The organism is Planctomycetota bacterium (assembly GCA_016207825.1).
Taxonomy (GTDB): Bacteria; Planctomycetota; MHYJ01; order JACQXL01; family JACQZI01; genus JACQZI01.
On the sequence record JACQZI010000002.1, the window covers coordinates 1 to 52,071 of the forward strand.

44 protein-coding genes and 1 tRNA gene are annotated in these 52,071 nt (G+C 44.9%); 15 read left to right on the forward strand and 30 right to left on the reverse strand.

Features of this window, described 5'->3' with window-relative positions; translation table 11 throughout:
* The 23 genes from HY811_00080 to priA all read right to left on the reverse strand — a co-directional run.
* The coding region (locus HY811_00080) for a hypothetical protein (protein MBI4833208.1) at positions 1–1,143 on the reverse strand (1,143 nt) is incomplete at its 3' end.
* A gap of 17 nt (positions 1,144–1,160) precedes the next feature.
* Complete coding sequence (locus HY811_00085; GenBank protein MBI4833209.1) at positions 1,161–1,463, reverse strand: hypothetical protein; 303 nt, start codon at positions 1,461–1,463, stop codon at positions 1,161–1,163.
* Positions 1,464–1,636: 173 nt separating this feature from the next.
* Positions 1,637–2,692 (reverse strand): radical SAM protein, encoded by a 1,056-nt coding sequence (locus tag HY811_00090; protein ID MBI4833210.1) that lies wholly within the window; start codon positions 2,690–2,692, stop codon positions 1,637–1,639.
* The gene (locus HY811_00095; protein MBI4833211.1) at positions 2,689–3,810 is read right to left on the reverse strand and encodes a radical SAM protein; all 1,122 of its coding nucleotides are present in this window, start codon (positions 3,808–3,810) and stop codon (positions 2,689–2,691) included. The genes HY811_00090 and HY811_00095 overlap by 4 nt, the downstream gene beginning before the upstream one ends.
* 365 nt (positions 3,811–4,175) lie before the next feature.
* Positions 4,176–5,057: a radical SAM protein gene (locus tag HY811_00100; protein ID MBI4833212.1), complete on the reverse strand. Its 882-nt coding sequence runs from the start codon at positions 5,055–5,057 to the stop codon at positions 4,176–4,178.
* A gap of 198 nt (positions 5,058–5,255) precedes the next feature.
* Positions 5,256–6,035, reverse strand: a complete 780-nt coding sequence (locus HY811_00105) for a hypothetical protein (protein ID MBI4833213.1) — start codon at positions 6,033–6,035, stop codon at positions 5,256–5,258.
* A 200-nt stretch (positions 6,036–6,235) separates the two neighbouring features.
* Positions 6,236–6,664 carry a hypothetical protein gene (locus tag HY811_00110; GenBank protein MBI4833214.1) on the reverse strand — a complete coding sequence of 143 codons (429 nt, stop codon included), beginning with the start codon at positions 6,662–6,664 and terminating at the stop codon, positions 6,236–6,238.
* A gap of 37 nt (positions 6,665–6,701) precedes the next feature.
* Positions 6,702–7,559, reverse strand: a complete 858-nt coding sequence (locus HY811_00115; protein ID MBI4833215.1) for a trypsin-like peptidase domain-containing protein — start codon at positions 7,557–7,559, stop codon at positions 6,702–6,704.
* A gap of 218 nt (positions 7,560–7,777) precedes the next feature.
* A complete protein-coding gene (locus HY811_00120) occupies positions 7,778–8,197 on the reverse strand; it encodes a hypothetical protein (GenBank protein MBI4833216.1) in 420 nt (139 codons plus the stop codon).
* A gap of 1,233 nt (positions 8,198–9,430) precedes the next feature.
* A complete protein-coding gene (locus HY811_00125; GenBank protein MBI4833217.1) occupies positions 9,431–10,777 on the reverse strand; it encodes a B12-binding domain-containing radical SAM protein in 1,347 nt (448 codons plus the stop codon).
* Position 10,778: 1 nt separating this feature from the next.
* Complete coding sequence (locus HY811_00130; GenBank protein MBI4833218.1) at positions 10,779–11,741, reverse strand: radical SAM protein; 963 nt, start codon at positions 11,739–11,741, stop codon at positions 10,779–10,781.
* A 14-nt stretch (positions 11,742–11,755) separates the two neighbouring features.
* Complete coding sequence (locus tag HY811_00135) at positions 11,756–12,706, reverse strand: radical SAM protein (GenBank protein ID MBI4833219.1); 951 nt, start codon at positions 12,704–12,706, stop codon at positions 11,756–11,758.
* Positions 12,707–12,737: 31 nt separating this feature from the next.
* Positions 12,738–14,012, reverse strand: coding sequence for a glycosyltransferase family 4 protein (locus HY811_00140; protein ID MBI4833220.1), 1,275 nt, complete (start codon positions 14,010–14,012; stop codon positions 12,738–12,740).
* The gene (locus tag HY811_00145; GenBank protein ID MBI4833221.1) at positions 14,009–15,082 is read right to left on the reverse strand and encodes a prepilin peptidase; all 1,074 of its coding nucleotides are present in this window, start codon (positions 15,080–15,082) and stop codon (positions 14,009–14,011) included. Before HY811_00145 ends, HY811_00140 begins: the two co-directional genes overlap by 4 nt.
* Before the next feature lie 18 nt (positions 15,083–15,100).
* A complete protein-coding gene (locus HY811_00150) occupies positions 15,101–16,690 on the reverse strand; it encodes a hypothetical protein (protein MBI4833222.1) in 1,590 nt (529 codons plus the stop codon).
* 14 nt (positions 16,691–16,704) lie between these two features.
* Positions 16,705–17,904 (reverse strand): radical SAM protein, encoded by a 1,200-nt coding sequence (locus HY811_00155; protein MBI4833223.1) that lies wholly within the window; start codon positions 17,902–17,904, stop codon positions 16,705–16,707.
* Positions 17,905–17,912: 8 nt separating this feature from the next.
* Entirely contained in the window at positions 17,913–19,328 is a 1,416-nt protein-coding gene (locus tag HY811_00160) for a 4Fe-4S cluster-binding domain-containing protein (protein MBI4833224.1), read from the reverse strand.
* Between the two features lie 17 nt (positions 19,329–19,345).
* Positions 19,346–19,603 (reverse strand): hypothetical protein, encoded by a 258-nt coding sequence (locus tag HY811_00165; GenBank protein MBI4833225.1) that lies wholly within the window; start codon positions 19,601–19,603, stop codon positions 19,346–19,348.
* Positions 19,593–19,925, reverse strand: coding sequence for a hypothetical protein (locus HY811_00170; protein ID MBI4833226.1), 333 nt, complete (start codon positions 19,923–19,925; stop codon positions 19,593–19,595). Before HY811_00170 ends, HY811_00165 begins: the two co-directional genes overlap by 11 nt.
* A gap of 94 nt (positions 19,926–20,019) precedes the next feature.
* Positions 20,020–20,727 carry a 16S rRNA (cytidine(1402)-2'-O)-methyltransferase gene (rsmI, locus tag HY811_00175; protein MBI4833227.1) on the reverse strand — a complete coding sequence of 236 codons (708 nt, stop codon included), beginning with the start codon at positions 20,725–20,727 and terminating at the stop codon, positions 20,020–20,022.
* Between the two features lie 90 nt (positions 20,728–20,817).
* On the reverse strand, positions 20,818–21,114 hold the full coding sequence (gene rpsT / locus HY811_00180; GenBank protein ID MBI4833228.1) for a 30S ribosomal protein S20: 297 nt from the start codon (positions 21,112–21,114) through the stop codon (positions 20,818–20,820).
* Positions 21,115–21,201: 87 nt separating this feature from the next.
* Positions 21,202–22,584 (reverse strand): tetratricopeptide repeat protein, encoded by a 1,383-nt coding sequence (locus tag HY811_00185; protein MBI4833229.1) that lies wholly within the window; start codon positions 22,582–22,584, stop codon positions 21,202–21,204.
* 81 nt (positions 22,585–22,665) lie between these two features.
* Complete coding sequence (gene priA, locus HY811_00190) at positions 22,666–24,915, reverse strand: primosomal protein N' (GenBank protein ID MBI4833230.1); 2,250 nt, start codon at positions 24,913–24,915, stop codon at positions 22,666–22,668.
* A 161-nt stretch (positions 24,916–25,076) separates the two neighbouring features.
* Between priA and HY811_00195 the strand changes: the two genes are divergently transcribed.
* From HY811_00195 to rfbB, 3 genes are all read left to right on the forward strand, one after another.
* On the forward strand, positions 25,077–25,634 hold the full coding sequence (locus HY811_00195; GenBank protein MBI4833231.1) for a metal-dependent hydrolase: 558 nt from the start codon (positions 25,077–25,079) through the stop codon (positions 25,632–25,634).
* 46 nt (positions 25,635–25,680) lie between these two features.
* Positions 25,681–27,507 (forward strand): ABC transporter ATP-binding protein, encoded by a 1,827-nt coding sequence (locus HY811_00200; GenBank protein MBI4833232.1) that lies wholly within the window; start codon positions 25,681–25,683, stop codon positions 27,505–27,507.
* Between the two features lie 81 nt (positions 27,508–27,588).
* Entirely contained in the window at positions 27,589–28,596 is a 1,008-nt protein-coding gene (gene rfbB, locus HY811_00205) for a dTDP-glucose 4,6-dehydratase (GenBank protein ID MBI4833233.1), read from the forward strand.
* A gap of 40 nt (positions 28,597–28,636) precedes the next feature.
* Here the strand turns inward: rfbB and HY811_00210 are convergent, their stop codons facing one another.
* Positions 28,637–29,431, reverse strand: coding sequence for a class I SAM-dependent methyltransferase (locus tag HY811_00210; protein MBI4833234.1), 795 nt, complete (start codon positions 29,429–29,431; stop codon positions 28,637–28,639).
* Between the two features lie 134 nt (positions 29,432–29,565).
* Here HY811_00210 and HY811_00215 point away from each other — a divergent pair, with 134 nt between their 5' ends.
* Complete coding sequence (locus tag HY811_00215; protein MBI4833235.1) at positions 29,566–30,432, forward strand: radical SAM protein; 867 nt, start codon at positions 29,566–29,568, stop codon at positions 30,430–30,432.
* A gap of 50 nt (positions 30,433–30,482) precedes the next feature.
* Here HY811_00215 and HY811_00220 read toward each other — a convergent pair whose 3' ends face one another.
* The 6 genes from HY811_00220 to HY811_00245 form a co-directional block, all read right to left on the reverse strand.
* On the reverse strand, positions 30,483–31,532 hold the full coding sequence (locus tag HY811_00220; protein MBI4833236.1) for a hypothetical protein: 1,050 nt from the start codon (positions 31,530–31,532) through the stop codon (positions 30,483–30,485).
* A gap of 102 nt (positions 31,533–31,634) precedes the next feature.
* On the reverse strand, positions 31,635–33,014 hold the full coding sequence (locus HY811_00225) for a PD40 domain-containing protein (protein ID MBI4833237.1): 1,380 nt from the start codon (positions 33,012–33,014) through the stop codon (positions 31,635–31,637).
* 26 nt (positions 33,015–33,040) lie between these two features.
* A complete protein-coding gene (locus tag HY811_00230) occupies positions 33,041–33,214 on the reverse strand; it encodes a helix-turn-helix domain-containing protein (protein ID MBI4833238.1) in 174 nt (57 codons plus the stop codon).
* Positions 33,215–33,850: 636 nt separating this feature from the next.
* On the reverse strand, positions 33,851–35,659 hold the full coding sequence (locus HY811_00235) for a hypothetical protein (protein MBI4833239.1): 1,809 nt from the start codon (positions 35,657–35,659) through the stop codon (positions 33,851–33,853).
* 11 nt (positions 35,660–35,670) lie between these two features.
* Entirely contained in the window at positions 35,671–36,591 is a 921-nt protein-coding gene (locus tag HY811_00240) for a hypothetical protein (GenBank protein MBI4833240.1), read from the reverse strand.
* 124 nt (positions 36,592–36,715) lie between these two features.
* Positions 36,716–37,972, reverse strand: a complete 1,257-nt coding sequence (locus HY811_00245; GenBank protein ID MBI4833241.1) for a DUF401 family protein — start codon at positions 37,970–37,972, stop codon at positions 36,716–36,718.
* Positions 37,973–38,278: 306 nt separating this feature from the next.
* Between HY811_00245 and HY811_00250 the strand changes: the two genes are divergently transcribed.
* From HY811_00250 to HY811_00300, 11 genes are all read left to right on the forward strand, one after another.
* On the forward strand, positions 38,279–40,939 hold the full coding sequence (locus HY811_00250) for a pyruvate, phosphate dikinase (GenBank protein MBI4833242.1): 2,661 nt from the start codon (positions 38,279–38,281) through the stop codon (positions 40,937–40,939).
* Positions 40,940–41,103: 164 nt separating this feature from the next.
* Positions 41,104–41,928, forward strand: coding sequence for an EamA family transporter (locus tag HY811_00255; protein ID MBI4833243.1), 825 nt, complete (start codon positions 41,104–41,106; stop codon positions 41,926–41,928).
* Positions 41,929–42,125: 197 nt separating this feature from the next.
* Entirely contained in the window at positions 42,126–43,790 is a 1,665-nt protein-coding gene (locus HY811_00260; GenBank protein MBI4833244.1) for a 30S ribosomal protein S1, read from the forward strand.
* Between the two features lie 108 nt (positions 43,791–43,898).
* Entirely contained in the window at positions 43,899–45,740 is a 1,842-nt protein-coding gene (gene glmS, locus HY811_00265; GenBank protein MBI4833245.1) for a glutamine--fructose-6-phosphate transaminase (isomerizing), read from the forward strand.
* A 108-nt stretch (positions 45,741–45,848) separates the two neighbouring features.
* On the forward strand, positions 45,849–47,123 hold the full coding sequence (locus HY811_00270) for a terpene cyclase/mutase family protein (protein MBI4833246.1): 1,275 nt from the start codon (positions 45,849–45,851) through the stop codon (positions 47,121–47,123).
* Positions 47,124–47,241: 118 nt separating this feature from the next.
* Positions 47,242–47,314, forward strand: a tRNA-Gly gene (locus HY811_00275).
* 46 nt (positions 47,315–47,360) lie between these two features.
* Complete coding sequence (locus tag HY811_00280; protein ID MBI4833247.1) at positions 47,361–48,500, forward strand: DUF362 domain-containing protein; 1,140 nt, start codon at positions 47,361–47,363, stop codon at positions 48,498–48,500.
* A gap of 79 nt (positions 48,501–48,579) precedes the next feature.
* Positions 48,580–48,753 (forward strand): 50S ribosomal protein L32, encoded by a 174-nt coding sequence (rpmF, locus tag HY811_00285; protein MBI4833248.1) that lies wholly within the window; start codon positions 48,580–48,582, stop codon positions 48,751–48,753.
* Positions 48,754–48,781: 28 nt separating this feature from the next.
* Complete coding sequence (gene plsX / locus HY811_00290; protein ID MBI4833249.1) at positions 48,782–49,828, forward strand: phosphate acyltransferase PlsX; 1,047 nt, start codon at positions 48,782–48,784, stop codon at positions 49,826–49,828.
* 10 nt (positions 49,829–49,838) lie between these two features.
* Positions 49,839–50,822, forward strand: a complete 984-nt coding sequence (locus tag HY811_00295; protein MBI4833250.1) for a ketoacyl-ACP synthase III — start codon at positions 49,839–49,841, stop codon at positions 50,820–50,822.
* A gap of 44 nt (positions 50,823–50,866) precedes the next feature.
* On the forward strand, positions 50,867–51,817 hold the full coding sequence (locus HY811_00300; protein MBI4833251.1) for an ACP S-malonyltransferase: 951 nt from the start codon (positions 50,867–50,869) through the stop codon (positions 51,815–51,817).
* Positions 51,818–52,071 lie beyond the last annotated feature (254 nt).

Here is a 52,071-nt window from a genome sequence, read left to right on the forward strand (position 1 = left end):
GTCCGCATTGACATCTCCTGCACTAAGGGACATAATATAGCCTAAACCTGTACGCGACCATTTGAAAGTCCCGTCATTATCCATAGCATAAACCTCTCCGCCGATATTTCCCCCCGCAAATTCATATTCGGCATCCCCGTCCAATTGACAGGTTACCAGGTCATCAAACGAGCCGGGCGCCATTACCACCGGTGGCGGATTCGCTGTAGAATAACTTACATACCAGTCGCATAAAACCGGGGTTTTATTCGTATCTGTGGCAACAAAATTCGCCCGGAGTTTTATCTGCGGGTAGGTAGAAGCATTTACCACTTTCAGGGCAAGATTATCGCCGGATGCCACTGAAGCAATAAGGTTATTAGCTCCATCCAGGACATCAAAGTTAAGGGATGTATCAACGGGGGTACTATTACTCATATACCAAAAATCCATTATTACATCGCCGGCCGCGTAAAGGTCAGCCGCGTTAACCGTATTTATATCAAGCCGTAAGGCGCCCACTGAATTTAAATTAGGCGTTCCGTTGATAGCTTCGGGATTATTAGTATCAAGCGAAACGAGATTCCAACCAATTGCCAACGATGCCTTGGGTGTGCTCTTATATACATACCATGCCCAGACGGGATAGGCATTAAACAAGAAAACCTCAACACTGCTAACCTTATTTAGCGTAGTCTGGTCTTTAATATATAACCAAACCCTTATGGTTTTGCCTGTCAAATTGATTGCCGTAATATTTTTATACACGGAAAAATCAGTAATACCCGCATTAGTTTTTGTTATATTTATCGCATTCACCTTTTCTTTATAAGTAGTATTATTAACACTGACAATTCCCCAACCATTAACCCATCCGGCAATGGCCTCGCAGCTATCCACCGTTTCCCCATAAGTAGCAGTAAAAACACCCCAGTAGGAAACACCGGCCGGAGCGATATTAGCAGAAATATAAGTCCCATTGGCGGCGTATGGTGCAACTCCATTGGAAAGTACGGCTTCGGTATTATCCGTAGTTGTTACGGTATTGGAAAAAGCTCCCGAAACAAAGGATGTCTCTGCCCATTCATCCGCTAAGATATTACTAACGACCAAACCGAACAAAACGGCAAAACCAACAACAAAAACAGCCTTTTTTATTATCATGTATATCTCCTAACGCATTACACGCAACAACAACAGCAGCCAGCGCCACACCCATCGTCCCAGGCTGCCCAAGTATTACCCCAACTCCAGCTGACAGTATTGGTATGTGTTCCTAAGCGGCCCGGAGCAGTCGGGTCGAAAACCATATCCACAGTATTGGTATGGCTTCTGGCAAACACATCGGCTCCCATTATTCCACCCAATAACCCAAGTGTCAAGCCACCGATTTTTATCACTTTCCCCTTGCTGATACCGCCTTTTTCACTTTTAATAAAATTAATAAGCTTCCTTTTTATCTTCCTTTTTTTAGACTCTTCCATGTAATAATCTCCTTTTCTTACATAAAAACGCGATAGCGAAAGACCTATAATCTTTCCATTTTAAGTATACTTGATTACCATTCTGTTGTCAACTTTTTTTATGAAAAGCGGAAAAATATTTAGCAAAGCCAATTATCAAGCGGCCACGCCGTTTAAAATCTAACGTCTAACAACTATTCCACCCAACACATCCTGTTCATGGTTATATCCGGATTATGCTTTTCCCTAACAGTATTACGGCAATATTGTTTAACCGGGCACAAGCTGCATTTTTTGAATTTATCAGCATTCTTTTTGGCTGGCTCCGTTTTTTTCCACGATTCGTAATGTTTCTGGAAGAAAAGCGGGTTTATTGTTTTTCCCTTGGTGATTTCATTAATCTTAAGAATGGGCTTTTCTACGGCAGATGAACGATAATTTTTATGGGTTATGATTTTTTTGTATTCATCCAAACGTCCCAGTTCATAATAGGCGCGGGCAAACAAATGATGGTATTCCTGAGGCGCGATAATCTCATATTTAAAATTGCAATCCCCGGGCAGTTTATCAAAGAGATTGATTAATCTGATTAAAACATCACGATACTCCAAAGGAGTAAGCATTTTTGACCTAAGTTCAGCTCCTTTTCCTCCTGGCCATAGTAATCCAAAAGTAAAAATATTTACCTGTTTATCTACAAGCAAACTGATGCAATCTTCCAGTTCATCCGAATTAATGCGGGAGAGTGTAAAATTTATCTTGGTTTTTATCCCGGCTTTTTTAAGATGCCTTAAAGCCAGCAAGGTTTGCCTGAAATCCCCGCGTTTTCTTATGTCATCATGGGTTTTTTCCATCCCGTCTAGGCTTAGAGAAAAGAAAGAAATATCAAATTCCTTTAATTTAACCGCAATTTTAGGGGTGATTTTCAATGGGGTACCTGCAACGCCGATTCTGTCAATAATACCGGATTTTTTGTATTCGTAAGCCACTTCAAGAATATCGAAAAAATCTTTTCTTTGGAGAGGGTCGCCTCCGGTAAAAGTTATCTGGCCTATAAGGTTATTTTTAAGAAGGAACGTTCGGAAGCTTGCCAGTATTTCAAGGCAATAGTTGTAAGAGATATCTTTTTTAAAATACCTGCCTGCCCGGTTGCAATGCTTGCATTCACCTTCGCATTTATTAGTAATCGCCCAGCGAAATGAATATCCGGTGCGGTTTTTGCATTCTGATAATTTTAAATTTTTCATCATTCCACCCAGCACATTCTGTGGGGGCCGTAAATACTTCCCGGTGTATGATGGACGCACCCGATACCCTGCCCGCAATAAACCACCGCCGGGCAGGCACGGCATTTGGCAAATTCCGCTTTTTTCTTTTCAGTGTACGGCACATCCTCAAGTGACCTCAACAAATCAGATGATTCGTAAATTTTACGGAAGGAATCCTGCGGAACGCGCCCTATTTTTATCGGGATAAGCCTTCGGAGATACACATCGCCATCCGGTAAAACCGCAAAAATAATTCCTTGCTCATTAGTTTCCGGTGCTTTGTCCGCTCCCCTAATCTTAAGATATTCATTCCACCTGCCCAGTTCATAAAAAAGCAGGGAGAATAAGTGGCCACCGGCAATTATTCCGTTCTTAAGGTTTTGGTGTTTACCGGGAAGCGAATCAAGCAGTCCAAGTACATCAATCAAAAGTTTCCTGTATTCTGAAGGCAAAAGCAGGTCGTTTTCAAGATTACTGCCTGCCCCGACCGGCGTAATAGGGAAAAACACAAACTTCGAAATGTTTTCCGAAATAACCCTACGGATAACATCGAGTAACTCTTTGGCATTAGCGCGATAGAGGCAAAAAGCGGCATGAGCGGTGATGCCAACATCATGAAGGCATCTGAACGCGTTTATGGTTTTCTTAAAACCGCCCGGTTTACGGATAAAATCATGAGTAGTTTCAAGCCCATCAATATTTAACCGGCAAATGATATCAGGGGACAATGATTTCAAACGGCGGGCGATTTCTTCGTTTATATAGTCGGGGTTGCATAAAATCCTGATATTCTTGATGGCGCCTGACCGTTGATATTCAGCGGCAATTTCAAGGATATCCATGAAATCTCCGCGCAAAAGCGGGTCACCGCCGGTAAAGGTCACATTGGCATTAAGCGGATAAGCCTTGCTGAATTCGCGATAAGAGTTGAGTATTTTCAGGCAATCACCATGAGAAAGGTCTTTGTGTGATGTCCCGTCTTTTCGGAAACAGAATTTACAGTTATTGCCGCATTCGGAAGTAATCTCCCAAAAAAGATAGCATTTTTTATTTTTTGGAATCCGCTCCGCTTGTGGAATTTTGCTGTTAATGGGATACATAATATTTATGCATAACACAATTTCACCGCACAGTCAACTGTTTTTTACGGCATCCTAAGTACAGCAAATCACAATAAGGTGTCCGAAAAGTGTCATTGCGAGGGAGTCCCGCAGGGCGGGACGACCGAAGCAATCTCATATTCTCCGCATAAAACAGAGATTGCCACGCTCCCCCGCCGAAGCGAGGTCGCTCGCAATGACGACATAGAGGAGGCTTTTTTGGACACCCATTTATGATTTACGGTACTAAGACTTCCTGCTCTTTCTACTGTTACACCAGGCATTTATTTCAAAATAAAACAATCTTTAAAGCCAAATGGCTGTTAAAACACAGCCGATCCTGATTGTCCGAAAACTAATAACCCTTACAAAGGCTTTAATTCTTCAACCCCATTAAATTCTATATAATTAATATCCAGCCCCGAACATTTTTTTATCAGCCGGCAGCCATAGCATTTATCCGGGTGGTTTTTTCTCATATCGATGACGGGTTCAACAAGATACCTCCCTCTTTTTATATACCCCAAATAATTATTAGGATACCTGCGGGCGGTTATCGATTCCGGTGCGATGCATAACGGAAAATCACGCAGCACGATATTCAGCTTTTTCTTGCGGCTTATTTCACCCGTTTTTTTAAGATAAAGCGCGGCATCGCTGTGCTTCACCAAAATACCTTTATTCTCCAGCGCGCGACCCTGGTATTTTGCGGAAAATATTTGCAAGCCGAGCAGGCTGTCGCCAAACCCGGCAAATATATATTCGGCAAATTCCGGCAATTCTTTGTAATTATGGGCGTTGCAAACGCAGTTAACATAAAATCCCCTACGCCTTTCTTTTAAAAATGAAACCGTCTTAAGAATATCCTGGTACGAACTCTTGCTTTGCGTGAGTGTGTTGTGAATCTCCGGCTTATGGGAATGCAAGGATATTACGAGAACATCGATTAAATTCACGAGCTTTTGCAAATTATTTAATACCGTGCCGTTGGTGGTCACCAATATCTTCAGGCGCTTTTTACGGCATAATTTCATAACATCTTCCAAATGACCGTATAAAAAAGGTTCTCCGCCGCCAAACCAGATGCCTTTGATGTGTTTTTCGGCTATACCCATGTGAATCAGCGACTTAATATCATATAATGAGTAGAATGATTTAAATGGTTTTAAACAGAAAAGGCATTTTTGGTTGCATTCATCTGAAATCCCGAGATTCAGTATCGCATATCTGTCAAAAGGAAAACTCATGTTTATAATTTACCACGTTTCCCCTGAAAAGTCAATTAAGATTATGGAGGATTTAGTGAGCTTCCTGCTTTTTATCAACAGGGGCTTGTACAAGACCTATAAGATTTTTATCACCTACAAGGAAAGGGGCGGCTCCGGATTTACTGTCCAAAGCCACCCCCACTGTTCGCTGACTACCGGTTACTGCCTACTAAGTGATTACACCTGGCTGACTTTTATATCAAGATACAACTGCTTGTTCTCCTTGATAAAGTCAACATGGCTTGCACCGCCGGTTGTGAAGCTTTCCAGCCCAAGAGACGGATCGACATAACGCTGGACTAACTGGTTCACCGCCGTATTGACGGAATCAATCGTGGCATCATCCAGGTTCGACCGCAGGACCAAGCCGCCGGCTTTGACCAGCCTTTGGTTAAGAGCGGCTCTCAAGTCACCCTCTGTCCCGATGGGACAAATCCTGAAAGGACCGCCTTCGGCGGTGTCGCCGGAACGCAGTTCCCTGATGATTTTGGCATCACCCGAAAGCCAGAAACCAGCGATAGCGGCCGGCCCGCGTCCCTGCTTTTTGAACCCGGTCAAAGCAAGCGTCCGTTCGCCGATGCCTTTCAGGAACCTGCCAAGCCCCCGCGCCACCCGCTCCTTGTAATTTGCCGCGTCATTATCAAACATGAATTTCCAGTTCTCCTTGAACTTTTCATAAGCACGCTTGATATTCGCCGCAAACTTGGAGGTAATGCCGGAAGTGGTCAGTCCCTTTTTGGAGATATAGCCCGGGTTGGGATAGGATTGGTATTCCTGTTCCGCCCGTTCGGCTATAGTGTTCAGGTAGGCTTCGCCATCCGGGACACGGTTGAGCATGTGGTCGTTTATCCGCCCCGCTTTGCCGTCCAGCCCCTTATTCCAGTATTCACCTATTTCGGCAGGCGCTGGCGCGGTGTTGTCTATGGGCATTTTCAAATGCGTTTTTGGCATACCCATTTTTCTCACCCCCTTTCCCGTAGGTCCCCCGACGTAACGTCGGGGGGATATTTCATTAATTTAATCCATTCGCCGATATAACTCCCTTTCACGCGCGCTAAAGAAAAGACACTTCGTTACACCTGATTAACGAATGGAAAATAAATTCCAAATTTCAAACACCACTTTCCAAATAATCACCACACTTTAAACTCCAATAATCAAATGGTTTCTTTGGAGTTTTTCCTGCTTTCCAGCTCCAGGAGCAAATCCCAGTAGCTATTCCGGAAGCCTTCGTGTGTGCCGTATTTTTGGGCAAGTTCGTCCCACATCGCAATCATCAGCACTTCCACGATTTGCGGCCGCAAGGATGGCGTTTCCTCATCCAGCCTGAACAAAGCTTCTTTAATTAGGAAGGCTTCCGCCTTATCGCGCGGCAAGGCGTCTTCACCCTTTGCGTAACTGAAGAAAGCCATCAAGGCATTAAGGCTTCGGAATTTCTTAAGCTCCCGGACTTGGATTTTCACCATTTCAAAGCTCTTTTCGTAAAGCTTGCGTTCCCCCATCAAATGGATGGAAAGGTATTCGTAGGTATCCAATTCGTTCCCGATTAGGTCGGGACTCCACTGTCGTTTCGCCGGTCTTTTCATAACTCTCACCTCCTTCACGAAAGTTCGCTCCGCGTGTTTAATCATTCAATGGTTCAATAGTTCTCTTTTGAACATTTGAACCTTTAAACCCTGGAACTCCATCAAGAAATCTATAGATTTCGCCGATGGGAACCACTCCGGCCATTGTTGTTACTAATTGGTCTTGGTATAACCTGACCCAAACCGCAATACCGATTAGCTCATAAGTTGAACGGTTCCCGTCTTGTGACGGGACGTCGGTTCGCTTTGCGAACACTCCGCCGCCGGAATTTCCCGGCAATATAGGTGCGGAAACTTCCCATGAATCGACCGCAAAGGCGCAAAGGTGACCGAAAGATGGGCGAGGGGGTAAACCAAGAGAGCAACCCACCGCCCAAACCGGGGCAAATAAATATGGTGTATAATCTTTAGGAGCAAGCTTCGCTGAATAAATATCTTTAACACGAATGTCACCAATATTACGAATCACACGAATAAGAGCTAAATCCTTTCCAGTATCAGTTAAAACAATAGAAGCCCTTAGTGTTTCCGTATCTTGATGGCTATAATCATAAAATGTAACGTCCACGCTTGAATACTTCCCTACAACATGCGCGGCAGTAAGTATGTATGTTCCTGTTGAACTAATGGACTGATGAACCAATGAACCTGGAATGATTACACCCGTTCCTCTGCCTGTTATTGTCGTAATCATTACAGCAGGTTTGAGCATTTCATCATACTCGCGCTGGTAAGGATTTTTGCCTTCGGGCAAAGGCCGAATGATGATAACATCAGACGGCAACTCCGGAGGTTTAGTTACCCAGGCCGTAAACAAAATGCCCCATATCCCCAAAACCAATATGATTATTAGCCTTCTAAATCCGGTTAATCCGTTAAATCCGCGGTTCCTCATATCTTCACCCTCCTTGAAAGGACATTCGCAATTCTGAATTCGCCATTCGCGATTCTCCATTAGTTTTGCCTCTCAATATCAAGGTGATTATTACGCGGTTTGTAACTTTTGGGAATGCGGTTTTTAGTCCTAACTCCAGGCATGGCAAGGTGATAAAAAATTTTTGCAATTCCGGCTGTAGTGTTTTTTTGTAAATTTTAGGTGGGAAAAGGAATACCCTAATTAAGGCTGGAAAGGAAATCTATCATGGGTTTTTTGATGTATTTACCCAGGAAGTAATATATACAGCGTTTTGTCTTATTATGCTTCTTATAAATCTCCTCAAAATCCCAATCCATATCGTAAAGCGCCAGGATGATATCCCAGTGCTCCCGCTCGAAATTCCGCATGAGGTGAACGACCAGCGATATGCTCTCCCTTAAGGAAAACCGCCTGAAAGAACCGTCTTCCTCTTTATGGACCAGCCACTTATAATCGTCCCTGAAAATACGGATCATATGCCTTAGCTCATGGCTTTTGATGCCGCACTTACACAGTGTTACATGCCATTTAAAATTATTGTCATCAAACGACTGGAGCCTTTTAAGGTAGGCATCTTTGGGCAGGTGTAGATAGATGCGCGCCAGGAGATAGACCATCTCCTTTACCGTGAAAGGCTGTTTTTGGTACGCAGGTTTCCCGTGGAAGAACAGGTTATCCTGCCCATCCTGGCAAGGGGAATCATCATACGAGCCATTGCCGTCATAAAAGCGGTGCGTGCACCATTTCGCGTCACCTTCTTTCCGGCCCGCCGAAAATGCCCCGTTTTTTACGGGGTCGGGCCTCCTCCGAATTAATCATCGGAGTGGTGAATTTAACGCTTTTCCCTTGTTTTGGGCTATCAAACCACGGGATTTTAAGCTCTCGGTCCTTCTATAATATACTACAATAAAAATGGTGAAAAGTTTTATAAATTTTACGAAAAACGAAAAAATATATTCGCCGGAGGCAATGGGGTTCTTCTTTCCCTTATAGGCGACTGGAGGTAGGATACCTCCTCCCCCTGCGCATCCGACGAAGCGTAACCCTGCCGATTGCCGGATAGTTTTTCAAAACGTTTTAAGGTGTGTGCGGGCCAGGTGAAAAGATAGCTCCTGCCGGATGTAATGGGTGTATTCGGCAATAGCAAAAGGGGAATTCGGCAACTGAGAACCGGGTAGGGGGAGGATACCCCCTCTCCCCGGCTGTCCGGCAACGGGTATTTTACTGGTTGGCGGAAAATCAGGTGTTTGCGTTTACAGAAAAGACGTGGTGACTGGCAAATAGGGAGGAGGTATCCTACCCCTATACCCCGTGGCAGGAAAAAACAAGAAATTATTGATATTCATATAGCTAATGTCCGCCTCTCTGGGTCATTCCCGCCCCGCTCCGCTTCGCTACGGGGTTCACCCTGAGTGTTCTCCTTGAAGGGACACCCGATAATAGGGACCTTCGGCAGAATGGAGCGAAAGCGGGAATCCAGGAAACCACGGATTTGGCTGGATTCCGTGTCCCGCCAGAAGCGAGGCTCGCCAAAGGCGGCAAGCACGGAATGACAATCAGAAAAAGTAATTAGGACATTAAGTATGTTAGTCTCAATAGTTAATCATTTAATTTTAACTTTATGGCTTAACCAGGCAGGTATTTTGATGTTTTTGATAGGATTAAATTCATTGAAATCGATTGTTTTACTGTAAGAATGCCACCTAATTCCGCGAATTCCGAGGGACTATAGCCCATTTTCATTTACAAAGGTCTTTATTTAAGCGAAAATTAATATATGAGCGCTAACAGCCCAACTTTTTGGATTAATCCGCGGATTTGTGCAATTGATTAAGCCGTGATGAAAAACATCAAAACTCTATTTCCGCCTTTCGGCGAAAGGCAAACTTCCTTATTTTTTCGTGATAATCCAAAATAGTTTTTTTGTCCGTTCGGCAGAATAAAGCCGCCCAATCTGAAAAGAGTTTTTCTTGGTCGAAAATATATTGCCCCTGATATTTCCGTTTGATTTCGGGATGCGCCATCAATTTCTCAAAGCAACCAGAGCCCGGGTCTATTTCCAGTAGTTTTACGTAAAACTTTGATTTGGGATATTCGGAAATTTTACTGGCGAAATCGTAGTTTTTCTGAAGGCTTTCTTCGGTTTCCCCTTCTAACCCCAGAATTAAATAACTATTGCTATAGAGCCCTGATTCATTCAGCAGCCGTGTCGCTTTTTTGTTGTCCTCAGGGGTCGATTTTTTATTGGCAAGCTTTAGGACTTCCGCGTCATTGCTGGTAAAACCTACATAGGCAACGGCTGTTCCGATGTCTTTAAGCAAGGAGATGTTTTTTTTGTTAATCATTTCAGCCTCGCATGAAACGACATATTTAACATAATTGGTTTCGCCTTCTAATATTTTTTTGCGGTATTTTTCCAGCCATGACGGAGAAGAAAATATATTTCCGGAAACGTCCCGGATAAGATTAACGCCCCATTTTTTAGAAAGTAATTTCCGTTCTTCAACCGCAATTTCCGGTTTTCTTAACCTTAATCCTTTGTCTTTGACACAGCAAAAACTGCACTTTTTGTTCATTCCGATTTGGTTGATGCAACCTCGCATGGAAAAAGTAGCCAGCATCCGTATGCGGCGCGACTCCAAGCTTTGGATTTTAAAATAATCTTCCGGATTGACGAAAGAATAGTCAAGCGGGGGAAAATTTCTGATATCGACCTGTTTTAATTCGTTTGTGTGGATTTCACCTGTTTTATACCTATATGCGATATTGGGAATATCGGGAAAAGCTGTTCCTTTTACGATTTCCACTATTGCTTCTTCACCATCGGAACGCACGATTATATCCGCTTCCAAGCCGCCAGAAAGGATTTCCCTGTATAAATGGGTAGCGTGTATTCCTCCTAAAATAACGGTTCCTTTGGGATTTGCTTTTTTTGCTTTTGACACCAGTTTCAAGGTGTTTTGTGCATTATACCCACGCATATTGAATCCATAAAAAGACGCTTCTGGGTCGATTTTGCCGACCATAGTAGGATAATCTATGATTGCGCCATCCGTAATTTCTATTTTGACGCTTTTTCGAAATGCCGACTTTAAACAATTGGCCAGTATCAATAATCCTAAATTGGGAAGGGCATTGGTTGGATTAAGATCTTCCTTATCATGGGGTGCGAAAAACAGCTGTATCTTTTTCATCATTTCAGGAACGCCTCAGCCACGAAGGCAATTTACGGTATTTTATTGGTTTAAGTTCATCCAAACCAAAAAACCTTTCATAAGAGCGCCACACTCCCCGGCAGAGATTGTCCGCTTCACATTCCTTGCAGGATTCCGGTTTTACACACGGAGAACGGGTTTCTTCAGGTATTGCGCAGATGTCAATTTCGGTTCTGGGCGGACCGACCATTTCGCCTATTTTAGGCTCCCTGTAAACAAAAGGTAAATAAAATCCCGGGTTAGGGAAAATACAGGGGGGGATGCGGTATAACTTTATATTTTGATTATAGGAAGAGCCGATATCAAGCGCTTTCATAATATACGGCTTGGCGTCGGTGAGCCTGATAAAGGTTTTTTTACGGTTTGACAGCGCGCCGGAAACCATATCCAGCGATTCCATCAGGAGCATATTAGGGCGCGGTAATTCTTCGGAAATAAACCTTACTGTTTCAGAAAGCGATTTTATGGTGCTTTTACATGCCAATATTTTTACGTTGATGAGCAATTTATTCCCTTTTCCCCTTAATTCCATCAGGTTTTTTATGCCGGCTAAGGTTTCATCGAAACTGCCTTTAACGCCGGTAAAAGCGTCAAAGAGTTTTCTGTCTGAAGAATGGAACACGATAAAAGGCTCGCGCAAACCGGATTTAATCGCTTCTTTAGCGAACTTTTTATCGGCAAATTTACGGCCATTGGTTAAAATACCCAGCCAGGTGCCTGTTTTTGCCGCGTATCGGGTAATTTCAAGAAAATCCGGATGTATAGTCGGCTCTCCTCCGCTTAAGGTAAGTGTATTTTCCCGGTATTTATCAATATAGCTTTTTACTTCGTTAAAGGGTAATATCCCGTGTTTTTTCCAGGCAGGTGGTGACGGGCAGGAAATGCATTTATTGTTGCAGTTATAACATATTTCCAGGTTAACGAAACGGGAAGAGCATTTAGGCATTTATTTTAAGCTCCTTAAGAGTGTTTTACACCCAGGAAGCCCGGTTTTTTCAGAATTTTTATAGGTTTTAGCTCATGTAAACCGACTACTTCCTCATACGATTTCCACACACCCGGGCAGATATTATCTGCTTTGCATTCCTTACACCAAGGTGGTTTTACTCCTGTTCCGTCCAATTGCGAGTTTTCTATGTAACGCTTAAGACCAAGTATATTATGGTTTTCCTGTTTGTTACAGATCAAAAGGCGATAATAGGATTCCGGATTAGGGAAAATACAGGGCGGGATGTATCTTAACTGTATATTCTGGCTGTTTTTTATGCCGATAGTTACGGCTTGGCTTATCAAGGGTGCGGCTTGGGTTAAGCTAATCAGCGTTTTACCCTTGTTTTCCTCGGCTGAACAGACGATATCCATTGCTTCCAATAAAATCGTATCCACATCGGGAAAGTTACGCGCGATGAACCGGATAGTTTCCGGCAGGTCTTTTACGGTGCTTTTGCAGATGAGTATTTTCAAAACAATACTTATTGGGTAACCGCCTGATTTTAATCGGCAGAGATTTTTCACCCCAGAAAACACTTCGTTAAAACTGCCTTTGGCGCGGGTGAATGCTTCATAGGATTTCTTGTTGGATGAATGAAAGGCAATGCAGACATCATCAAGGCCGGCTTTGACTGCGTTTTCGGCAAACCAACGGTTTGCGAATTTCCTGCCGTTGGTCAATACGCCGACTCTTGCGCCGTGCCCGTGTGCGTATTGGACGATTTTGATAAAATCAGGGTGGATGGTCGGCTCACCGCCATTGATATTGACTACCGAACCGTAACCGGTGTTTTTATCAAGATATTCTTTTAGTTTCTTAAAGGGCAATATCCCTGCTTTCTGCCAGGAAGCCGGGCAGGGGCAGGAAATGCAGTTGCTATTGCAAATATAACAAATTTCTATGTAAGAGCGGGTGGTCATATTATTTTTATACAATAAATTAACGAAAAAGTCAATAATGGTTTTTAAAGCCGTTGGGAAGCAATGAGTGATTCAGCGGATTAACGGTCACACCAGATAAAACAGCGTCATATGCCTTAAAACGTCCGTTAATGTATTCCTCGAAATGAGTCACTTTTTCTCTCAATGTTTTATAGGCGTTTTTACCTACACTAATGCGCTTGGCTTTATTTTTAATAATACGGGAGAGTTTCGTGCTTAGCTCAGACATTTTGAGGGGATTGACAATGAAGGTATTGTAACCGTCCTTTAATGAGTTCTTAAAGGGGAATTTACCCGCGATTTCCTCGCTCAGAAGCGTACAAGCTCCCGTGGCAAAGGATTCCCTGTATAATACCGGCTGGTGTTCTTTTACCGGAAACTGGTTTTCCAGATGAATCACGCAGGAAGCGCGTTTTATCAAACCGGGCATTTTCCACGGAGGCAGGAAAGGAATTATTTTTGATTGCCTCAGGACATTGGGGTATTTACCAAGGTGTTCACGGAATTCGCCTATTAATTTACCGTTGGTAACGAATAGGATAAAAAATATTTCTTTTATCTTTTCCAGCGCCGTTACAAGTTCAAAAACACCTTTATTCCTGCTTGTCTTGCAGGCAACCAGTAAAAGAGGGATATTTTTGTCTAATTTGCCTATGCCCAGTTCACCCAGGTTAATGGGCTTTGCATCGGAGTTAAAACAGTTCGGATTTACCTGGTAAAAAGGCGCGGCGTAAAACTTGCCCGGAGCAATACCCAAATTTATCAGTTCGCGATGTAAATTTCCTAATGTTATAACTCCATCAACATTCTTGAAAAGATGTATAAAGGCGGTCCGGAAAGAAGGGCGGCTGAAAATCTTTCTGGCATCGCTTCCGGCGGTTTGCAAAAGCTGCCGGCGACCGGTAAACATTTTTGACAGGTAACCGGCAAATCCGTAAGGTAACGTATAAATAGAATGTATTATTTCACAATCATATTTTTTAACAACTTCCACGGCTAAATTAGCCAAACGCACAACCATGGCATCTGTATGAGGAATAGGGACTACAGAAAGAATATCTTCTTCCGGCAGGTTATGAACAAAAACATTTTTAGGCTGGTAAAAAGCTTGTTCCGCCTGCTTATCCAAATTCAACTGTTCGCGGTACATCTCCTCTACAAGAAAAGCGTTGGTTACAATATGGACTTGGTGCCCCTGCTGTCCCAAAGCGCGCGCAAACCAGTAGGTATGCGCCGAAACACCACCGGCAATAGGCGGGTATTTACCGATAATACATATTTTCATATTATGAGCATTAATTTTAACATAATGAATAATGTCGAAGCAACAATAAAAGGAGCAAAAGGAAGCGGTTTTTCCTCCACTCTTATGGGCACGTAAAATTCCGGCTGCGTTCCGGCTATTTCTTGCAACCGGCTGATGTTCGATTCGGTTAACCGCGCTGATTCTTTGAATAATATCTCGGCGCCCTTGGGCGTTTTGAATCCTATCATGACTTTATCCTTACCTTTATACAAATTTAAGCCTAATTCCATATCCGCTTTTAAATCGGCAGCTTTAACGGGAAAAATATGCGAGAAAAACTCCAGTGTCTTGTAAAAATTGAAGAAACAGACGAATCCAAACAAAAATAAAAGCCCTGAAAAGGAAAAATGAGAGCCTGTTATTTTTATGATAAGGAGCAATATGAAAGAAATAATGCCGTAAACATGCGATGATTTTCCCCTTTGTTTAATGTAATCGCCGATTTTCCCCCTGAAAGGGTTGAACAGCAAGTGAGAAAGCATGAAGATTACAATGGTTCTTAACATAATATTTACGTTGATAGGCATAAGCAAGGCAACGGCGGATATCATTATCAACTGCAAAATCCGCGTAATGGATAATGTGCGTTCTGCGGTTTTTACAAGTGTGTTTTTGATTGCTTCCTTAAAAAATTGCCGCTGAAAATAAACCTCAAGAAGCAAATATGGAAACATAAGGCAATAACATATTGACAAAGGGATAAGGATATTCAGCGTTATTACGTAAACAGAATGGAGAAGATTAATGGTAAAGGGCAAGAGATTAATTGTGGAGGCGATAAAGAGTTTTCCATCGCCTGCATGCCAGAGTTCAAAGAAATACGCTCCTATGCCCATGCCGAAAGCTATCCCGAAAAACAACGGTATTTCTTTGGCTGCCTGAGGGTTTTCCTTAATAGTTAAGAAATTGACAAACAACCCAAAAACAAGCATTCCAAGAAGCGGAATATTGGGTATTTTTCTCCTAGAGATGTCCGTATATGAAAAATATACGCCGAAAATAAAGGTTACAGACAGGATGATAATGTTTCTTATGAGTAACGGTTCCATTCATTTCCGGTATTCATTTTATTTACTTTCAACCGGATAGATATTATATTTTTTCAGGGTCAATTCATTATCAAATGTTTTCTTAAATGCATCCAGGAACTTCTTTATTTTTTTGTCTGATTCTATCGCATTGTCCCATACTATATAACAAGGACTGACGTAAGGGTATTTGCCGGATTTAATCGCCTCTTCATCCAAAGGTGAGATTCCGTCAATCTTTAATGTTTTCACCTTGCTAGTGTTCAGCTGGGTTTGGTCCGTTATGATAACAATCCCAAGGCTGTTTTTATCTTGAGAGGCTAAATCAATGATTTGGCCGGTAGAACACTTCATCGTTATCGCCAGGGGAGGGGGAATTTTCAAATAAGAATCAAAAAACCTTTTGCGTAGAGAATAAACAGTGATTTTCCCTTTCAGGTCAGTAGAGATTTCAGACCAGTCGGTTATTTTACCGGAAAGTATTCCTTTTAATTTTTCGGAACTCATGTTTTCCATATCAGCAAGTTTGTCAGAGACGATCAATCTGTTCGGGATTATACCGATAGGATAGTAGTGAAAGTTTCTTTTCCCCAGATAGGCTTTCAGGTATTTGCTGTTCGAATAAAAAAGAGTAATATCTGCCTGGAGCACTGAAGACGCGCTATCATCCGGTTTAATCATGGCTTTGAAATCAGGAAGCCCGGCATCTTTACTGATTTTCGGGATAAGCCCGCTCACAGCTTTTGCCATGTCCGGCAGAACAGCTAAAATTATATCTGCCTGATAAATCTGTTGTTTTTCCAGGATATCTTTTTTAGCCAGATAAGCGGAAAGTTCCTGAAAAAAAACGTGTTCGGCGATTTCCGGTTTCCAGACAAGGTAGCATGCGATACTGTAAGGATATAGCCCGTTTATCAGTGTTTCGCGGGTAGGCAATATTCCGTCTATGCTCAAGATGGTCAGATTTTTCAGGTCGGATTCAGCTAGCTCCACCATCGGAATAATTGCCAGACTGTTTTTATCCTCGCTTAGATGCTCTATTATCTGCGAAACCGGTTTTTGGCTTACTTGGGGCTGTTCAGAAAAATTTAGCCATGCGGACACATTATGCCTGAAAGTTGCGTATACGGTTATTTTTCCGCTTGCTTTCGGGTTTATTTTTGACCAGTCATCCGTTTTACCTGAAAGAATATCCATTAATGAAGTCAAGCTTAAATCTGTAATGTTTTCCTGTGCTGGTTTTGCGGTTATCACCGCGATAGGGGTTAGACCGAGTTTCTTATATGGGTAAGTTTTTTCGGGTAATGCATCCTGTTTGGTATTGCCGACCATAAGAGAACTTATGAATATATCGTATTTTTTTGGGGGTATTGTTTCTAAGGTGTCCATGATATTCTCTTTAGGCTCTATCCGGACGGCAAATTTACCCTGCTTAGCGGAATCTTTTTCCGCCAATATCTTGAAAATATCCGAAGTGATTTCTTCAAAGTTTTTTTTCAACCCCGAAGGAGCGGATATTCTGATTAAAGGCATCTGCTCTTCCGATGAGTCCTTATCATCCGCATGAGTAAAAACCATGGCAATCACCAAGAGCATCAATACGATGAGTGAAGCCGCATGTTTCTTCATAAAAAACTCCTATGTTAATTGTAATTATTTACTGATAAAGGCAATAATCCGTTTTTTCTTTGTTCGGCAAAATCGTTTTTCATGTATTTTCCGCATCGCCCGTAGAATACAAACGGCCCTTGCTGGCCAGTACGCCAGAGTTTTCCGTCATCTAAGGGAATCTTATCAATATGCCCCACTATTTGCGGATCGCGCGGGCAGCCGATGATATAGCCTTCAGAATCAACGGATATGCCGTTCCATCCGATGGCGCAACCTCTTTCAAAACCGCAAACTCCGCGATATTCTTTTTTTAGCATCCCGATTACGGCCAACTTAAAAGTTTCCCATTCTGCGCGTGATAGAACTTCTAAATCAGGATTGAACGGTGCGTATGGGGTAATATGAGGGGTTGCATTATATTTTTCGCATAATTCCAGGATATATTCTATGTTAAATCTATTTTGCTTTGATACGGTAAATGATATTTGTCTGATAATATTGTTTTTGGCCAGGATATCCAAAGCTTTTAATGCGATATCAATTTTACGCCCGCGTATTTTAGGATATGTTTTTTTATCACCGTCGATGCTTATCTGGACAGGGAATATTTCAAACAAGTCGCGGCCGCGCTTTAAGAGATCTATATTTTTAGGGACAAGCAATCCGTTGCTGCTTAAGGCAACATAGTTAAAATACAATCCGCTTACTTTTATTTTGCTGATCATGGTTATTATTTCCGGTAACTGTGGGTGGAGAAACGGCTCGCCTCCCAAAAGATAAATAGCCCTGTGCTTGAAATCAGCGGCACGCCGGACAGACAAAAACTGCCGGCACATTTTTTCGATGACCTCAAGCGTCAGATAAGAGGATTTTACGTGTTTGCTTTTATTTTGGTTATAGCAGTGTTTGCAGGCGAAATTGCATTTTCCGGTAATCTGAAGGTTAAGCAAAAAACGCGGTTTAAAAGAAGAAGGTGCGGTCTGAAAAGATTCCATCTGATAACATTTACTCTGTTTTTTGATATTGATCTTTCTTTGCGGGTAACATCTTTGGTAGCCGGATAAAGCAAACAGAACAAAACGCTCCGCTCTTCCGGATAAACCTTTCAACCTGATATGAATATCCGTATCCGGTTGCAGTTTTTTTACGAAGTCGGCGAAATTCTTTCCGGAAAGAGTTAATTTCTGATGAAAAGAAGCGGTTGGATATAATTTATATTGAGGAGTAATCATAAGAAAATTTATTGCCGCTGTTCCGATGATTCTCTTTTTGTGATATTAGTAGCGGCGGTCCACCATTCCAGTAAAGTATCTTTATGCTCGCCCATTAACAGATTCATGACGTATTGCAATTGCAGCTGCCGCAATTTACAGTGAAAATCACGCTGTTTAATTGGGATAAACCCTTCTTTGCTTCCCGAAGAGCGTAGAAGGCACGTTCCGCAATAAGGAGCCCAGATGCATTGGCGGCAGGAATTAACCAGATTGCTTAACCCGCGCAGGCCCTTGGTTTTTTCAACTAAATTATCATAAGTCATGTTATATACGTCTCCGATTATGAAATCTTCCCCATAACCGCGCGAAGCGTCGCAGAAATATATATTTCCTGATGAATCATAAGATATTTGGTTAATACCGGCTCCACAGGGACTCCTAAAGCACATATAATCACCTCCGGTAGGGCTAAGCAATCTTTCCAAAATAGTTGTAATTGAGCCTTCTTTCATGGGGATTCCCTGTTTTTCATAAAGATTGATGCAATAGTCAACGCCTTGTTTCCAGAATTTATAAAACTCCTCGGGTGAATAACCTATTTGCTTCCAGTTAGAAATAGCCACGCCGCAGAGATTTAGCTCCCTAAGCCTAATTGTATAAATTTTTTGCTTCAGGTATTCGTCAATAATAGCTTTTGCTCCGTATTCCAGTGAATATCGAGTAATGGTGGTTAGAGCATGTATTCTCTCATTGAATCTTTCCCTGGCATATTTTATCCACTTAACGACATTATCATAACTGCTTTTATTGCCGAGCACACGCTGTTTATCATGCAGAGATTTTGGCCCGTCCAGAGACGTGAACGGTTTTATGCCTGATTTTATGAGTTCATCAAAGATTTTTACGGTCATATTGGATAAATTCGTTGCCATGCGACAGAGTATTTTTTTATTGCCTTTATTTTTCCCCAATTTTCTGACTATATATATGACTGTCTTAAGATTCAAGAGAGATTCGCCTCCTTGAAACTCTAAGGCAAGATTCCTGGATGGGACAGAAAGAATAAAATCAGTTATTTTATCGGCGGTTTTTTTCGACATGTTTGACGAACTGCTTTTTTCTTCTTTTGGCGAGGCGGAGTGGCAATAAATACATTGGTGAGTGCAACGGTTTGTAACAACTACAATATGAAGCGTAACAGGTTCGCAAAGAAATGAATATCTCTGGCGCACCCCTGCTTTTATAAGGTCAAGATTATTTTTAGTGATAATAATGCCTTCTTCATCAAGCCTTTTATATAACTCCGAATTTTGTTCGGCGCGGCCGGTCATCATAAGGTTATATTCCTCCGGCGTCAATATATCCCAGGCGCCCGAGATAGTGCTGACCATGTATTTGCCGTCTATTTTCTTCGCCATCACGTCTGCTATGTAGTTTGCCATATTTTTTTTCTTATTAATTAAGAAACCGGGAATAGGGTAAAATTGCTGATAAGGGCATCATTAAATAACACGGCCATTTCCTCGAGGTCGGCCTTCTTTGATTTAGGCGTCAGGGTTATTTCATAGGCATCCTTGCAATTTTTAATTCCAGCCTTGCACTCACCGCTTAGCGCCTCTTTCGCGCCTTCAATCATGCCTTTGGTATAAATAGCCTTCTCCAGAGAGATGATAACTTTCCCTTTCCCTATGACGTAGTTTTTAAAATCACTTGCCACTTTTTTGCACTCCATATAAAGCTGTCGCAATCAGCACTTTCCTCAATTCATCATTCTTGGCCGATTCCTGGTAAAACATCGCGTAATTCACCAGCTGGTCGTTATATTCCTTGGCCAGCTCTTCCAGGTTTTTAGGAGTGGGTTTCCCTTCCAGAGGGGTTAATTTAATCACATATCTGCCGTTTTCCCCTTCGGCTTTCCCGACAATGATGTGCGCCTTCCCCAACATGGCGTATGCCGCAGCCAACGTTGTTTCTTTGCTGTAAAGGGATGCATCAACATTTATGATTACCGATTGTTTACCTAATGTATAATTTCCCATCTTCTTCCTCCTTTTATATTATCATTATAATAAAAGATTATATTTTGTCAAACCTTTTATCTGCCGGATGCTTATTCCATCTTACCGCTTAAGGCTATTCGCTTGGGGCTTTCTCAACTACGATGGTGCATTCGCCGCGCACGGCTTGCTTTTCCATCCGCGCGATGACCTCATCCAGCGTCCCGCGGATAGTTTCTTCATACAGCTTTGTCATTTCACGCCCGATAACCGCCTTCCGGCTTCCTCCAAAACAGTCGCACATTTCTTTCAGTGTCTTGACAAGCCGGTACGGGCTTTCATAAAACACCATGGTGGCATTAGACGCGTTTGCATCAAGCAATCTCTTATGTCTCTTTGATTTCTTTAGGGGCAAAAACCCCTCAAACAGGAAACGGTCGGTCGCCAGTCCTGAAACGGAAAGCGCTGTTACAGCCGCACTTACTCCGGGGATTGGAATGACCTTGATATTATTTTCCAGGGACTGGTTTATCAGTTCGTAACCGGGGTCGGAAATCAAAGGCGTCCCGGCGCTGGAAACCAGCGCAATATTTTCCCCGTTAAGCAGTTTCTCCATGATTATACCCTGCTGTTTAAGCTTATGAGGAGTAGATGAGGTATACCATTTATGTTCGGTATAGCTGATTAATGGCTTTTTTATTTCATATCGCGCCAATAATTTAAGGGTGGTATTCACGTTTTCACTGGCAATCGCATCGACTTCTTTGAGTATGCGTAAAGCGCGTAATGTGATATCTTCCAGATTGCCGATAGGCGTGCTGACAATATATAATATGCCTGGCATAGAATATTAAATTACCAGAATATCGGAATATCCCCGATGTTCATCGGGACTCCGCTTCGCTACGCAGAGTATCAGATTTTTGCCGCGGGATTATTTCTTGCCGATTTTATTTACCGCTAAAGCCAAGCGGCTTTTAAGGCGGGAGGCCTTATTTTTATGGATTACCCTGCTGCCGGCGGCTTTATCGAGGACCTTAAAAACACGCCTCAAGGAAGAATAAACCGGCCCCAGATCTGCTTTCGCACCAGATTTTTCCGACTGGTGCTTGGCAATAGTCTCGCGGATAGACCTCATGGCAGTTTTTACCCGGCTTTTGACTTGTTTGTTAAGAAGTTTTCTTTTCTCGTTTTGCCTGGCCCTTTTTTGTGCTGATAAAGAATGCGCCATGTTTTAATTTCCTTTCTTGTGGTTTAAGACTATAGTCCTAACCACTGAAAATCTGATTAAAGTTATCGTGGAACGATTTTCTTGTTTTTATGCAAAATCCTTATATTTTTCCACTTTCTTTGAAGCGTCTTTATAATTAAAATCTATTTCCAGTATTTTCTTGAATTCTTCCACGGCTTCTTTGATGTTCTTGTTATCCTCATAAGCCCGGGCTAAAAGATAACGCAATTCCTTGGTTTGCTCCGTGGTTAATGCACCGGCTTCCAATGACTTTTTAAACTGCGTGATTGCCAGGTCATAGTGTTTTTTCCTGATGAATGCTTCGCCCAGGTATCTATAGGAAGCAACGCGCCGTTTTGGGTCGCGCGCGGCCATCTGGAATTCGGTGATTGCCTCGTCTATTTCACCGGCGGCATAAAGGGCCGTGGCCAGCTGGAAATGGAGCGTCATATCGGTCGGATGCGCCTTCACCCTGCTGCGATATTCTTCTATCTGGAACTTGCGTTTTTCCGCCTTAAGTGCGTCTGCCTTGGTTTTCAATGCCTGGTTATCCGGATTCATGGTCGCTTCTTTCTGCAATTGGGCAATTTCCTTGTCAAAATTCATTATTTTTATATCCCCGATACGCATCGCAAGCATCCCATCCGAAGGGCTGATTTTAGCGGCTTTCTGGTATGTTTCCAAGGCTTTATCATATTTCTTTTTCTGTATATACAACTCCCCTATTTTCTTCAATGAGACAATATTCTGCGGGCTGTCCGGATTTTCGTCAATGATTGCTTCCAGTCTCTTTATTTCACCATCTACATCGCCTTTTACGAGCTGGCCGGCTTTTTCGAGTTCCACGGCTTTATCCCTATCCTTTATGACATCGCGCGATGATTTGGCAGTCGCCCATCCGCCTCTTTCGATGGTAGTCAGCGCCGCTAAATCTTTCATGGCGCGCGGAGCATCCGGATCGGACGGGTTAAGGGAAAACACCTTGCGGTAACATTCCATGGCTTTTTTGACATCTTCTTTGGAACGGTAAAGCTCTCCCAGCGCCTTAAGCGAAGGCAGATGGTCGGGGGCCAGGCCAATGATTCCCTCGTATTCACGGATAGCGCTGTCCACATAGTTCATCTGGTATAAAACGCTTGCCAGCCTAGTCCGCCCCCAGATACTGATCGGGTTTTTCGCCAGATATGCCTCACAGGTGTTTATTACATCGAGTGTTTTCTTGTTGAGCAACCCGTAGAAAAATAATTTCACCATTGGGATGAACGCGGATAAAGCCGCGCCGGTCCCGTTCGGAATACTGCCGGTTTTTATTTCGTAGCTCTTTACGATGCTTGCCCTGATAATATACCTCGCTTCGGCATGCGACGGGTCCATTTCCAGAATATGTTTGGATAAATCGATGGCGTAATCGTAGTTTTTCTTATCAAAGGCTTCCTGGGCCTTGCTGAATATTTTATCTATATCAACCATATTTCTTTCGTTTTAACGTATTAAATAAGATACTATAAGCCGATTTTTTTATTCTGTCAAGTAAAAACAAAACTCTTGAGATTACAAGAGATTTAACGGGTCGATATCCAGCGTCAGTCTTATTGACTTGGAAGTGCTGTTAAAATCTTTCCGATAAACATGATAAAGTTTATGGATAAAATCGGCGGTTTTGGATTTAATTACAATCTGCCACCTGTAATGATTCTTTATCCGTTCCCAAGGGCACGGAGCGGGGCCTAATATCTCAATATCTTTGTCATCACCGATAAATTCTTTTATCTTCCCCGCTAATTGTTTTCCGTAAACTTCCGTTTTGGCTTCATCTTTCCCTTCCATCAAAATGCGCAAAAGGTGGCTGTAAGGCGGGTAAAGAAAAGCTTTCCGGTATTTCAACTCCTCAGCCGCAAATGAACGGTAATCATGACGGCTGGCGTGGATAATGCTGTAATGCTGGGGATTGACTGTTTGGACGATTACCCGCCCGCCTTTTGCTCCCCGGCCGGTCCGGCCGGCGACTTGCGTAATCAACTGGAATGTCCTCTCTGCCGAACGGAAATCCTTCAGGTACAATGCGGTATCCGCTGAAATTATGCCGACCAGAGTGACATTCGGAAAATCCAGACCCTTGGCAACCATCTGCGTCCCGACTAATATATCGGTTTCGCCTTTCCACAATGCATCAAGAGCTTCTTTACCTGACTGGCGCAAGCGCATGATATCACTATCCACCCTATTTATTCTTGAAACCGACTTGGTTTCTTTAGGGTTAAATATTTTATTGATATATTCCTCCACCCGTTCTGTTCCGCTGCCGAGTTTTTTCAGGTTCGGATAGGCGCATTCGGGGCAAATCTCCGGCAAATCCGTTTCCGTATTGCAATGATGGCATATCATCCGGTTAATCTTTTTGTGATAAGTCAACGCCGTCCGGCAATGCTTGCACCTGACTATATGTTTGCATTTCGGGCAGGTCACCAGCGTAATATACCCGCGCCGGTTAAGGAACAGAATCACCTGCTCTTTTTCTTTAAGCGATTCCTTGATGGCCAGCTCCAATGGCTTGGAAATAACCAGCGTATTATCCTTCTCACCCTTCTGCTGGGTCATATCAACTATTTCGACTGCCGGCAAGGGGCGGTTCTCGATTCTTTCCGGGATCTCAAGGTAACAAAAACTTCCGGTTTGCGCGAAATAGTATGCTTCCAAAGAAGGCGTGGCGGAACCGAGAATAACCGTTGCTCTTTCAATTTCCGCCCTTTTTACGGCGACGTCGCGCGTGTTATAGCGCGGCGTGCTTTCCTGCTTGAATGAGGTTTCGTGCTCTTCATCAATCACAATTATGCCAAGATTCTTGGTCGGGGCGAATATTGCCGAACGCGCACCGATTACCACGTCGATCTCTCCGTTCCTGATATTATGCCATTGCTTGGCTCGCTGCCCCTCTGTCATGTAACTATGCAAAACCGCGATACGATCAAAACGACGGCGGAAACGGCTGACGGCTTGGGGTGTAAGCGAGATTTCAGGCACCAGCACAATCGCCTGTTTATTATTCTTTATCGCTTCGGCTATTACCTGGAGATATACTTCGGTCTTCCCGCTGCCGGTAATGCCGTGGAGCAAAAACGTATCGGACTTGTTTTTGGCGAGCGAATCTTTTATCTTGCTTATCGCATCAGCCTGTGCAGGTGTCGGAGGAAACGGTTGTTCCTTGGTTACAGAACCGGAAAGATATGAATCAAACAAGATATCTCTTTTTTCCAAGCGCACCAGTTTGGCGCGCTTTAGTGAATTAATCGGAGAAATGCTTATGCCAAGCTTTTTCTGTATTTCCTGAAATGACAGTTCTCCTCCACTGGAAATCAAAAGATTCAGGATATGCGCCTGCTTTTGGGCCTTAGGCAATCGTTTAAGTCTATCAATTTCCGGGATTATTTTATCCTGGGGCATATCTAATGCGACAAATATTCCCTGTCTGACCCCGCTTTCCTTGCGTACTCCCGCAGGTAATGTCGCCTCCAACGCCTCGCCCCAGGAGCACAGGTAATAATCAGCAATACATCTGGCAAGTTTCAGTATTGGCTCGCTTATCGGCGGGATATCCTCGATAACACCACTTAGGAACTTTATTTTATCAGATGGAATATCGGTCTTATCCGCTAAAGCCACGCAATAACCGGTCTGTATGCTGTTTCCAAAAGGCACCACCACTGCCTGCCCTATCTTCACCTTATCCTTAAGGTTATCAGGTATGCGGTAATCGAATGTCTTATCAAACGGAATCGGGAAAACTATTTGCGCATATGTCATTATAGGCTTGCCCCGTTAGAAATTTTATCCTCTAATAGTCTATTTTATGGTAAGAGTAATTTTATTAATCACAATGCAATACCACTTATTTCTAACGGGGTCAAGAGTAATATGTTATGATTTTATTGATACCTGATTATCAGTTATTATAATGATTGCAAATGAACCCCTTAACCCATTTTCTTATCGGCTGGTCAGCGGCGAATATAGACACCCTTGAAAACCGTGACCGGATATTAGTCACTATCGGCGGAGTCCTGCCTGATATAGATTCCTTCGGCATCATCCCGGAAATTCTTACCGATAAAAAACTGGACTGGTTTTCCCGTTACCATCATATCCTGGCGCACAATATACTGGCGGCAATTGCCGGCTTGATTATTGTCGTTTTACTGGCACGCAAGAAATTCACTACGGGCGCGCTGTTCTTCCTTGCCTTCCATATACATCTATTATGCGATATACTGGGCGGGAAAGGGCCGGACGGATACCAGTGGCCTATCCCTTATTTATGGCCATTTTTATCCGAGCTCCAAATCACTTGGACTCATCAATGGGCATTAAATGCCTGGCCCAATTTCGCCACAACCATATTTTTCATTATTGTGACAATCTGGCTGGCGCGCAACAAAGGATATTCATTCGTCGGCATATTTTCCCGTAAAATCGACGAGCAGATAGTTAAAACCATCCGCAAAAGGCTCACGCAACGCCATTGATTTATATACTTGACCTTTACTCCCTCAAATTGTAGGATAAACCCCCATGCTTAAGAATAAAGACCTCCGTTTAATCGGTCGGCTGTATAAATTTGCCCGGCCGTATACATCGCTGATTATCGTCACAATAATCATGATGCTCCTATATTCGGCACTTTCCACCGCGCCGATTCTGCTATTCCAGCCGTTTACGGATAAAATCGTGATTAAATCTATTGACGTCAAGGAAATCAAACTGCCGTCCGCCAAAACAAGCTGGAATCCTTTCAACAAACTGCTGGAAGGAAAGGACATGAGGGAAACGTTTAACCTGATTACCATGATTTTAATCCCACTTATTCTTCTCCTGGCTTTATTGGATTACCTAAAAGAATACCTTTACCGTTATGTAACCTTCCGGACTCTTATGGACATCCGCAATACCTTGTGCGGGCATATTATCCATATGCCCATCAGGTTCTTTAACGATAAAAAAGCCGGCGACCTGATATCGCGCGTGACCAATGATGTGGCAACGACCCAGAGTTCTTTGGATATCCTGTTCGGCGATATTATCCTTCAACCGACTAAAATACTCATGATATTCATCGGCATGCTGATTGTCGATTACAGGGTGGGACTATTGATTTTAGCCTGCATACCATTTTTCGCCTGGCCGATTCTGCGTATCGGGCAAAGGGTGCGCAAATTCAGGAAAGGCAGCCTTGTTAAATTAAGCGACGTGACCGAATCGATGCACCAGATGTTCACCGGTGTCCGCGTGGTCAAATCTTTCCGCATGGAAGACGAGGAAATCAAGGAATTCGCCAAGGAAAACGAGGGCTTCTTCCGCAAGATGTTGAAAGTCGCCCGCGCCCTGGCATTCAGTTCAGCTTTTGTCCATATTGCCGGCGGTGTTGCCCTGTTACTGGCTACTATCGGAGGAGGATACCTTATAAAATCCGGAATCATGTCCCTGGGAACCCTGGCAACACTGATTGTCTTTATTATGTTCCTTAATGCACCGGTTCGACTGTTTGCCAAATCTATCAATGTCATCCAGGAATCGTTAGCCGGAGCCGAGCGCATCTTTGAACTCATGGAAATGAAACTGGAGGCGGCTGACGAAACCGGAACGATAAAAATAACCTCTCTTTCCCAGGGCATAAAATTCAACAATGTCCATTTCGCCTATGACACTGAATCGGTCTTGAGTGATATCAGTTTTTCGGTCAAGGCGGGCGAAATCGTGGCGATTGTCGGCCCGACCGGCGCGGGAAAATCCACCATGCTCGACCTGATTGCCCGGTTTTACGACCCGCTTGAAGGCTCGATAGAAATAAACGGGATTGATTTAAGGAAAGTTGAGCGCGAGTCGCTTTTGAGCCACATCGCCATCGTCGGTCAGGAAACCTTCCTTTTCAACACCACCATCAAGGAAAATATCAGGTACGGCAAACGCGACGCGACAGACGAGGCGATAATCAACGCCGCCAAGCTGGCGCAAATCCATGATTTTATCTCCGGACTACCTAAAGGATATGATACGGAAATCGGGGAACGCGGAGGAAAACTATCCGGAGGCGAACGCCAACGCATTTCCATCGCCCGCGCCATATTAAAAAATCCATCTATCCTGCTGCTTGACGAGGCGACTTCGTCACTCGATTCCGAAGCCGAACGCCTGGTCCAGAATGCCCTTAATAACCTTATGAAAGAGCGCACCACCTTCGTCATCGCGCACCGGCTCTATACCGTGCAAAATGCAAATCAGATTATCGTCCTGGAAAAAGGGAAAATAGTCCAGCAAGGAATCCATCAGGAACTTATCAGCAAAGAAGGCCTTTATAAGAAATTATACGAAACACAATTTGGGAATACGAGAAGCGAATAGCAAGAATCGGGTAGCCAGGGAATTAATTTTATCCCTCGCTACTCACTACACACTACTCGATACTTAATAGGAGGGCTATCTGTGAGAAGAATTTTGGTAACCGGCGGCTGCGGGTTTATCGGCTCGAATTTTATCCATTATATGCTGAAACGCCATGGCGATATTTCCATCATCAATCTTGACCTTTTGACTTATGCCGGCAACCCGGAAAATCTGAAAGGTATCGCAAAAGACAGAAGATATACATTTATAAAAGGCGATATTGCCGATGGGAAACTCGTGGAAAGCATCCTGAAGCGTAGGGTAGACGCCATCGTAAACTTTGCCGCGGAAAGCCATGTCGACCGGAGCATCCATAATCCGGCGGTATTCCTCGCCACCAATATCCTTGGCACGCAAAGATTGCTGGAATCCGCCATGAAATACCGCGTTTCCAGATTTCTCCAGATTTCGACCGATGAAGTGTACGGTTCGCTTAATCCAAAAGAGCCGGCCTTCACGGAAAAGCATCACCTTGAGCCTTCCAGCCCTTATTCAGCCAGCAAGACCTCGGCGGATTTATTGGTCAAGGCGTATGAAAAAACCTTCGGTTATAAAGCAATCATTACCAGGAGCAGCAATAATTACGGGCCATATCAGTTCCCGGAAAAGGTAATACCATTATTCATCACCAACGCGCTGGAAGGAAAACCCCTGCCCCTTTACGGAGACGGTAAAAATGTCCGCGACTGGATTTACGTGGAAGATAATTGCGAAGCAATCGACCTCGTTCTCCGCAAAGGCAAACCGGGAGAAATTTACAATATCGGAGGACAATGCGAACGGCAGAATATCGAAATCACCAAGACCATCTTGAGTGAATTAGGCAAACCCGAATCGCTCATAAAACACGTCAAAGACCGTCCCGGCCATGACCGCCGGTACGCCCTGGACGTCTCCAAGATAAAAAAGGAACTCGGCTGGGAACCGCTTTACACCTTTGAACAAGGCATCCGTAAAACCATCAGGTGGTACCAGGATAACCGGGAATGGTGGAAACGGGTAAAAAGCGGAGAGTATCTGAAGTACTACAAAAAACACTACGGGTAAATGCTTTTCACCGCAAAGACGCAAAGAGCGCAGAGAAAATCTATTTCTTTCCAACAATCTCCAGATGCCCTGCCGAGCCAAGAAGTGTTTCTTCTGAATTGAGTTTCAGCTCCAACTCCAACAGCCGTTTGAAAGCGTCTTTGTCTTTGAGTATTTCGCTGTTCGCTCTCACCGGCAATACCGGCTTACCGATAAGCGATACCACCTCGAATCCTTTCCGGCTAAACAGGTTCCGCAATTCATCCGGCGTGAAATAATGCAAGAGATGCTGTTCTTCTTCTTTCCGGGTAAACCAGTTGGTCTCGCCGGTTTTCACCAATTTTTCCAATCCATCCAACTCATTCTGTTCTATGAACACCCTAAGCCCGCCGAACCTGTTATCAACCGATGCGATAAATAATCCCTTTGGCTTTAGAATCCGGTAACATTCTTTAACTGCCTTGGGCGGATTATCACAGCATGACAAAGGGTCGCCTTCGGCCAAGACCAGGCTAAACGATTCAGGATTAAAAGATGAAAGGTCGCAGATATCCGCCTTGGCAAAACTAATCTTTCCAGAAAAACCTGCCTCATCCGCTTTTCGCTTTGCCACATCAAGCATCTTCTGGGAGATATCGGCAAGCGTTACTTCAAATCCTGATTTGGCGAGTTTCAGCGCCCAGTTTCCCGTCCCGCCGCCGATATCTAGAATCTTACGACCCTCCAAGCGCGGCAGGTATTTCTTTATATTATTCCAGGTAACGGCATTATAAAATTCCCAGTAGGCGTCTTTGTATGAATCGTCATACTGATGCGCCACCCGGTCATAATATGTTTCACACGAAGATTTATTCATAATCTTGAATCCTTATGGAAATTTTATTATAGTGATAGCGGTGTAAAAATCCACAAATTTAGATGATAAGTTAATAGGTTGATAAGGCGACAAATCTTATCAACTTACAATCTTATTATCGTATAAACTTAACAATGAGATACAAAGGAAATATAATCCGGCCGCCCAGCGAAGCGGACAGTTATCTTCTGCAGATAACCTACGGCTGTTCGCATAATAAATGCGCCTTCTGCGGGACCTACGACCAGAAATTCCGCGTGCGGGCGATGGATGATATCCTGACCGATATCGCCATGGCGCATAAATACATCCCGCATACCCGGCGGGTATTCCTGTGTGACGGCGATGCCATGATTTTGCCCAATAAAAGTCTCGTTCAGATTCTTAAGGCGCTCAACATGGCTTTCCCAAATTTGCAACGGGTCGGCATCTACGCCAACGCCCGCGATATCATAAAGAAATCCGATGCGGAACTGAAAGAACTCTCTGATAATAAACTGACTATCGGTTACCTTGGGTTGGAAAGCGGCAATGACGAAATACTGAAGAGGGTCAACAAAGGCGCCACCGCCGAGGATATGGTCAATGCCGTGCGCAAAGCGCAGGTCAACGGAATCAAGATGTCCGTCATCGGATTAATCGGACTGGGCGGACACGAATTATCCAAGGAACACGCCATCGATACCGCCAAGGCGGTGAATTCGATGAACCCGCGTTACTTCAGCCTCCTTACATTGATGATAGTTCCCGGAACGCCGCTGGCAAAGGACTATGAATCCGGTAAGTTCAAACTGCCCGAAGCGGAAGATATGGTAAAGGAAATAAGACTGGTCGTGGCAAACATGGATACCGAGCATACGATATTCCGGGCAAACCACGCATCCAATTACGCACCGCTGGCCGGCACGTTTAATAAGGATAAGAAACGCCTGCTCGAAGAGATTGATAAGTATCTGGAAGGCGAATACGATTATCGTCCGGAATTCCTGAGGGGATTATAAAACAACAGGATTAAACGGATTTATCCGATTAATCTGTGTAATCTGCGGTTTTATTTCTTAATATACTGCTTATGCATTAGCTGATCGGATTCGTCTTTCAACTCCGAGCAAAATCCGGCATCATTTTCCAGCTTCATAACCGCGTTTCCGCTGATTTTCTGTTCGTTCGCCTTGCCTTTTTCCATCTCCTTCATAAAATCGCTCACCGCATTATTGGATACAAGCTTAATTTCTCCTTTTGCCGGGTTAACGACCGACTCGCTGGCAAAGGCATTGAGCATCTTAGGATAAGCTTTCTTAAGGAGCTTGTTGGAGAGGAACAAATCCACCGAATTGATTTCTCCGTTTAAGACATAGGCAACGCCGATAGCATCAGGGTATTGTTCAAGGAGTTTCCCAAACTCTTTTTCGTATTCGGCGCGCGCCTGTTTCATCTTTTCGTTATCCATCTCCTCGTTAAAGCTGGATGTTTTGGAATTGCTTTCCCCGGTAATTTGGCGGGCTTTTTCTTTATATTCCGCTACATTTGCCCAGACTTCACTTTGTGCTCCTACCTGTATGGCAAGTTTCATATTTTTATCAGCTGCGATATTCGCGCTTGAACCAAACTGGGCATTTCCGGACCAACGGCTTTCTTCCACGCAGAGCGATGGGACATCCACCTTGCCAGAATGGGCGGGAATAACCAGGCTTGCCTGAATGGTTCTATCCTGCTTGCCGCCTTTTACGACATCGCCCACCTGGATAAAGAGCGGCTTATCGGAAAGATTTTCCAGCTGGAGTGTCTGGACAGAGGCGTTTTCCAGCTCGCTCAAAACGACCTTCTTTGTTTCCAGCCCTTCTGCCAAGGTAATGTAATCAGCCGGCGGCTTTAGTTCCGGCGTGGTTCTGGATATGACAAACAGGGTCATGTTTTTATAGGTATGTGGCGCGGAAAAGGAAAGTTCCCCGTAGCCCCTGACTTCCGCGATGAACGGTTTTTGGGCATTTCCGCCCGGCACGTTTCCGTCGCTTTTCATCATCACAGCCAGCATTAACCCCATAACAACCCCAATAACTATGCCCATAAAAATCCCGACAACTATTCCACCTTTATTCATAGATGCCTCCTTTTCTCTGATATATTAGACTACACCAGCGTTGAATTATGCTAAAAAATACGCGGATACGGGGAAAATATATTTAACAATAAACGGTTCGTTTCATTTCTTGTTTTCATCTTCCTTAAACAGGGCGGAAAAATACGATAATGACATTGGTTGCCAAGTTGGATACTCGTCATGGTTGTCTTTTCCGCTTAGTCTTTTCTGGTTATTACCGTCAAGCTCCATGTCATATACATATATTTTCGGAGCGCCGTCCCGGTGTGATTCAAAGACAATCTTAGTCCCATCCGGACTCCATTCAGGGATGATATCAGATTTTTCATTTGGAGTTAATAAAAGCTGATTCTTACCATCCGCGCTTATAACACATATTGTTATCTTACGGTCTCGCTCCGAGTGAACGGCAATTCTGGTTCCATCCGGACTCCAAGACGGATAAACATCATAACACTTCCCTTCCTGGCTTATCCGGGCTAATCTGGACTGGTTTTGCCCATTTGCATCCATTACAAATAAATATATTATATCCTCCTTATTAGAATCATATGCTATATAGGCGATTTTAGTCCCATCCGGGCTCCAGACAGGATGCCGTTCCCAGGAACGTTCTGTTTTAGTCAGCCTGATTAGATTTTCCCCATCTGTATCTATTACGCATATATCGGAAGCATTCCAATGCACACGGGATTCATAGGCAATTTTAGCGCCATCCGGGCTCCAGTCAGGGCTTTCATCAGCGGCATCAGGCGTGCGTGTTAAATTAACCTGGTTTTTTCCGTTCGCGTCTATGAGATAGATATCACAAAGGCCATCCGGCGGTTCTGCCGCAAAAGCAATCTTTGCGCTATCAGGGCTCCAACTGATTTTATCGCCTTCTATTTCGGAGTCGGTTAATCTAATATGATTTCTGCCATCCGCATCTATTGTATTTAGAATCCACTTATCAACAAAGATAGTATAATACTCCGTGATAAAAGCAATCCTGGTGCCATCAGGACTCCAAAAAGCATTACTTTCATATTCATTAGTCGCTGTCAATTTAATCTGGTTTTGCCCGTCTTCATCCATTAGATATATTTTCCTTTTATCGCTATTACGCATAGAACGGAAAGCAATCTTTGGCCTGGTCAAAGGATAAATCTGCCGGCGTATATATTTAATACGCATTCTTATTTCTGATTCGCGGCTTTCGGTTGTTTCATTAAGCGCATCGGCAAATTGTTTTATCTTATGCATAACTTCAGCCTTATCATTAACATTTGCTTTACGATACATCCAAATCAGATTGTCCCCCAGTTTAATCAGTTCTTTTTGTGTCCCTTCGCGAATTTCCCATTCCTCAGCGCTTAATTGCTTGATTAACCCCTTAACTTTACTCTCAAATTCTTGAAGGGGAAAAATCGTTAAGTCGTTTTTACCAGCACATCCAATTATTACCGCCAATACGCAAAGAAAAACAATACTCAATTTATTCATATCCGTTTTATCTGTGTAATCTGCGGCTATAATTTCCTCGAAAAGTATTTCCCTTTCAATCCATCCAGCCCTTTTTCCTGATAATTCTTAAACCATCTCCAGATATTTCTTTTATCCGCTCCCAAATGATTGGCAATCTTTTCCACTGTCCAGCCTTCATTGGAAAGTAGAATACTCTGGATGCGCCTTCTGGCACGCAGACCGCCTGTTTTTAGGACTTCATTACATACATAATTTAGCTTGCGCCCTTTGTTCCGCGGACAGTTTTAGAAACGTTGGTTTTCGCGCCATAAGAGACGTTTTGCTCCTATCTTAAATTTAACCCAGAACTGATTATCGCTATATTTATCCCCGCCTAAAAACGTCACGATTCAATCTCGAATATAACGCATATTAAGCCCTGAAAACGAATAAAATCAACCTAAATCCGCCTTATATTTAAGATAGACTGATTTTACTCCTAACCCTTTATTTAACAATAAGTTATCCCAAATCTAATGGGTACCGCCCCCGCCTCCCCCGGCGCCAAAGACGGCTTATATATATATCAACTTCGCCTTATATATAAACCAAGAGCCTCTTCTATATAAATCAAAGGCTGAATCTATATATACCAAATCATGCGGCTATATAAACCAGCGTTTGGGCCTATATATAACAAATATGGGGCATATATAAACCAAAAGCTGCGCCTATATATATCAAACTTTGGGCATATATAAACCAAAGGCTGAGCCTATATAAAACAAGCTCCGCGCCTATATAAAACAAAGTTTGGGTATATATATATCAACGCCGGCGCTGGGGTATTTTAAAAACTCTGACAGAATAATTCGTTACGGCCGGTAATAGTAATACCAGTCATACTCAAAGGTAATTGATTTCCCTTCCGGAATCGTCGCATCCCAAGTGATTTTGGAAACTGAATTAACCTGATACCACCACCAGGGCCAGCTCCACCAATAATACCATGGATAACTCTCCCTGCCAAAGGAGGTATCCTCCGCAACATTGGAAAGGGTAATCTTGCCGTTTTCCGTGGCCGAATCCACCTTGCCCAAGACATGGCGGGTAATTGAGATATTAACCGGCTTATTCTTGAAATTGGTTACGGTTAATTTCCCGTGCAGGTTTATTTTCGAATACGTGTTGCCGTTAATCACGATATTTTGGTCGCGGCTTAGTTCCGTCTCTTCTTTCTTGGTGTTTAAATCAGTCGCTATCGTAATCGGGACATCCACGGTATTTTTGACCGAGGTATAAGTCATGAGTTGTTGCCCAAGCGGCGTCCCGCCTTTGAAGATAGTCGCCGGTCCGGTCGTCCAGGGGATATCTCCGCTGTTGGTCAGCCGGACGGCGTGCATGCACTTGGCGCTGTTCATCGCGTTCATCATCTGCTGTTGGCGGCCCTGGTCCGTATATTGCCACATTTCCTTTGCCGGCAAAGGCGGTATTTCCCAGGTATAAATATCTTTGTAAGGGACGGTCACTTCCAGGAGTTTCACCACCGCCCGCTCGCCTTTTTTCAGGGTTATTCCCGCTTTGTGGTAGAGGAATAAATCTTCCTGCTGTCCTTCGCTGGGCACTTCCGGCCCGCCGCTGCCACCGCTCATTCCGCTTTCATCAGCCGGTCCGGCGCGTTGCGACATCATCGCATTGGAAAGGTAATCCCTCTCAGTTCCCCGCGCGCCCATTCTTGGCGAGGCGAAATAAGAACTGAGCCGCAAGCCTATTTCCCGCAAAGCAATCGGGGAAATATTCTCCTTCATGATAAAACTGGGAACGCCGACCACCAGCCTCAAATCCGCGTTTTCCAAATCAGCCAGGTCGTTGATAATCGTCCCCTGGAGCGAAACAACGGCTTTACCGTCATCCGTCAATTGGATTTTATAATCCGGAATCCAGCGGATGCCTTTCTGGAAATAAACGAATCCGACCGTGCGGTCTCCGTCCACCGGCTTGCCCTTGCTCACCAGATGCATGGATATTTCGCGCACCTGTTTCGTTTCGTTATGCGTGGTATTGGGGTTTTTATCCGCCAGGGCGATGCTGTGGATGCTTTCACGCTTTATCAGCTTGACGCCGGTCTCTGTTTCCAATATGACAAAAGTAGAAAGCATTTTAGCCTCAGCTTCCTTGCTTTCGCGAATCTGCTGATTGTAAATGTAACGCCCCCACTGGTCATAGTAAGCGGGCAGATTTTCGCTCAATTCGGTTTCCTGTTTGGATTCATGCTGAAGGATGCCGACCAGGATTCCTTCATAAGAGAGAAGAGCATTGTCTTTACCCTGCTCAAAGATAGTCGCTTTTTTGCCCTTATTCGCCTGGACGATTTCATCAAAGTTAAGGCAGGGGCGTGTTTGCTTATCCTCAACAAAACCTGATTTGAGGAAATCGATTTCAGACTTCGTATCGGTAACAAACGCCCAGAACGCGCCCAGGACCGGGACCGGCACAGTGCGTGTCCGGCACCAGCCGTTTTCCACTTTCACCTCGCCCTGAGACATCACTAATGTATGCCCGTCCTTAAAGACGGTGACATCGGTTATTTTCGGGGTAACTTCCGGCGCTTCCGCCATCACCGAAAGCGTCAGGAAAATCCCCACGACCATTGCTAAGACTGTCAACCTTCCTGCTTTTCCCATGTTTTCTCCTTTCATTTTAAGTGCTCTATCTCTTTTACAGTCGGCACCCACTTTTGCCAGTCAGTATCTATCTCGTCTATCTTCTTACCCAATAACTCTTCCACAAACTTAGTCCCGGTTTTATCCGCATCATAGTTATCGCGGAATTTCTTATAGAATTTGGGAAGAATGCCCTGTTCCTGCATATAGAGGCAGAAATACCGCGCCTGGGCATAATTCGTGCCTTTATCCTTATCATAGAATTCGTAATCCGTGGTCTTGAATAATTCCGTAAGCGGAACGAGCTTATTATTGTTATACGCTTCCATCAGAATCGGATAACGCCAGTTAATCATGCCTTTTAAAGAGCCGTCATCGGTGACAGTGCATTGTTCGTAAAGCGAGCCCATGCCCTCATTATACCATGCGGGGATATCCGGGAAATCAGGCGCGACCAGGGCGTGGAACATTTCGTGCACCAGCGTTCCCCCGCCTGTCCCGATATTCATGATAAGGCTTTTGGACGAATCCATATAATATCCGTAAGGAGTCGAAGGCTCTCGCCCTTCGGTCTTTTTGACATACGCCTCGTAGGAAGACGCACCTTCAAAGAGATAAACTTTCAGGATATAATCCGGTTTCTTATCGAAATAGTCCTTATACATTGCCTCTGAACAGCCTTTTATCGTACCTTTCTTGAAGCGGTCAAACTCTCGCTGGGAAATATTGCCTGCGACAGCAAACGGTTCAATGTAATCAACGATATAATCCTTGCCCAGTTCCTTCTTCATCTCGTCTATTACAACAACTGGATTTAGCGGATTAACCGGATTAGGAGTTTCCGCCCCGACAGTCCGTGTCGGGGTCCTGTTGTTAAGTCCCCCATCTGGCTTTGAACAGCCGGAGAAAAATATTACCGCAAAGACGCAGAGGATACAGATAAATGATTTCATATACAAATATAGTATATCCCGATAAAACCCATTTGTCAAGCAGGAATTCATTTTTACAGGGATTTTTATGCGTTCACTTGCCGTCTCGTTAACGTCTCGTCAAAGTCCCTGTTAAACATTAGTTTCAGGGCAAATACAGCCAGAACAACCCAAACGCGAAGAGCCAGGTCAGCCCGACTATAATAATCAGATATTTATAGACTTCCTTAAGGCTGGAACCGAAGTATTGGTTGGTCAGAATCAAGCATAAGTGCACCGGAGAAAGCATCACGCCTGCCAAACCCGATGTATAAAACAGAAAAGCGTGCGGCAGGAGATACCCATTCATTTCAGGCGGAATAAAAGTGGCGGCGATTATCGGATACGCCGTCCCGACAAAGGCAATGCTTAATCCCGTCAAGAGTCCCATAATAAACGGGATGGACATGGTCGCCAGGATACTGTAAAACATGGTGATTTTATAATTCATGCCTTCCTGGAAGAAAGCGGTCAGTTCTCCGGTCAACGTGCTTGCCTTGAGAACCGCCACGAATATCATGACGCCGGCCACCACGGACATCATGATGTAAGTTTCTTTGCGCAGGAAGACAGACCGGATAATCTTTTTTACATCCAACTGCTTTTGTATCAGGGCATTTACTATAACTACAGCTAAACCTGCCAGCAGGCAGTATATTATGTATAGATGTATAGCGGAAAAGAGGACGATTATCAGGATAAAAGGGAAAATATTGACGAATAACCTGCCGAACGATTTAGCCTTGGTAACGGAATTGGTGGGTTTTTTAGGTGTTATTTTTATACCCGGAAAAATGATGAATACTCCGATTAAAAAGGCAATAAAAATGAGCGGCATAAGCGCTATGGAAAACGAATAGAGATTCAAGCCGGAAAGTTTGCCCAGCAAAATCAGCCCGAGGTAAAGATACCAGCCGTATTCCCAGATATGGCGGAACCAGTAATTGATAATCGTCTTTTTGACAGGCGAGACGATGATATTTTCGCTGTTCTTATCCACCAAGGGCGCGGAAAAAAGCGCCCCGCCCGGCATGGGCAGTAGCCCGATGAGCATCGGGAACGCCGTCAGGGTAATCCTCTTTAACCCAAAGGTGTTCGCGACATCTTCGCTCATCTGTGTCATCTGGCCCGAACGGTTCAAGAGCTCCGAAAACCCTAGAATCAATCCGACTATTCCCATAAGGTTCAAGGTATCCGCGTTTATCAGGGCATAAAGCGATGAATCCCCCATATCTTTCCAGCCAAGCCCGAAAGATATTCCGACCACCAGCGCCATAAAAAGAATCGCTATGGTGAAATGGAGCTTCAGGCGCAGGAGAAGAATAAGAAGCGTCAAGAGCAAACATACTTTGATGATAATCATACTAAGAAAACTAACAACAGGATTAAACAGGATTTAACGGACCTGTCTGCGTGCGAACACGCACAGGCAGGAAGGAAAAATCAGTTTAATCCGCTTAATCCCGTTGTTTATCCTTTTCCCACCCTGAGGTCCCGAGACATTCAGGGTCTAGGGATACTTTAATTAATCTATTTCTATTTCATTAGTTGCTGTTCGTCAAGAGATTTGCGTCAATATAATTATCATTTCAAACAGTAAAATTGCTTTGACTAATCAATTAGTTTTATTATAATACTATGCTTTGATTCATACACTTTAAGGAGACGAATTATGGCCAAGTATATTTATTTCTTCGGCAAAGGGAAAACTGAAGGCAACGGCAAGATGAAGGATACGCTCGGCGGCAAAGGCGCGAACCTCGCGGAAATGGCGAAACTCGGCCTGCCCGTCCCTCCGGGATTCACCATCTCCACGGAAGTCTGCCGCTTGTTCTACAAAAGCAAGATGCAATTCCCGAAATTGCTGAAAAGCGAATTCGCCAAATACGTGAAAAAGCTTGAAGACGCCGCCGGCAAAAAATTCGGCGACCCTTCAAACCCGCTTCTGGTCTCGGTCCGCTCCGGCGCCAAGTTCTCCATGCCCGGAATGATGGACACCATCCTTAACTTGGGGCTTAACGACAAAACAGTCGAAGGGCTGGTTGCCCAGACCGGTAACGATAAATTCTCCTATGATTGTTACCAACGGCTTTTGATGATGTTCGGAGATGTCGTCCTGGGAATCGAGCGCAAACTCTTTGAAGCCGTCAGGCAGCCTGTCCACCGGGATACGGTAGAAAAATTCAAGGAGCTTATCCATAAACATTCCGGCAGACCCTTCCCGCAGGACCCGGTAGTCCAACTGGAAATGGCGCGTGACGCGGTCTTCCGCTCCTGGAATAACCCGCGCGCCGTCACCTACCGTAATTTATATAAGATTGACCACAATATCGGCACGGCCATAAATATCCAGACGATGGTGTTCGGCAATAGGGGCAACGACTGCGCCACCGGAGTCGGCTTTACCCGGAACCCGGCAACGGGCGAAAAAATGTTCTACGGCGAATACTTGACCAATGCACAGGGCGAAGACGTGGTCGCCGGAATCAGGACCCCCAGGCCGATTTCAGAACTCGCTAAGGAAATGCCCATACCGGCGAAAGAACTGCGCGATATCACCGCGCGGTTAGAAAAACATTATAAAGACGTTCAGGATTTCGAATTCACCATAGAAAAGAACAAGCTCTATATGCTCCAGACGCGCGTCGGCAAACGCACCGGACTGGCCGCAGTCAGGATTGCCGTTGACATGGCAAAAGAAAAGCTGATTAAACCGGAAGAAGCCGTTAGCCGCGTCGAGCCTTTGCAATTGAACCAATTGCTCCACCCGATGTTTAATCCGACTGAACGCCTGAAATTCAAGGTAATCGCCAAGGGGTTAAACGCCTCTCCGGGCGCGGCCGCGGGCAAGGTTTACTTTGACCCGGATAAAGTGGCTGAAATGGCCGATAAAGGCGAACGGACGCTTTTAGTCAGGAGCGAAACTTCACCCGATGACATCCACGGTATGTATAAGGCAAGAGGGGTTTTAACCGCCACAGGGGGAATGACCTCACACGCCGCCGTGGTCGGACGCCAGATGGGAAAGCCCAGCGTGGTCGGCTGCAGCGCGATTAAAGTGGATGAACATAATAAATTATTGAAAGTGGACGATCTCACCGTGAAAGAAGGCGATTATCTTTCTATTGACGGCGCCACCGGCGAAGTAATGCTGGGCGATGTCCCAACCATGGAATCCGAAGTGATGCAGGTGATTAAAGGCACGCTCGCTCCACGCAAAGCGCCTCTTTACCAGTATTTTGACCAGATTCTCAAATGGGCGGACGGCATCCGCCATCTTAAAATCAGGGCAAATGCGGATATACCGCGCGACGCCCAATATGCCATGAAATTCGGAGCTGAAGGCATCGGTTTATGCCGGACAGAACATATGTTCTTTGCCGAAGACCGCCTGCCTATCATGCAGGAAATGATTCTGGCAACGAATTTAAAAGACCGACAGAAGGCGCTTGATAAGCTACTGCCCCTGCAACGCGCTGATTTCAAAGGACTGTTTGAGGCGATGAGAGGCTATCCGGTAACCATACGGACGATTGACCCGCCGCTCCATGAATTCCTGCCCAAAAGAGAGGAATTGATGGTGGAAATAGCCACTCTTAAAGCTAAGAATTGTTCCTCAGATGAAATCAAGAAGAAAGAAAAGCTCCTAGCTCGGGTAAACGAGCTCCACGAGTTTAACCCGATGATGGGACACCGCGGATGCAGGTTGGGAATAGTATATCCGGAAATTACCTCCATGCAGGTACGCGCCATATTGGAAGCGGCCACCGAGGTGGCGAAATCAGGCAAAACAGCACTCCCGGAAATAATGATTCCTCTGGTCGGGCACATCAATGAATTCAGGAACCAGGCAATGATTGTCAATAAGATTGCGGAAGAAGTGGCCAAAGAAACTCTCTTTAAGGTGAAATACATGATCGGGACGATGATAGAAATCCCGCGCGCGGTGGTTACGGCTGATGAGATTGCCAAAGAAGCGCAGTTTTTCTCTTTCGGCACGAACGACCTGACCCAGATGACCTTCGGATTTTCGCGCGATGACGCCGGAAAGTTCATACATTATTATGTGGATAACAAGATTCTACCCAATGACCCGTTTGTCACCCTTGACCAGGATGGCGTGGGCAAATTAATTAAAAAAGGAACGGAAAAGGGCAGGAGCGTCCGGGCCGATTTAAAGGTCGGCATCTGCGGCGAACACGGGGGCGACCCGGAATCCGTCATTTTCTGCCACTCGGCGGGATTAAATTACGTAAGCGCCTCGCCTTTCCGCGTACCGATTTCGCGTTTAGCCGCGGCCCATGCGGTCCTGCGTGAAAAAGGCAAGTAAAAAGCAAGGAATTGACTTGACCCCGAAATACTGCTTTCTGTTTTGATTGCAGTAATTTCAACAAATCTATTACCTGCTATTCCGATTATCCGTCAAAGTGGCATTAGAATTACCAGACATTTTTATTGTCCTATAGCATGCCGGCATGCTATATTCCACACTCAGTGAACACGAAACCATTGCTGGCTGTTTTCGGGGCGATTTTATTATGGAGTTTTGTAGCGGCTTTCAGCTATCTCTTGGCGGGAGTGCCGCCGCTTTTTCTTACCGGTGCGGCTCTTTTCCTAGGCGGGATATTCTCACTTCCCAAAGCACGACTGTGGACATGGAACCGGCGTTTTATCCTGGCCGGAGTAATTGCTCTTTTTTCCTATCACTTTATCCTGTTCCTCGCCATGCGAACAGCCAATCCGGTTGAATGCAATATCATTAATTATCTCTGGCCGCTTTTCCTTGTCCTTCTGGCGCCGTTATTTGAAAAAGGCCTCGGCTGGACTTTCCGCCATCTGTTAGGAGGAATACTCGGCTTTGCCGGGGCGTTCATTGCCATATATAATCCATCGGATAAAATACTATCCGCATTCCATTACGGCTATATCCTTGCCTTTGGCGCGGCAATAATCTGGCCCGTCTATTCGCTTTACCTTAAGCGCTTTCCTCTTGTTTCCTCATGGACCATGGGACTGGTCTGCCTGATTACAGGGCTCGTTTCGCTCGCCGCTTCGTTTACCTTTGGAGAAGCAATAGAAATAAGCGGGAAGAATATTTTATATCTTATCATATTCGGGTTAGGTCCTATGGGATTTTCATTTGCCCTCTGGGATTATGCCCTGAAAAATGCCGACCCCCGCAAAATAGGGACGCTTTCTTATCTCACGCCGATATTAAGCACCTTTTGGCTTACTTTAGCATCAGGCAATGAACTAAGCATAATGTTAGGTTTAGCCTTGTTTTTAGTGGTAGTCGGAGCGGTTTTGGGAAGAAGATAATTGTCGTGAGAAGGATAATAACAAAAATACTGCGGTTAATCTAAACCGTAATTTCACCTATTATCTAATAGAACAGAGTTTTCTTGACTTTCACGCAATATCTGCTATCATAGATAATTTGTGCTTTATAGTTTTTATCGTAGTTAATAAACCATGCCCTGTGTGCGAACGGGGCACGAAGAAGGGAGTTAACGAACGTGGCAGAAAATTTGTTCCTTAAGAATATGGGGATTCTCGATAAGAATATCGAGAAAGAAGTAAGCGGCCTCATGAAGTCTTATTCCGCCGAAGAACTTTCCAAGCTTTACAAAGAATCAATCCGGGAATTCAAGCCCCATACCATCGTCAAGGGTAAAGTCATCTTAGTCCAGGATAAACAGGCCGTCGTGGATATCGGATATAAATCCGAAGGCCTTATCCCACTGCAGGAATTCGAAAAACCGGCTGAAGTCAAGCCGGGCGATGAACTGGAAGTATACCTGGAAACGGTCGAAGACGAATCTGATTTAATCGTCTTATCCAAAAGCAAGGCAGATTATATCCGCGGATGGGAACGGATAATGCAGGCCTATAAGGAAGGCGACCCGGTAAAAGGCACGGTCACCCGCAAAGTAAAAGGCGGGCTTATCGTCAATATCGGCGGGCCGGCATTCCTGCCCGCTTCCCAAGTGGATATCAGACGCCTCGATGATATCGGAAAATTAGTCGGCAAGGAAATAGAAGCCAAGATTATCAAACTCGATTCCGAACGGATGAGCATCATCATTTCAAGGCGCAAATACATGGAAGAACTGCGCAGCGCCCAGAGAGAAAAGCTCCTTAAGGAATTAAAAGAAGGCGACGTCCGCGAAGGGATCGTCAAGAATATCGCCGATTACGGCGTATTCGTTGACTTGGGCGGAATAGACGGGCTACTCCATATTACGGATATGGCATGGCGCCGTGTCAGCCATCCTTCGGAAATAGTCACCATGGACCAGAAAATACAAATAAAGATACTCAAAATAGACACCACCACCAACCGCATTACCGTCGGATTTAAACAGCTTACTCCAAACCCGTGGGAAAAAGTAGAGCAGAAATATCCGGCTAATACACGCGTTAAGGGCAAGGTCGTAAATATCATGCCTTACGGCGCGTTTGTCGAACTCGAAAGCGGAGTGGAAGGGTTGCTCCATATTTCCGAAATGTCCTGGACCAAGCGCATATCCCATCCTTCTGATATGCTCGCCATCGGTGATATAATCGAAGCAATGGTGCTTAAAATCAGCAGCGAAAAACAGGAACTGCTTTTAGGTATGAAACAGCTTGAAGTTAATCCTTGGACAACCATAGAAGGCAAATATCCTCCGGGAACCCGCATCCAGGGCCGGGTAAGGAATTTAACCACCTACGGCGCTTTCATTGAAATAGAAGAAGGAATTGACGGGCTACTCCATCTTTCCGATATTTCGTGGACTAAGAAAATCGTAAAGCCTGCCGATGTGATTAAGAAAGGCGACAAGATAGAAGCCATGGTTTTATCTGTTGACCCGGAAAAGAAAAGGGTTTCGCTGGGCCTTAAACAGCTCACCGCCAATCCATGGGAAACCACTATTCCGGAAAAATACAACGTCGGCGCGGTTGTCCCGGGTAAGGTATTGAGGTTGACTAAAGACGGTGCGGTTATCGAACTTGCGCCTGATATAGAAGGATTCCTGAAATTAGTCAAGGAACCGGAATCAGCTGGAGCTGAAGGCACACCGAAAGAAGAAGGTGAGAAAGTTCATCTTAAGATAGATGATGCCGTAACCGTAGAGGTCACCAAGATCGACCCGGCCGAAGGCAAAATAATGTTGAAAATGGGTTCCCAGCCTTCTTAAAAAGCACCGGACTTTAACCCGCGTTCCGAAGATAATATCGGGACACCCGCTCCGCCGAAACGGAGACGAGGCGAGGGGTTTTAATTTATAAGGTACTGAAGCTCAATAATGTGCGGAATAATTGGCTGTGTCAGCAAGCGCAATGTCAGCGAAATTATTATCAACGGATTGAAACGGCTGGAATACCGCGGTTATGATTCAGCCGGCCTGGCCGTCATCCCTAATGGAGCCAATAAAAAATCTTTCCATTTAAAAAAGACAGCCGGCAAAATTTCCGCGCTCGAAGCATTAATCAACCACAATGATTTCACCGGAACAATCGGCATTGGACACACCCGCTGGGCAACCCATGGAATTCCCGCGGAAAATAACGCGCATCCCCATTTTTCCTGCAATAAAGAAATAGTCGTGGTCCATAACGGCATTATTGAAAACTTCGAGGAACTGAAAGAGGAACTGCTCAAGCAAGGGCATAAATTCAGCTCGGAGACCGATACCGAGGTGATAGCCCATCTTTTGGAAAAGTATCTTAAAAAACATTCCCCGCAGGAATCATTGCAACGGGTAGTGAGCATCCTTGAAGGCAGTTTTGCACTGGGGATTATTTTCCTCAAAGAACCTCAAACTCTCTACGGCGCGCGTTGTAACAGCCCTCTGATTATCGGGGCCGGAGACGGTGAAAACTTCATTGCCTCGGACGTACCGGCGATACTGCCATATACGCACAAAGTTATTTACATAGATGAAGGGCAGGTTGTCCGCCTGACCGCGGATAAGATTAATATTTTCGGGTTTGACGGACGAACGCACCGGGCGCTCCCCAAGGAAATCAAGTGGGATATCAAAGATGCGGAAAAAGGCGGATACCCGCATTTCATGCTAAAGGAAATTTTCGAACAGCCGTCCGCAGTGGAATCTTCCATCAGTTATTATATCAATAGCAAAGGATGCGGCAAATTTAAATGCCTTTCCAATCTTAAGGAAAAGCTTAAGAAAATCAATAGGATTGTGATAACTGCCTGCGGAACTGCCTGGCATGCGGGATTGGTAGCTAAATACGCATTGGAGGAATTATGCCGCCTGCCGGTCGAAGTAAGCATCGCCTCTGAATTCCGTTACGGGAATCCGGTATTGGATAAGCATACTTTGTTTTTAGCCGTAAGCCAGTCAGGCGAAACGGCCGATACATTGGCGGCATTGCGCGAGGCAAAGTGCGCAGGTGCATTAACCATGGCTATCTGCAATGTCGTCGGCAGTTCTATTACCCGGGAAGCCGATACAACCGTTTACACCTATGCCGGGCCGGAAATCAGCGTTGCTTCGACAAAGGCTTATACTTGCCAGATATCAGTGCTACTCCTTTTTGCTGTTTACCTCGCCCGTTTACGCGGAAGCATCTCAGGCAATACGGAAAAACAATTGCTAAAGGAAATAAAGACGATTCCGGCAAAACTCAAAACCGTGCTGAAATCAAGCGAAGCAATACGTTCATTTGCGCATAAGTATAAAAACGCCCCCAACTTTATGTATATTGCACGGCGTTATAATTTTCCGAACGCCTATGAAGGCGCCTTAAAGCTTAAGGAAATATCTTACACCCATGCCGAAGGCTATGGCGCCGGTGAAATGAAACACGGCCCTCTGGCATTGGTGGATAACACCTTTCCAACAGTGACAATCGCCGTTAAAGGAACAGTTTACGAAAAGATGCTTTCCAATATCCAGGAAATAAAGGCGCGCCGGGGAATTATTATCGCGGTTGCCACCGAAGGTGATGAACATATCCGTCATATGACGGATGATATTATCTATGTGCCGGAAACCCAGGAAATGTTTTCTCCCTTGCTTACGGTGCTTCCATTGCAATTACTGGCTTATCACACAGCCGTTGCCAAAGGACGCAATGTCGACCAACCGCGCAACCTCGCCAAAAGCGTTACCGTAGAATAATTGAACTTTTTCCTTATTTTGAGCGTTTATATATATGGAAGATAGTTTTATTTGACCGCATATGGATTTAATAATATTATATTTAATCAGTTTAACAAGGAGGCATTTATGAAAAAAGGAAACGCGCTTTTGGTGATTGTTCTGATACTGCTTGCCGGGGTTATTATTTCCGTGTCCGTTTATTTTACGGCGAAGCAAACTCCTCATGGCAAAAAGGATGATACAGGATCTACAACCGCCACAGGGCAAACCAGCCAACTAAAGACCCTGACAACATCTGAACTCCTGGAACAAACCTTTGAAAAAGGCCTAGCATGGCTCATGAAAAGACAGCAGGATAATGGTGCATGGCAAAACCCGCCCCTGCCCGGAGGAAAAGGAAGTGAACCCGACGTTGCTTTCACTGCTTTAGCAATCATTTCGGTTGGCAAAGCTCCCCAGAAATACCGCGAGACCTACAAAAGCCAGATAGAAAAAGGAATTAAGTATCTCCTTGACCATGTCAATGAAAACGGTGAGGTAATAGATTCGGAAACACCGCCCACCTATGCGACTTACAAGACATCGCTGGCGATAGTCGCCCTAGTAACGATAGACAAGGAAAAATATAAAGACTCTATCAATAAAGCGATGGATTACCTCGTGAAAAACCAATTCGGCCCGGAAGACGGGGACGCCCAAAGCGGCGGTTGGGGCTACCAGGAAAAAGGGCCGAGCCCGAAAAAAAACGCCAATCTTTCAACCACCCAGTTTGTCATGATGGCTTTAAATGAAGGCGGCCTGCCGGAAGACAGCGATACATGGAAAAGAGCCGTTGAATTCCTTAATAAGGTCCAAAGCTCCAGCGAAAACAATAAATTCAGGGTAACTTCAAATGACGGTGGTTTTTTCTATTCCCCGATAGAAAGCAAGGCGGAAAAGAAAGAAGTTCTGCCGGACGGCACCGAAGTTTTAAAATCCTATGCTTCCATGACCTATTCGGGCCTTTTAAGTTTTATTTATGCTTACGTGGATAAAAAGGACCCGCGGGTCCAGGCAGCTTATAACTGGATTAAGCAAAAATATTCTCTTGAAGAAAACGTGGGATTAAGAACCGACGAAAAACCTAATTTAGGCAAGCAGGGTTTATATTATTATTACCACTCTTTTGCCAAGGCACTGGATGCGTACGGGGAAGCTACCATTATAACCATGCCTGATAAAACAAAACATAATTGGGCAAAAGACTTAACGGAAAAACTCGCTCTTCTCCAGAAAAATGAAGGATTCTGGGTTAACGAATTTGAAGAACGCTGGTTTGAAGGCTATGAAGGACTGGCTACCTCATTCGCGCTGATATCTCTTGATATATGCCGTAAATGGGTAAAACCGGAGACAAAATAGCCGATACTGATATAACGGAAAAGATTGACATTACGGATTAAGTTCATAAAATAGGTAAATACCAGGCAGGCGTAGCTCAGCCCCCGATATTCATCGGGGACAAGGATACGTTCTAAAAGCGGGCGTAGCTCAGTTGGTAGAGCACAACGTTGCCAACGTTGTTGTCGCCGGTTCGAACCCGGTCGCCCGCTCATGTTATTTACTATATCATCCATCATTTAAAAAGGAGCCTTTTAAATGAAAGGCATGCTGGTAATTTTTGTTGTCCTACTCATCGGAATGGTTGTTTTCTGGCAATATTTTCTGACCGAACAATCTACTCCTGACCCGAATACCGGTAAAAATAACACTTCATCCGATACCGGCAATGACCCCGCTTCCCAAAACCCGAACAGGAATAATCAAAATATTCCGCCTAACCGCATTCCATCAAATATCAGAAGCCGTGTAGTCATAGTCCGCAATTCCAAAATATGGGGCGATAAAAACACAATTAACCAGATACAAATGCAGCGTATGCTCAGCGTTGCCTTAAACGAGCTTTTCCTGATTGATTCATCCAAAGAGGCATTTAAGAAAATCATTACGGCGCAGGATAAAGTGGGTCTCAAGGTAAACGCTTACCTGGGCCAAAAGTCAAATTCGACCCATCCGGAATTGGCGGAGGCCGTCTCAACGCTATTAATCCAGGCAGGCGTTCAGGAAAACAACATCATCATCTGGGACCGGGCTAAAAACGAACTGGAAGACGCCGGATACAAGATAAATACTTCCGCGGAAGGCAAACGATGCCTGGCAACCATGACTCACCGTGTTGAAAGGCTGGCACAACCTTTCATGGGATATGACGACGCGGTTATTGCCGTAGGAAAATCCTCCACGAGGCTTTCTTCCATCCTTACCAAATTCACCACCGTTACCATCAATATGCCTGTATTGCGCACCCACAAATTTACCGCCAACTGCGGCATTAACAACGCGCTACAGAATATGTACCACGCCATCGAAATAACCCCCCGGAACACGGAAGCTTTATATGCCAATGAATGCGATCCCGGCGCGGCCGAGGTCTACGGGATAACCGAGATAAAAAACAAAACCAAGCTGGTTATATGCGATGCGCTCACCCCGCTTTATGACGGCGGGCCCATGGATGACCAGCGGTACCACACTAATTACAACGGGATAATCATGGGAATAGATCCGGTCGCGGTGGACGCGGTCGGACAAAGCGTGCTCCAAAAAATACGCGATAAAAAAGGCGGCAAAGAATGGCCCAAACTGGTCACAAATTACCTGATTACCGCCGAGAAAAATAACCTCGGCATAAGCAACCTGTCCCGCATCCAAATTATCGAGAAAGATTTGGATTACTAAGCTTTCATATCTTTTTACTTGACTTGTTCGGTTTTAAAGGTATATTGTCCCATTTAATAATAATTAAGGGGAATAAACTATGCCTAATCCTAAAAGAAAACTTTCAAAATCATGGCAGATGATGCGCCGTTCCCACTTGGCTCTCAAAGAATCTAATTTATCTGTCTGTCCCCGCTGCCACCAGCCCAAGCTGCCCCACCGCGTTTGCGGAAACTGCGGGTATTATAAGGGAAAAGAAGTCATTAAATTATAGCCGCTATTTTATAAGGTGAACGACAGTGATGAAGATTGCTTTAGATGCAATGGGCGGTGATTTTGCACCGGCTGAAACCGTCCGTGGAGCCGTCCTGGCCGCCCAAAATAATCCTGATATAACCATCCTGATGGTAGGCACTCCGGACGCGCTGGAAAAAGAGTTTGCCTCCGTCGGCGCCAAACCTAAAAACATTGAAATCGTCGCCTCTTCCCAGACGGTGGAAATGTCCGAATCACCGGTGGACGCCATCAGGCGCAAGCCGGATTCCTCTTTATTTAAAAGCATCAATCTGGTCAAAAAAGGGGAAGCCTCTGCCATAATTTCCGCCGGTAATACGGGTGCTGCAGTCGCCGGCTCCACCATGACGCTCGGTTTTCTCCCTAATGTCAAAAGGCCCGGAATTGCCATACCGGTCCCCAGCAAAAACGGGATTTGTTACGTTATTGACGCGGGCGCTAATATTTATTGCAACCCGCTTCACCTTTTGCAATACGGAATCATGGCCTCGGTTTACTGCCAACAGGCAAAAAATATCGCCAACCCGCGCGTCGGCGTATTAAATATCGGGGAAGAGGATTCCAAAGGCAACGAGCTTGTCAAACAAACCATCGAGCTTTTCAGGAAAACGGAACTCAACTTTATCGGGAGCGTCGAAGGGCGCGGCATTTTTGAAGGACAATGTGAAGTAGTAGTCTGCGAAGGGTTCGTCGGGAATGTCCTTTTAAAAACGGTCGAGGGATTCGCCGAATTTATGCTGAAATCAATTTCCGCCCAGGCGGCAAATTACTGCAAAGACAACGGCGGAACGGAACCGATAAAAAACATACTGGGCAAGATAAAAGAACGGACGGATTACGCCGAATACGGCGGGGCTCCGCTTTTGGGCTTAAACGGAATCGTCATAATTTCCCACGGGCGTTCAAATGCCAAAGCCATTGCCAACGCCATAAAAGTGGCCGGGGAATCCACGCGCCATAACCTCACGGAAGAAATCAATAAAGGGCTGAACACGGTCCAAAAACATATTTCGTGGATGGATGTGCTTAAAAGCTGGAGAGCCACTCATCGTTAATGATATAAAAATGAACCAGAAAGTTTCTATCGTTTCAACAGGCTCTTTCCTGCCGGGAAAAATCCTGACCAACGCGGATTTACAGAAGATGGTGGATACCAGCAACGAATGGATTATGGAGCGGACCGGCATAAAAGAACGCCACGTCATAAGCAACGGAGAGGCGACTTCCGACCTGGCGGTCAAGGCTGCCCAAAACGCCCTTGCCCAGGCGAATCTATCACCGGAAGACCTGGATTTAATCATCGTCGGCACGGTTACTCCCGACCAGCTCGTTTCATCTACCGCCTGTTACGTCCAAAACAAATTAGGCGCGCGCCAGATTGCGGCCTTCGATGTTTCCGCCGCCTGCACCGGATTTATTTATTCACTTACCGTCGGCCGCCAGTTTGTGCTGGGCGGTCATTATAAAAATGTCCTGGTCGCGGGAGCCGAATCGCTCACCAGCGCGACAAATTACGCCGACCGCAATACCTGCATCCTTTTCGGGGACGGCGCAGGGGCCGTTATTCTCCAGCCGGGCGACCACGGCCATGAAATACTTTATACCAGTATCTTTTCCGACGGCTCCGGCAGCGAGATGATGAGCCGCCCTTCAGGCGGGTCAAAAATGCCCAATACGGTGGAAACAATCCAAAACCGCCTGCAATATATCCAGCTCAGGGGACGCGAAGTCTTTAAGTTCGCGGTCATGAAAATGGTCCAGCTTATCAAGGATTCGCTTTCTAAAACAAAACTGTCCATAAAGGACGTCGCGCTAATAATCCCCCACCAGGTTAATATGCGCATCCTGGAAGCCGCAGCAGAAAAGCTGGAATTTCCCATGGATAAGATTTTTATCAATATCGAGCGTGTCGGCAACACCTCGGCCGCTTCCATCCCGATTGCCCTTGACGAAGCCGCCCGTAACGGCATGATGAAAAAGGGAGATATTATTATCCTTGTCGCCTTCGGCGGAGGACTCACCTGGGGCTCGGCCGTTATCCGCTGGTGATAACATGAAAACACCCCCGAACACTTTTGGGGTGATTTCGTGTTATGAAAACAGCATTTTTATTCCCGGGACAGGGCGCCCAGTTTGTCGGCATGGGCAAAGACCTTTACGAAAATCATCCTGTGGCACGCCGGATGTTTGATAAAGCCAACCAAATCGTGGAATTCGATATCGCCAAAATATGTTTCGAGGGGCCGGATACCGAGCTTAACAAGACCAATATCTGCCAGCCGGCGATTCTTATCATGAGCCTGGTTTCCCTGGCGGTCTGGAACGAAAAAGACGGCGACCCCGATAACCCTATCGTCCCGCGGAACGAAGCGGAGCGGGGCAAAGAAATAATTTCCTCTTACGACGCCTCAGCGGGCTTAAGCCTGGGTGAATACACGGCGCTGGCCGCCAACGGCGCGCTTTCTTTCGAGGATGCCGTCCATATCGTCGAGCGGCGCGGGACTTTCATGCAGGAAGCTTGCGACCAACACCCCAGCGGAATGGTTTCCGTCATAGGATTGGAGCGAGCCAAGCTCGAAGAAATCTGCAAAACAGCCTCGGCCAAAGGCGGAGTGGTAAATATCGCCAATCTCAACTCACCCGGACAGATTGCTATTTCCGGGGACAACGAAACCTTAAAAACCGCTTCGGAAATGGCAAAGGCAGCTGGGGCACGCAAAGTCATCCCTTTAAAAGTAGCCGGCGCTTTCCATTCGGCATTGATGAAACCGGCCGAGGAAAAACTTAAAATCGAACTCGACAAGATAAAAATAAATACTATCACCAAACCGGTCATCTCCAATGTCACGGCTGATTACGTCCGGACGCCCGATGAAATAAAAAGATGCCTCGCCAGGCAGGTAACTAGCCCTGTTTTGTGGGAAGATTCAATGAGGCGCCTGGTCAAAGAGGGCGTCAAGGAATTCTATGAAATCGGCCCGGGCAATGTCCTGACCGGCCTGATGCAGAGAATCGATTCAACCGTTACCTGCCGTAAGGTTTAAGATTTATAGCTATCTGCCCTACTTTTTCTATCCCCCCATAGCCTTTAGTCAGCATGCCGAGTATACTTATGAGGGTGTTAGCCAGGAAGGTTAGTAATACACTTTTTTTGTGAGGGGTGTATTAGGTAAGGCCGAAGGTATCATACGGTAAGGCCGAAGGTATTATATGGTAAAGCCGGAGATGTTATAGGGTAAGGCTTAAGGTGTGATACGGTAAGGCCGGAGATATGATACGGTAAGGCTATAGATGGGGA

Coding starts and splice junctions, on each gene's coding strand:
- HY811_00200 (MBI4833232.1), top strand. CDS start 25,681: ATGCTTAAGAATAAAGACCTCCGTTTAATCGGTCGGCTGTATAAATTT.
- HY811_00090 (MBI4833210.1), bottom strand. CDS start 2,692: ATGATGAAAAATTTAAAATTATCAGAATGCAAAAACCGCACCGGATAT.
- rpsT (MBI4833228.1), bottom strand. CDS start 21,114: ATGGCGCATTCTTTATCAGCACAAAAAAGGGCCAGGCAAAACGAGAAA.
- HY811_00085 (MBI4833209.1), bottom strand. CDS start 1,463: ATGGAAGAGTCTAAAAAAAGGAAGATAAAAAGGAAGCTTATTAATTTT.
- HY811_00215 (MBI4833235.1), top strand. CDS start 29,566: ATGAGATACAAAGGAAATATAATCCGGCCGCCCAGCGAAGCGGACAGT.
- HY811_00210 (MBI4833234.1), bottom strand. CDS start 29,431: ATGAATAAATCTTCGTGTGAAACATATTATGACCGGGTGGCGCATCAG.
- HY811_00135 (MBI4833219.1), bottom strand. CDS start 12,706: ATGACCACCCGCTCTTACATAGAAATTTGTTATATTTGCAATAGCAAC.
- rsmI (MBI4833227.1), bottom strand. CDS start 20,727: ATGCCAGGCATATTATATATTGTCAGCACGCCTATCGGCAATCTGGAA.
- HY811_00300 (MBI4833251.1), top strand. CDS start 50,867: ATGAAAACAGCATTTTTATTCCCGGGACAGGGCGCCCAGTTTGTCGGC.
- HY811_00185 (MBI4833229.1), bottom strand. CDS start 22,584: ATGGTTGATATAGATAAAATATTCAGCAAGGCCCAGGAAGCCTTTGAT.
- HY811_00295 (MBI4833250.1), top strand. CDS start 49,839: ATGAACCAGAAAGTTTCTATCGTTTCAACAGGCTCTTTCCTGCCGGGA.
- HY811_00240 (MBI4833240.1), bottom strand. CDS start 36,591: ATGAAATCATTTATCTGTATCCTCTGCGTCTTTGCGGTAATATTTTTC.
- HY811_00120 (MBI4833216.1), bottom strand. CDS start 8,197: ATGGTCTATCTCCTGGCGCGCATCTATCTACACCTGCCCAAAGATGCC.
- HY811_00160 (MBI4833224.1), bottom strand. CDS start 19,328: ATGGCAAACTACATAGCAGACGTGATGGCGAAGAAAATAGACGGCAAA.
- HY811_00105 (MBI4833213.1), bottom strand. CDS start 6,035: ATGGGTATGCCAAAAACGCATTTGAAAATGCCCATAGACAACACCGCG.
- HY811_00150 (MBI4833222.1), bottom strand. CDS start 16,690: ATGAAGAAACATGCGGCTTCACTCATCGTATTGATGCTCTTGGTGATT.
- HY811_00245 (MBI4833241.1), bottom strand. CDS start 37,972: ATGATTATCATCAAAGTATGTTTGCTCTTGACGCTTCTTATTCTTCTC.
- HY811_00145 (MBI4833221.1), bottom strand. CDS start 15,082: ATGGAACCGTTACTCATAAGAAACATTATCATCCTGTCTGTAACCTTT.
- HY811_00140 (MBI4833220.1), bottom strand. CDS start 14,012: ATGAAAATATGTATTATCGGTAAATACCCGCCTATTGCCGGTGGTGTT.
- priA (MBI4833230.1), bottom strand. CDS start 24,915: ATGACATATGCGCAAATAGTTTTCCCGATTCCGTTTGATAAGACATTC.
- HY811_00115 (MBI4833215.1), bottom strand. CDS start 7,559: ATGAGGAACCGCGGATTTAACGGATTAACCGGATTTAGAAGGCTAATA.
- HY811_00095 (MBI4833211.1), bottom strand. CDS start 3,810: ATGTATCCCATTAACAGCAAAATTCCACAAGCGGAGCGGATTCCAAAA.
- HY811_00170 (MBI4833226.1), bottom strand. CDS start 19,925: ATGGGAAATTATACATTAGGTAAACAATCGGTAATCATAAATGTTGAT.
- rpmF (MBI4833248.1), top strand. CDS start 48,580: ATGCCTAATCCTAAAAGAAAACTTTCAAAATCATGGCAGATGATGCGC.
- HY811_00235 (MBI4833239.1), bottom strand. CDS start 35,659: ATGGGAAAAGCAGGAAGGTTGACAGTCTTAGCAATGGTCGTGGGGATT.
- HY811_00100 (MBI4833212.1), bottom strand. CDS start 5,057: ATGAGTTTTCCTTTTGACAGATATGCGATACTGAATCTCGGGATTTCA.
- glmS (MBI4833245.1), top strand. CDS start 43,899: ATGTGCGGAATAATTGGCTGTGTCAGCAAGCGCAATGTCAGCGAAATT.
- HY811_00220 (MBI4833236.1), bottom strand. CDS start 31,532: ATGAATAAAGGTGGAATAGTTGTCGGGATTTTTATGGGCATAGTTATT.
- HY811_00270 (MBI4833246.1), top strand. CDS start 45,849: ATGAAAAAAGGAAACGCGCTTTTGGTGATTGTTCTGATACTGCTTGCC.
- HY811_00225 (MBI4833237.1), bottom strand. CDS start 33,014: ATGAATAAATTGAGTATTGTTTTTCTTTGCGTATTGGCGGTAATAATT.
- plsX (MBI4833249.1), top strand. CDS start 48,782: ATGAAGATTGCTTTAGATGCAATGGGCGGTGATTTTGCACCGGCTGAA.
- HY811_00155 (MBI4833223.1), bottom strand. CDS start 17,904: ATGATTACTCCTCAATATAAATTATATCCAACCGCTTCTTTTCATCAG.
- HY811_00130 (MBI4833218.1), bottom strand. CDS start 11,741: ATGCCTAAATGCTCTTCCCGTTTCGTTAACCTGGAAATATGTTATAAC.
- HY811_00280 (MBI4833247.1), top strand. CDS start 47,361: ATGAAAGGCATGCTGGTAATTTTTGTTGTCCTACTCATCGGAATGGTT.
- HY811_00125 (MBI4833217.1), bottom strand. CDS start 10,777: ATGATGAAAAAGATACAGCTGTTTTTCGCACCCCATGATAAGGAAGAT.
- HY811_00195 (MBI4833231.1), top strand. CDS start 25,077: ATGAACCCCTTAACCCATTTTCTTATCGGCTGGTCAGCGGCGAATATA.
- HY811_00110 (MBI4833214.1), bottom strand. CDS start 6,664: ATGAAAAGACCGGCGAAACGACAGTGGAGTCCCGACCTAATCGGGAAC.